This window comes from Lysobacter spongiicola DSM 21749 (genome assembly GCF_900167055.1).
GTDB classification, from domain to species: domain Bacteria; phylum Pseudomonadota; class Gammaproteobacteria; order Xanthomonadales; family Xanthomonadaceae; genus Novilysobacter; species Novilysobacter spongiicola.
Genome location: NZ_FUXP01000001.1, coordinates 682,022 through 738,385, shown reverse-complemented (window position 1 = coordinate 738,385; position 56,364 = coordinate 682,022). Strand labels below are relative to the sequence as shown.

Annotated in this window: 52 protein-coding genes (1 of these 52 running past the window's edge); 14 read left to right on the top strand and 38 right to left on the bottom strand. The window is 66.8% G+C overall.

The annotated features are described in order from the left end of the window. Positions 1-659 carry the 5' portion of an SGNH/GDSL hydrolase family protein gene (locus B5D37_RS03460; RefSeq protein WP_078757268.1) on the bottom strand. Its footprint begins 94 nt before the window's first position, so the window shows 659 of its 753 coding nt (coding positions 1-659); it begins with the start codon at positions 657-659; the stop codon falls past the left edge of the window. A gap of 40 nt (positions 660-699) precedes the next feature. After that, complete coding sequence (locus B5D37_RS03455; protein WP_078757267.1) at positions 700-1,596, bottom strand: MerR family transcriptional regulator; 897 nt, start codon at positions 1,594-1,596, stop codon at positions 700-702. Positions 1,597-1,694: 98 nt separating this feature from the next. Between B5D37_RS03455 and B5D37_RS03450 the strand changes: the two genes are divergently transcribed. The 3 genes from B5D37_RS03450 to B5D37_RS03440 are packed head-to-tail and all read left to right on the top strand — an operon-like array spanning position 1,695 to position 3,980. Next, positions 1,695-2,240, top strand: coding sequence for a fasciclin domain-containing protein (locus B5D37_RS03450; RefSeq protein WP_078757266.1), 546 nt, complete (start codon positions 1,695-1,697; stop codon positions 2,238-2,240). Between the two features lie 56 nt (positions 2,241-2,296). After that, positions 2,297-2,524, top strand: a complete 228-nt coding sequence (locus B5D37_RS03445; RefSeq protein ID WP_078757265.1) for a DUF378 domain-containing protein — start codon at positions 2,297-2,299, stop codon at positions 2,522-2,524. A gap of 31 nt (positions 2,525-2,555) precedes the next feature. Then, on the top strand, positions 2,556-3,980 hold the full coding sequence (locus B5D37_RS03440) for a cryptochrome/photolyase family protein (protein WP_078757264.1): 1,425 nt from the start codon (positions 2,556-2,558) through the stop codon (positions 3,978-3,980). Positions 3,981-3,984: 4 nt separating this feature from the next. Here B5D37_RS03440 and B5D37_RS03435 read toward each other — a convergent pair whose 3' ends face one another. The 14 genes from B5D37_RS03435 to B5D37_RS03370 all read right to left on the bottom strand — a co-directional run bounded on the left by B5D37_RS03435 (position 3,985) and on the right by B5D37_RS03370 (position 16,480). After that, entirely contained in the window at positions 3,985-5,919 is a 1,935-nt protein-coding gene (locus tag B5D37_RS03435) for a diguanylate cyclase (RefSeq protein ID WP_143814103.1), read from the bottom strand. Continuing rightward, positions 5,916-7,961: a tetratricopeptide repeat-containing diguanylate cyclase gene (locus B5D37_RS03430; RefSeq protein ID WP_078757262.1), complete on the bottom strand. Its 2,046-nt coding sequence runs from the start codon at positions 7,959-7,961 to the stop codon at positions 5,916-5,918. The genes B5D37_RS03435 and B5D37_RS03430 overlap by 4 nt, the downstream gene beginning before the upstream one ends. Before the next feature lie 48 nt (positions 7,962-8,009). After that, the gene (locus B5D37_RS03425) at positions 8,010-8,759 is read right to left on the bottom strand and encodes an EAL domain-containing protein (RefSeq protein ID WP_078757261.1); all 750 of its coding nucleotides are present in this window, start codon (positions 8,757-8,759) and stop codon (positions 8,010-8,012) included. A 50-nt stretch (positions 8,760-8,809) separates the two neighbouring features. After that, on the bottom strand, positions 8,810-9,253 hold the full coding sequence (locus tag B5D37_RS03420; protein WP_078757260.1) for a BLUF domain-containing protein: 444 nt from the start codon (positions 9,251-9,253) through the stop codon (positions 8,810-8,812). A gap of 13 nt (positions 9,254-9,266) precedes the next feature. Further along, complete coding sequence (locus tag B5D37_RS03415; RefSeq protein WP_078757259.1) at positions 9,267-9,569, bottom strand: type II toxin-antitoxin system RelE/ParE family toxin; 303 nt, start codon at positions 9,567-9,569, stop codon at positions 9,267-9,269. Further along, positions 9,557-9,814: a type II toxin-antitoxin system prevent-host-death family antitoxin gene (locus B5D37_RS03410; RefSeq protein ID WP_078757258.1), complete on the bottom strand. Its 258-nt coding sequence runs from the start codon at positions 9,812-9,814 to the stop codon at positions 9,557-9,559. Before B5D37_RS03410 ends, B5D37_RS03415 begins: the two co-directional genes overlap by 13 nt. A gap of 98 nt (positions 9,815-9,912) precedes the next feature. After that, positions 9,913-10,380, bottom strand: a complete 468-nt coding sequence (locus tag B5D37_RS03405) for a DUF3592 domain-containing protein (RefSeq protein WP_078757257.1) — start codon at positions 10,378-10,380, stop codon at positions 9,913-9,915. A gap of 15 nt (positions 10,381-10,395) precedes the next feature. Then, positions 10,396-11,184 (bottom strand): VWA domain-containing protein, encoded by a 789-nt coding sequence (locus tag B5D37_RS03400; protein ID WP_159447328.1) that lies wholly within the window; start codon positions 11,182-11,184, stop codon positions 10,396-10,398. 117 nt (positions 11,185-11,301) lie between these two features. Next, complete coding sequence (locus B5D37_RS03395; protein WP_078757255.1) at positions 11,302-11,802, bottom strand: AAC(3)-I family aminoglycoside N-acetyltransferase; 501 nt, start codon at positions 11,800-11,802, stop codon at positions 11,302-11,304. 48 nt (positions 11,803-11,850) lie between these two features. Continuing rightward, on the bottom strand, positions 11,851-12,834 hold the full coding sequence (locus tag B5D37_RS03390; RefSeq protein ID WP_078757472.1) for an alpha/beta hydrolase: 984 nt from the start codon (positions 12,832-12,834) through the stop codon (positions 11,851-11,853). A 524-nt stretch (positions 12,835-13,358) separates the two neighbouring features. Beyond that, a complete protein-coding gene (locus tag B5D37_RS03385) occupies positions 13,359-13,973 on the bottom strand; it encodes an HAD family hydrolase (RefSeq protein ID WP_078757254.1) in 615 nt (204 codons plus the stop codon). Positions 13,974-14,000: 27 nt separating this feature from the next. Continuing rightward, positions 14,001-14,756 (bottom strand): hypothetical protein, encoded by a 756-nt coding sequence (locus B5D37_RS03380; protein WP_078757253.1) that lies wholly within the window; start codon positions 14,754-14,756, stop codon positions 14,001-14,003. A gap of 104 nt (positions 14,757-14,860) precedes the next feature. Beyond that, entirely contained in the window at positions 14,861-15,841 is a 981-nt protein-coding gene (locus tag B5D37_RS03375; RefSeq protein ID WP_078757252.1) for a PAAR domain-containing protein, read from the bottom strand. Positions 15,842-15,928: 87 nt separating this feature from the next. Further along, on the bottom strand, positions 15,929-16,480 hold the full coding sequence (locus B5D37_RS03370; protein WP_078757251.1) for a YdeI/OmpD-associated family protein: 552 nt from the start codon (positions 16,478-16,480) through the stop codon (positions 15,929-15,931). A gap of 299 nt (positions 16,481-16,779) precedes the next feature. Between B5D37_RS03370 and B5D37_RS03365 the strand changes: the two genes are divergently transcribed. Then, a complete protein-coding gene (locus B5D37_RS03365) occupies positions 16,780-17,133 on the top strand; it encodes a hypothetical protein (RefSeq protein WP_078757250.1) in 354 nt (117 codons plus the stop codon). A gap of 94 nt (positions 17,134-17,227) precedes the next feature. Here B5D37_RS03365 and B5D37_RS15020 read toward each other — a convergent pair whose 3' ends face one another. After that, on the bottom strand, positions 17,228-17,335 hold the full coding sequence (locus B5D37_RS15020) for a DUF1801 domain-containing protein (protein WP_143814101.1): 108 nt from the start codon (positions 17,333-17,335) through the stop codon (positions 17,228-17,230). Between the two features lie 95 nt (positions 17,336-17,430). Here B5D37_RS15020 and B5D37_RS03360 point away from each other — a divergent pair, with 95 nt between their 5' ends. Further along, complete coding sequence (locus B5D37_RS03360) at positions 17,431-18,321, top strand: DUF2785 domain-containing protein (protein ID WP_200809177.1); 891 nt, start codon at positions 17,431-17,433, stop codon at positions 18,319-18,321. Positions 18,322-18,493: 172 nt separating this feature from the next. Here the strand turns inward: B5D37_RS03360 and B5D37_RS03355 are convergent, their stop codons facing one another. From B5D37_RS03355 to B5D37_RS03345, 3 genes are all read right to left on the bottom strand, one after another. Beyond that, positions 18,494-18,919, bottom strand: coding sequence for a DUF1801 domain-containing protein (locus tag B5D37_RS03355; protein ID WP_078757249.1), 426 nt, complete (start codon positions 18,917-18,919; stop codon positions 18,494-18,496). 71 nt (positions 18,920-18,990) lie between these two features. Then, positions 18,991-19,557: a dihydrofolate reductase family protein gene (locus B5D37_RS03350; RefSeq protein WP_078757248.1), complete on the bottom strand. Its 567-nt coding sequence runs from the start codon at positions 19,555-19,557 to the stop codon at positions 18,991-18,993. Between the two features lie 81 nt (positions 19,558-19,638). Then, on the bottom strand, positions 19,639-20,157 hold the full coding sequence (locus B5D37_RS03345) for a GNAT family N-acetyltransferase (RefSeq protein ID WP_200809175.1): 519 nt from the start codon (positions 20,155-20,157) through the stop codon (positions 19,639-19,641). A 299-nt stretch (positions 20,158-20,456) separates the two neighbouring features. Between B5D37_RS03345 and B5D37_RS03340 the strand changes: the two genes are divergently transcribed. Beyond that, positions 20,457-21,704, top strand: coding sequence for an FAD-binding domain (locus B5D37_RS03340; protein ID WP_078757247.1), 1,248 nt, complete (start codon positions 20,457-20,459; stop codon positions 21,702-21,704). A gap of 98 nt (positions 21,705-21,802) precedes the next feature. On the opposite strand, the gene dnaE is transcribed toward B5D37_RS03340, so the two are convergent. The 14 genes from dnaE to pyrH all read right to left on the bottom strand — a co-directional run bounded on the left by dnaE (position 21,803) and on the right by pyrH (position 39,129). After that, on the bottom strand, positions 21,803-25,336 hold the full coding sequence (gene dnaE / locus B5D37_RS03335) for a DNA polymerase III subunit alpha (protein WP_078757246.1): 3,534 nt from the start codon (positions 25,334-25,336) through the stop codon (positions 21,803-21,805). Positions 25,337-25,668: 332 nt separating this feature from the next. Next, positions 25,669-26,328 (bottom strand): ribonuclease HII, encoded by a 660-nt coding sequence (locus B5D37_RS03330; protein ID WP_143814099.1) that lies wholly within the window; start codon positions 26,326-26,328, stop codon positions 25,669-25,671. Further along, positions 26,321-27,517, bottom strand: coding sequence for a lipid-A-disaccharide synthase (gene lpxB, locus B5D37_RS03325; RefSeq protein WP_143814098.1), 1,197 nt, complete (start codon positions 27,515-27,517; stop codon positions 26,321-26,323). Before lpxB ends, B5D37_RS03330 begins: the two co-directional genes overlap by 8 nt. A 15-nt stretch (positions 27,518-27,532) precedes the next feature. Continuing rightward, positions 27,533-28,318: an acyl-ACP--UDP-N-acetylglucosamine O-acyltransferase gene (gene lpxA / locus B5D37_RS03320; RefSeq protein WP_078757244.1), complete on the bottom strand. Its 786-nt coding sequence runs from the start codon at positions 28,316-28,318 to the stop codon at positions 27,533-27,535. Then, positions 28,315-28,764, bottom strand: coding sequence for a 3-hydroxyacyl-ACP dehydratase FabZ (gene fabZ / locus B5D37_RS03315; protein WP_078757243.1), 450 nt, complete (start codon positions 28,762-28,764; stop codon positions 28,315-28,317). Before fabZ ends, lpxA begins: the two co-directional genes overlap by 4 nt. 80 nt (positions 28,765-28,844) lie before the next feature. Next, positions 28,845-29,864: a UDP-3-O-(3-hydroxymyristoyl)glucosamine N-acyltransferase gene (gene lpxD, locus B5D37_RS03310; protein WP_078757242.1), complete on the bottom strand. Its 1,020-nt coding sequence runs from the start codon at positions 29,862-29,864 to the stop codon at positions 28,845-28,847. 31 nt (positions 29,865-29,895) lie between these two features. Continuing rightward, the gene (gene bamA, locus B5D37_RS03305) at positions 29,896-32,343 is read right to left on the bottom strand and encodes an outer membrane protein assembly factor BamA (RefSeq protein ID WP_078757241.1); all 2,448 of its coding nucleotides are present in this window, start codon (positions 32,341-32,343) and stop codon (positions 29,896-29,898) included. 91 nt (positions 32,344-32,434) lie between these two features. Beyond that, positions 32,435-33,796, bottom strand: a complete 1,362-nt coding sequence (gene rseP, locus B5D37_RS03300) for an RIP metalloprotease RseP (RefSeq protein WP_078757240.1) — start codon at positions 33,794-33,796, stop codon at positions 32,435-32,437. Positions 33,797-33,829: 33 nt separating this feature from the next. After that, complete coding sequence (locus B5D37_RS03295; protein WP_078757239.1) at positions 33,830-35,005, bottom strand: 1-deoxy-D-xylulose-5-phosphate reductoisomerase; 1,176 nt, start codon at positions 35,003-35,005, stop codon at positions 33,830-33,832. Positions 35,006-35,023: 18 nt separating this feature from the next. Continuing rightward, a complete protein-coding gene (locus B5D37_RS03290) occupies positions 35,024-35,887 on the bottom strand; it encodes a phosphatidate cytidylyltransferase (RefSeq protein ID WP_078757238.1) in 864 nt (287 codons plus the stop codon). Further along, entirely contained in the window at positions 35,884-36,645 is a 762-nt protein-coding gene (gene uppS, locus B5D37_RS03285; protein WP_078757237.1) for a polyprenyl diphosphate synthase, read from the bottom strand. The genes B5D37_RS03290 and uppS overlap by 4 nt, the downstream gene beginning before the upstream one ends. 20 nt (positions 36,646-36,665) lie before the next feature. After that, positions 36,666-37,223 (bottom strand): ribosome recycling factor, encoded by a 558-nt coding sequence (gene frr / locus B5D37_RS03280; protein WP_078757236.1) that lies wholly within the window; start codon positions 37,221-37,223, stop codon positions 36,666-36,668. A 100-nt stretch (positions 37,224-37,323) separates the two neighbouring features. After that, positions 37,324-38,226, bottom strand: coding sequence for a cation diffusion facilitator family transporter (locus tag B5D37_RS03275; RefSeq protein WP_078757235.1), 903 nt, complete (start codon positions 38,224-38,226; stop codon positions 37,324-37,326). 180 nt (positions 38,227-38,406) lie between these two features. After that, on the bottom strand, positions 38,407-39,129 hold the full coding sequence (pyrH, locus tag B5D37_RS03270) for a UMP kinase (RefSeq protein WP_078757234.1): 723 nt from the start codon (positions 39,127-39,129) through the stop codon (positions 38,407-38,409). Positions 39,130-39,458: 329 nt separating this feature from the next. On the opposite strand from pyrH, the gene B5D37_RS03265 reads away from it, so the two are divergent. Beyond that, positions 39,459-42,455: a TonB-dependent receptor gene (locus tag B5D37_RS03265; RefSeq protein WP_234987683.1), complete on the top strand. Its 2,997-nt coding sequence runs from the start codon at positions 39,459-39,461 to the stop codon at positions 42,453-42,455. A gap of 145 nt (positions 42,456-42,600) precedes the next feature. Here the strand turns inward: B5D37_RS03265 and tsf are convergent, their stop codons facing one another. After that, a complete protein-coding gene (tsf, locus tag B5D37_RS03260; RefSeq protein WP_078757232.1) occupies positions 42,601-43,470 on the bottom strand; it encodes a translation elongation factor Ts in 870 nt (289 codons plus the stop codon). Positions 43,471-43,617: 147 nt separating this feature from the next. Then, complete coding sequence (gene rpsB / locus B5D37_RS03255) at positions 43,618-44,508, bottom strand: 30S ribosomal protein S2 (RefSeq protein WP_078757231.1); 891 nt, start codon at positions 44,506-44,508, stop codon at positions 43,618-43,620. Positions 44,509-44,889: 381 nt separating this feature from the next. Between rpsB and B5D37_RS03250 the strand changes: the two genes are divergently transcribed. The 6 genes from B5D37_RS03250 to dapE all read left to right on the top strand — a co-directional run bounded on the left by B5D37_RS03250 (position 44,890) and on the right by dapE (position 51,274). After that, entirely contained in the window at positions 44,890-45,144 is a 255-nt protein-coding gene (locus B5D37_RS03250) for a hypothetical protein (RefSeq protein ID WP_143814097.1), read from the top strand. A gap of 156 nt (positions 45,145-45,300) precedes the next feature. Then, complete coding sequence (map, locus tag B5D37_RS03245; RefSeq protein ID WP_078757229.1) at positions 45,301-46,077, top strand: type I methionyl aminopeptidase; 777 nt, start codon at positions 45,301-45,303, stop codon at positions 46,075-46,077. Continuing rightward, on the top strand, positions 46,074-48,725 hold the full coding sequence (gene glnD, locus B5D37_RS03240) for a [protein-PII] uridylyltransferase (RefSeq protein ID WP_078757228.1): 2,652 nt from the start codon (positions 46,074-46,076) through the stop codon (positions 48,723-48,725). Before map ends, glnD begins: the two co-directional genes overlap by 4 nt. Beyond that, positions 48,701-49,642 (top strand): 2,3,4,5-tetrahydropyridine-2,6-dicarboxylate N-succinyltransferase, encoded by a 942-nt coding sequence (dapD, locus tag B5D37_RS03235; RefSeq protein WP_078757227.1) that lies wholly within the window; start codon positions 48,701-48,703, stop codon positions 49,640-49,642. The genes glnD and dapD overlap by 25 nt, the downstream gene beginning before the upstream one ends. Before the next feature lie 2 nt (positions 49,643-49,644). After that, complete coding sequence (locus tag B5D37_RS03230) at positions 49,645-50,004, top strand: Spx/MgsR family RNA polymerase-binding regulatory protein (RefSeq protein ID WP_078757226.1); 360 nt, start codon at positions 49,645-49,647, stop codon at positions 50,002-50,004. 127 nt (positions 50,005-50,131) lie between these two features. Then, a complete protein-coding gene (gene dapE, locus B5D37_RS03225; RefSeq protein WP_078757225.1) occupies positions 50,132-51,274 on the top strand; it encodes a succinyl-diaminopimelate desuccinylase in 1,143 nt (380 codons plus the stop codon). 161 nt (positions 51,275-51,435) lie between these two features. On the opposite strand, the gene B5D37_RS03220 is transcribed toward dapE, so the two are convergent. After that, positions 51,436-53,829 (bottom strand): penicillin acylase family protein, encoded by a 2,394-nt coding sequence (locus B5D37_RS03220; RefSeq protein WP_078757468.1) that lies wholly within the window; start codon positions 53,827-53,829, stop codon positions 51,436-51,438. Positions 53,830-54,096: 267 nt separating this feature from the next. On the opposite strand from B5D37_RS03220, the gene asnB reads away from it, so the two are divergent. After that, a complete protein-coding gene (gene asnB, locus B5D37_RS03215) occupies positions 54,097-55,824 on the top strand; it encodes an asparagine synthase B (RefSeq protein ID WP_078757224.1) in 1,728 nt (575 codons plus the stop codon). A gap of 54 nt (positions 55,825-55,878) precedes the next feature. Here the strand turns inward: asnB and B5D37_RS03210 are convergent, their stop codons facing one another. Next, on the bottom strand, positions 55,879-56,292 hold the full coding sequence (locus B5D37_RS03210; RefSeq protein WP_143814096.1) for a hypothetical protein: 414 nt from the start codon (positions 56,290-56,292) through the stop codon (positions 55,879-55,881). Between the last annotated feature and the right edge of the window lie 72 nt (positions 56,293-56,364).

Below are 56,364 nucleotides of genomic sequence, written 5' to 3'. Positions count from 1 at the left end.
CCGGCAGGCGGTGCGTCGTCGGGCGAAGCCAGGCCGGCAGCGTCCTCGCCGATCAGCCCGGGCAGCATTGTCAGCGCCGCCAACACCGTCCCCACCTCCGAGGCGTGCAACTGGTCGCGCTGGTAGAGGCGGGGCGGTGCATCGGCGGCCAGTGCGTGGCGCCATGCCGTGGCGGCGGGCAGCACGCAGCCGCCGATTGCCCTGGCCGCCTGGCGATAGCTCTCCTCCGCGGCGAGCGAGGTCTCGCGATGCCCGCGGTGGGGCCACACCGACAGCAGTGCGATGCGCGTCGGCCCTTGCAGGAGTGCCGCAACCGACCGCGTGCTGGCGATGAGGTCCTCCCGGCTCTCCAGCAGCGAGGAAGGCCCCTGCTGCAGCACGATCCAGCCCCAGTCTTCCTGGAGTGCTGCGCGAAGCTCCCGACCGGCGAGATGGTCGCCAAGCGAATACCCGGGCTCGGCGATGATTTCGACCTCAAGCCGGACGCCCTGCCGTGCGGCCAACGTCTCGACCACCTGCGGCAAACCATTCGTCGCTGTGTGGCTGTTGCCGACGAACAGCACCCGGACGGGCGGGCTGGCCAATGCCGTACCGAAGGACAGCGCCAGGAAACAGAGCAGGGCAAGGACATACAGCCGAGCGGCGCGGCGATGGGTCATGCGGGTCACGCCCTGGAAGGTCGGCCGAGTGTATCCGCGCTCAGTCACGCCGTTTGGGTGCGGGCCGCCCCCGTGCCAGTCGGGTCAGGGCGGACGGGTCGACCACTGCCTGCACCCGCGGAATCCCCAACTCCTCGGCCAGGTAACGCGCGTTTGCACCGCCCAGCCATACCGGCACGCCGTCCGCCAGCGCCTTGTCGAGTGCGCGCAGTTCCGCCAACGCTTCCTGCGCCTGCCCCGGATCGACCGAGCTGATCGCAACCGCCGCCGCCCCGAGTCGCGCCGAGACGCGCGCAAGCTCGACGGCCGGCAGTTCCGTGCCAAGGTAAAGCACTGGCATGCCGGCCTCGTACGCGTGCAGCGCAGCGCCGAGCAGGCCGAGTTCATGCGGCTCGCCGGGCAGGGTGGCGAACAGCACGCGCGGCCGGCGCTCGCGCGGATGCTGGTTGAGAATCGACAACAGGCGGGCCCGCAACAGGCTGCTGACCAGCCGTTCCTGGGCGATCGCCAGGCGCCCGTCCGCCCAGCGCACACCGACCTCCCGCAGTAGTGGCGTCACCACCTTGCCGACCAGCACCGGTACCGGCAGCGTCGCTATGGCAACGGAGAGGTCACGGTCGAACACGTCGACGCGGTAGTCGGCGATGGCATCCAGCATCTGGCCGGGCAGGGCATCGAGCCCACCGTAGCCGGTATGGCGACTCTCCTCCAGCAACTGTCCAAGCGCGTCGTCATCGAGGCCGGCGACGTCCCGGATGGGGTGTCCGCGGTCGGTGAGCCGGTGCAGCCGGGTCAGGCGCTCGACCATGTCGCCGTCATACAGGCGCCGCCCCTTGCCGTCCCGGTGGGGGACCACGGCCGCGTGCCGCCGCTCCCACGCACGCAAAGTTTCGGGGGTGAGCCCGCTGAGCTCGGCGGCGGCCTTGACGGGGAACATGGGCGCAAATGTACAACAAACGTACAACTACAAATTGTACGGGTACCTAACAGCTGGCACCTGACACTAGGCGCCGTACCCCCAACCGGACTGCCCAGATGACCCGCTCCGCCACCACCCGCAAAGCTTCCCCCCTCCGCATGCTCACCGCCGCGCTCGCGCTCGGCCTGATGGCTCCCGTCGCCGTCGCCGGCAATCATGGCGGCGGCCACGCCAAGGCCGACCAGGCCAAGGGCGACATCGTCGATACCGCCGTCGCCGCCGGCAAGTTCAACACGCTCGCCGCCGCACTCACCGCGGCCGGGCTGGTCGACACCCTCAAGGGCGATGGTCCGTTCACCGTCTTCGCGCCGACCGACGAGGCCTTCGCCGCGCTGCCGGCAGGTACGGTCGACAACCTGCTCAAGCCCGAGAACAAGGACCAGCTGGTCGCCATCCTGACCTACCACGTGGTGTCCGGCCGTTATCCCGCCGGCCGCGTCGCCGGCCTGGACGAAGCCGCCACCGTCAACGGGGAGTCGGTCGACATCAGTGCCAACGACAGTGGCGTGATGGTGGACGGCGCCAACGTGGTGATGGCCGACGTCACCGCCACCAACGGCGTGATCCACGTGATCGACAAGGTGCTGATGCCGGACGGCTGAGGCGTCCCGGCCACGGCAATCATCCGACAACTTCTCCCACAACCGGAGCGCAACCCATGAAAGCACTCAACCTCGTGACCCTCGCACTGATCATCGTCGGCGGCATCAACTGGGGTCTGGTCGGCGCTGCGCAGTTCGACCTGGTCGCCACGATATTCGGCGGCCAGGATGCACTGCTCGCCCGCCTGGTCTACGTGCTGGTCGGTCTCTCGGCCCTGTACCAGATCATGCCGCTGATGCGTGCCGGCAGCACTGGCGAGGTCCGGGCCGAAGCACGCCGTTGAGCCCGGGCGCCAACCCTGCTCGAATGACGGGATGACGCCTTCCCCGACGCCCACCGCCCTGGTGTGGTTCCGCGACGACCTGCGCCTGCGGGACCACCCGGCGCTGCAGGCGGCCCTGAAGGCCGGCCTGGCACCCGTGCCGGTTTATATCCACGCACCGCACGAAGAGGGTGCGTGGGCGCCGGGGGCGGCATCGGATGCGTGGCGGCACCGTTCGCTTGCCGCGCTCGATGCCGAGCTTCGCCAGCGTGGCTCCCGCCTGCATGTGTTCGCGGGCGAAAGCCTCGCCACTTTGGCCTCCGTGGCCGCCTCGACCGGGGCGGCCGCGGTTTTCTGGAACCGCCGGCACGAGCCGGCGATCGATCAACGCGACACCCGCATCCGCCGGGAATTGCGCCAGTTGGGCCTGCGCGCCGAAGCCTTCAACGGCAGCCTGCTGTTCGAACCCTGGCAACTGGAGACCAGGGCCGGTGATCCATTCCGGGTGTTTACCCCGTTCTGGAAGGCCGCATTGCAGGCGTGGAATCCACCCGGCCTGCAGCCGGCACCCGACCATTTGCCCACGATGGATCCCGTGCCCGGCGAAGTCGCTTTGGCTGCGCTCGGGTTGCAACCGGTCCCGCGCTGGGACAACACCTTCTGGGACGAATGGATACCGGGTGAGCAGGGAGCCGCCCTCGCGCTGCAGGCCTTCATCGATTCGAAGCTCCACACATACAGCGAAGGCCGCGACCGACCGGATCGTGCACTGACATCACGGCTATCGCCGCACCTGCATTTCGGAGAGATCGCTCCATGGCGCGTCGCCACGCAACTGGACGCGGCCGGACCACCCGATGAGCGAGCCGCATTCCTCCGGCAGCTTGGATGGCGCGAGTTCGCCCACCACGTGCTGCGCCATTTCCCGCATACCCCGGACGACAACTTCAACCCGAGGTTCGACGACTTCCAATGGGCCCAGCCCGATGCGGCGTTGCTGCGGGCCTGGCAACGCGGCAACACCGGCGTGCCGATCGTCGACGCGGGCATGCGGGAGCTCTGGACGACCGGCTGGATGCACAACCGGGTCCGGATGATCGTCGCCAGCTTCCTTACCAAGAACCTGCGCATCCACTGGCGCCACGGCGCCCGCTGGTTCCACGACACGCTGGTCGATGCGGACCTGGCCAACAACGCGCTCGGCTGGCAATGGGTGGCCGGGACCGGCGTGGACGCCGCGCCGTATTTCCGTGTATTCAACCCGGTGCTGCAGGCCCGCAAGTTCGATCCGCAGGGCGAGTACATCGCGCGATGGGTGCCGGAGTTGCGGGGCCTGCCGGCGCGGGCGCGCCATGCGCCACGGGAAGCGGGCGCTGCAGGCCTGGCGGCGACGCAGGGGTACCCGCACCCCATCGTGGACCTGGGCGAAAGTCGAAACGATGCCCTTGCGGCCTTTGCGCGGCTGAAGGGGCGCTAGCCGCTCAGGTCCCGGATGCCGGAAGGTCCGGTTCCACCCGATTCCGGCCGTTGGCCTTCGCACGATAGAGCGCGCGGTCTGCGCGGGCCACCAGGGCCTTGAAGTCGGCATCGGCCGGGTGCAGTTCCGCCACGCCGATGCTGATCGTCACCCGTATCCCGTCGGCGATGTCGTCCAGGTCGAGGTCTTCGACGCAACTGCGCACACGCTCGGCCACCTGCGCGCCCGCCTCGGCGCCGGTACCGGGCAGCACCGCCAGGAATTCTTCACCACCGATGCGGCCGAGCCGGTCGATCTGGCGCAGGGCGCCCTGTGCGGCCGCAGCCACTCGCGTGAGGACGCGGTCGCCGGCATGGTGGCCAAAGGTGTCGTTGAATTTCTTGAAGAAATCGATGTCCAGGGCCAGCACCGTCAACGGGCGGCGCTCGTCGAGGGCGGCAGCCACGGCCTCCTCCCCGAACAGCTCGATGTTGCGGCGGTTGGCGACGCGGGTCAGCTCGTCGGTCATCGCCATCACGCCGAGCCGGCGGGCGCGTCTCTTCTGGCGCCACACCAGGGTGGCCAGCACCAGCACCAGCACCACACCCAGTGAGAGCGCGATCCATTGCCAGCGGCGGGCCTTCATCAGCGCATCGAGTTCCTGCCTGCGAAGTGCGGTCTCGGTCGTCAGGCGCCGGGTATCTAGTTCGCGCCGGGTCGCGTCGTACTGGTGGCGCATGGCGACCGAACGCTGCTCGGACATCGACGCCAGCAGCCGCTCCTGTATCTCGATGAAGTGCTTATAATCGTCCAGTGCCTGCTCGGTCTCGCCAAGCGCCTCCAGCGTCCGGGAACGCTCGGGGAGCAACAAGGCCAGGTAGCGTTCGTTGTTGGCCGCGGCCATGTGGCGGGCCGCCGCGTTGAACTCCACCAGCGCCTCGCGATGTCGGCCCAGGCCCGCCAGGGCCTGGCCCCGGTGCAGGTGCAGGCGGTCCAGGCTGGAGGTGTCCTGGATCGATGCGAAATCCGCTTCCGCTTTTGCAAGCGCGTCCAACGCCGGCCGGTACTGCTGCTGCCTGATCAGCGCGGAGCCCAACGCAACGCGTCCGAACCCGATCTCACTCGGGCTGCCTTGATCGCCGAGCAGTTCGATCAGGCGCTCGTAGGCATCCTGCGCCTTCGCCGGCTGGTCGAGCTCCTCGAACAGGTAGCCCTGCTGCAACAGCGCGAGCGCCTGGGCGTTGCCGTCACCGCGACCTGCCGCCTGGTCATGCCCCTGCTGCAGGTGCGCCAAGGCCTTGTCGTATTCGCCCATGCGCCGATAGGCGGTGCCAAGGTTGATCACGTTGTCGCGCGCGAGCCGGGCGTTGCCGGTGGAGGTATAGAGCTCCTGCGCGGTGATGAAGTCGTTGAGCGCACGCGCGTGTTCACCCAGGAGCGAGCGCATGTGTCCACGGCCGATCAGGCCGTCCGCCACCAGCCGCCACTCGCCCGCTTCCCGGGCAAGCGCAAGGCCGGCTTCCCAGTCGGTCAGGCTCTGGTCCGGCCGCCCCAGGGCCTCGCGCGATCTTGCACGGCAGTAGAGGAACCTCGCCTGCGCCGGTTTTTCGTCCAGCCGACGTGCATCCTCCAGCCCTTGGCTCGCGGCCTCCACACCCGCCATCGGGTCGTCGGCTGGCAGCCGGCACGCCAGGTAGCGGTACTCCAGTTCGCGCCGCGCATCGCCGGTCGGCAGCAGCCCGTGCAGCCGGGCGACCTCCTCGCGCGCCTGGTCGGGCGTGGCTTCGCCCAGACCGCCCAGGTCCAGTTCGCGGAACAGCCGGTCGAAAGCGGCGGGGCCGCCTTCGTCAGGCATCGGGCTATCAACCGACCGTGGGGGCGTCGGTGCGGCCTCGGCCAGCGCCGGCATCGGTGCCAGCATCAGCAGGGCAAGTAGCAGCCACGTTGATCGGAGGGTCACGGCGAGGTGTCCTCCGTGCCCCGTGGTTCCGCCAGCTCAATCCGGTCGCGTCCGTTGTCCTTCGCCTTGTACAGCGCGGCATCGGCGCGTTCGAGCACGGCTTCCAAGGTGCGGTCCCCCGAACCGATCTGCGCGACGCCCAGGCTCACGGTGAGCTGCAATCCCTCGCCCAGGTCCGAAAGATCCATGGCCCGCGTGGCCTCCAGCAAACGCCCGGCCACCTGCATGCCGGCCCCGATGCCCGCACCCGGCAGCACCACCAGGAACTCTTCGCCGCCGAGCCTGCCGAGCCGGTCGCCCTGCCGCAGCACGGTGTTCCACGTGGCCACCGTGCGGACCAGCACCTGGTCGCCGACGCCGTGGCCGAAGCGGTCGTTGACCTGCTTGAAATGGTCCAGGTCCAACAGCACCAGGCAGGCTGGCGCATCCGCGGCAGCGATCGTCTTCGTGGCGATCTGTTGGATCGCCCTGCGGTTGGCCGCGCCCGTCAAAGGATCGGTGGAGGCCATGCGCCGCAGCCCCAGGGTCCGCCGTGCCTGCAGTACCGCCAGCGACACCAGCAACACGACCAGGGCGCCACCGAGTGCGATGGAGGCCAATCGCCACGGTGTCTTCTGGCGCTCGGCGGCGGCCAGGCGTTCGGTCCGTTCCTGCTCCAGCCGGAGGCGCGCGTTCTGCAGGTCCCGGTAGCGGGCATCGAATCCATGGCTCAGCGCCAGCACGCGCTGGTCGGTGATGCGTTCCGCCGCATCACGGCGCATACGCCCGTACTCGCGCAGGTCGGCCAGGGCGCCGGCCGGGTCGCCCAGTGCTTCCCGACTGATCGCCCGCGCCTGGTACAGCAACATCACCGACGGCATGTCGTCCCGGTCCAGCAGAGCGGGCAGGGCGCGATCGAAAGCATCCAGCGCGGCCTGGTGTTGCCCCAGTCGTGATCGCGCCACGCCCGTGGCGAACTCGATCCGCCCCGGTTCCGGTGAGTCCCCGGTGCGCGCATAGCCCGCGCTGGCCGTCTCCAGCGCCTCCAGTGCTTCCCGGGGGCGGGAGGCCGCGTTGTACACGTCGGCCAGGGCCAGATGGATCATCGTGACGTCGTCGTCGCTGCCGCGTTGCCGGGAAAGCGCCAGTGCCTCCTCCAGGTCGGCCTCGGCCTCGGCGTGTCGGCCCTGGGCGCTGCGCAAACGCGCGCGTTCCACCAGCGTGACGCCCAGCACCAGCGCATCATCGCGGGCGCGGCCGAAGTCCATCACCCGCCCGAGGTATTCGTCGGCCTGGTCGAGGTCGCCAATGCGGCGGTAGGCCTGCGCAATGGAGAAGAGATTGAACTCGATCTGGAACTCGACTTTTCCTTCCTCGAATACCGCCTGTGCGTCCAGCAGGTCCTGCAGGCCGAGGGCCACTTCCCCCGCATCCATGCGCAGGTGCCCCCGCTGCACCAGCGCGATGCCATGGACGTTGAAGTCGTGGCTGCGGCGGGCGAGCTCGGCGGCGCGCTCGAACTCCTGGCGCGCCGCCCCGATGTCGCCGTGGCCGACAAGTTGTTGCCCCAGGCACAGCCGGAGCGCTGCTTCGGATGCACCGTCACCCGCGTCCCGGGCCGCTGCCACGCCCTCGCGGGCGTAGTCGAGCGCTCCCTCGGCCACGTGCTGGAATCCGAGCAGGCAGTGCATGTACCGGTACTGCAATTCACGGTGCACGTCCCCCGCCGGTACCGCGCTCCGCAACCAGGCCAGCAGCTTGAGCGCGTCCACCCGCGAGCCGATCGGATAGACGCCGTCGTCGATGTCCCAGAACAGCTTGTCGAAGGCCGCCTGCGCGGGCGATACATGCGGGTGGACCTGCACCGGGTGGCCCGGCACGTTCTCATGCGCGCCCGCAGCGCCCAGCATGCCGGCCAGCAGTACCAGCGCGACAAGACGCCAGCCGCGGCAGTGGCGGCGCCTTGGGAGAGCGGCAAGGGTGGCTGCGTGGTCGATGGTCGTCCTGCTCGGGAAGGGGCACTGTGCCGGACCCGGCAACGCCGCTTCGCCATTGTCGGGCAAGCGGCGGCGCCGGATGATCGAGACATCCTTCCCTGGGACTCGGCCCTGTTAACGGCCGGACTGCCACCGACTTGAGCGGATCATGGGCACCGCCAGATAGGGCTCCGCGAATTCCGGCATCCCCTCCAGCATGGGCTTGGCAAACAGGTAGCCCTGATAGAGGTGGGCGCCCTGCGCATGGCACCAGGCGAACTCCTCCACTGTTTCCACCCCTTCCACCACCACATCGATGCCCAAGTCCACACACACCTGGTGGATGCCCCGCAGGATAGCCTGCCGGGGGCCGTGCGACTCGATCCCGCGCACCAGCGCCATGTCCAGCTTGACCATGTCGGGCTGGAATTCCGCCAGCAGGTTCAGGCCGGAGTAGCCGGCGCCGAAGTCGTCGATCGCGAACTGCAGGCCGGCACGGCGGTACTGGTTGACCGACTCGGCGAAGCGGGCGTGGTCGGTGATGGCCTCGGTTTCGGTCGCCTCCATGATGATGCGATCCAGCGGAAAACCGTGGCGCCGGGCGGCCTCAACGGTCGAATCCAGACCCAGCCCGGGCTCGAAAGCCGTACTGGGCATGAAGTTGAGGTTGAGGTGGGTGTCCAGCCCGATGCGGGTCGCCACTTCGATGGCCCTGGCGCGACACGCTGCATCAAAGGCGGCTGCGCCCGCGCCGGCGTGGCGCCCCAGGACCTGCCACGCCGGCTCGCCCGCCGCGCCGCGGACGAGGGCTTCATGGGAGTACGCCTTCCCGGTCCGGGTATCGACGATGGGCTGGAAGGCGAAGGTGAAGTCGGCAGGGCTCATCTTGCAGGTATCGGCAGCACCCTCGGCAAATGGAGCCCTGCGTTGCGCCGTCAGTCCAGGCGGCTGCGCCAGCGGCCCCGGGCGAAGGCGGTGAGGATCTTCTTGGCGCGGCCGGGTTTGAGCTCGTCCAGTACGCGTTCCGAGTTCGAAGCATCGATCGCGCCCTCAAGGCTCGCCAGCTCCTCGGGCGCGACTTCGGCGAAGCCCATCGTCCAGTCCCCGAACGCACGGCTGGCGATCGGCTCCTGGATGATCATGGTCACGCCCGCGTGGCGCGGATCGGCCATGATGGTTGCGAACAGTGGCTGCAGGGTCGCCTCGTCACCCTCGAGCACCTGGAAGAAGTTGTCGCCCGCGGCCAGCAGCATCCCCGTTACCCCACGGCGCGCGTTGTTCCCGCGCGAGGCCTGCAGGATCGACTTCAGCTCCCGGGCATCGAAGCCGGGCGAGGACCTGCTGGTGTAGATGAGGTGCGTCAGTCGTTCTTCGCTCATGGACAGGGATCGGTCAACGGGGTGCCAAGCGAGTTTTACGCAGCCGTTGTTCAGATCGCATCACGTGCAACACGACAACGGTGTCGCCATCGTGGCGATAGAACACGCGACAAGGCGGCTCGACGATCTGCCGATAGCGCCCGCGGCCAAGCTCCGACGGCCTGCTGCCGTTGGCTGGATGCTCGGAGAGTTGCTCAACGTGCGCAAATACTCGTCTCACCAGAGCAGCCGCCGCGGCCGGATCCTCGATTGCGATGAAGTCGGCAATTGCGTCCAGATCACCCAGTGCCGGTTCCGACCAGACTATTTCAGCCATCGGGACAGGCGTTCCTTCGCCTGTGCATGGGTGGCTACCCGGCCCTCGGCCACGGCCATTTCGCCGCGGGCAATACCTTCAAGCACCGACATCCGCTTCTGCATCCGCTCGAAACTGCCGACATCGACCAGATAGGCACTCGGCAAACCATGTTGGGTGATCAGGATCGGCTCCCTGTCACGCTCAAGGTCGGAGAGCAGTTCGGTTGCTTGCCGCTTCAGGGTCGTGACGAGTTCAGTGCGCATGGAGTGATACTAAAGTGACACTATGTAAGCTGCAACGTGCCAGGTGCCGGATCTGAACGTGCAAGTCCTTCAGTCGGGGTCGGGGCGAAGAACCGCCGTCAGCCGATGATACCCACGCCGCCAGCGGTCGCGATCAGGAGGCCCACGATCACGCCGAACGAGCCGATGACCAGATCGCTGTAGGGTTTGCCGGGCCTGGGGCCGGGTACCAGGGTGGACCGGGCCGGGTGTGCCGGATCGTAGTACACCGTGACCTCGCTGCCTTCGGGGTGGCGGTCGGCGAAGTCCGTCGTCTCGGGATAGTTGAGGGTGTAGAACGACACCGTCGTGCCGGTATGCAGCGTGCCGCCCACGGTGTACTCGTACTGCACGCTGAGCTTCTCCACCGCCTTCATCTCGCCGCCGATGTTGCGAGTGCCCCACAGGTGGACGTCCTTGAGCGTCCCGCCGGTGGTGGGCCAACGCTTGCTGGCCACGGCACTCCTGTAGCTGCGTAACGCATGGACGAGCATGTACAAGCCGAAAGCGGCCAGGGCGGTCCCGCCCAGGATCGGTGCCCAATTCATCTATTCACACCCCGGCTAGAACGGCAGCCAGCTACCCGCGTTGGTTTGATCGATGTACTCGCCGCCGTTCTCCTGCGCCAACTGGCGCAGGAAAGCCGCGTCCTTGTCTTCGCCGAACCCGATGGTGTGAATGGTGACGCGCCGGGTGGCGTTGAGCGTCGCGACCCGCGCCAGGATGCTGGCGTTGTTGGAATCCGTCGGCTGCCCATCAGTCAACAAAAAGATGGCGGTGGCGTCGGGATACTGGAACCCCCGCTCCAGTGCGGTCAGCATCGGGGTGCCGCCGGCGGCGGAGACCTGGTTGATGCGCACGATATCCACGTTCTTCTGAGTCGGTGCAGCGGGGACCATCTGATCGTGCCAGGTGTCGACCTGCCCGCCGAACGTCACTACAGAGTAGCGGCTGGGCAACTCGAGACCGCGTACGGCTGGAATCAGTGCCCGCTTGGCGGCACCCATCTTGCTGCCTTCGCTGCGGATCTGGTTGCCGACAAGGTTGCCGACAATCCCACCGATCTTGCTCTGGGCCACGTTGGCCGATTTGTTCAGTACCTGGGTCTGGACCGCATTGCTGACGACACCTTCATCTTTGCCTTCCATGCTCCCGGAGCGGTCGAGCAGGAACACCACGTTCTGGTTGGCCGTCTTGACCCCGTAGTAGTTGTTCGAGCTCTTGACGGCGTAGCAGCCGGACAGAAGCACGATGATGCTGGCGGCGATCAGTACGCGGAAGGCATGTTTCATTTTCAAAGTCACTCCTGTGACAGGATCAGGGAAGGTTTTGCCGAGGCTTTGGAGCGCCATTTCAGGCCCCGAGCACGCGGCAACGGCCGGAACTATACGGCAACGCCACATACAGGGCTGGACCGCCACCTGCTCGCTACGGCCCGTGTCCCGGCAGCGCCCGGAGCAGCCCGCGGCTTACAAGCGACAGGGCCGCGGTTGGGTGGTCCTCGCCAGGTCCACCGGTATGTCGAAGTGCAGGACCTCTTCCCTGATGCCCAGCCCGGAGTACAGGGCGATCGCCGCCTCGTCCTCCGGCCCGGTGTCGGCCTGCACGTAGATCACGTAGGCCCCGCGGTCCGAGGCCACGCGTTGCAACTCCCGGATCAACCCGGTGGCGATGCCCTGCCGACGGTGCGACGCCAGCACCGCGAGGTCGTAGATGTAGATCTCGCTGCGTTCCTGCTCGAACTTGGGAAGCTCGTAAGCAGCCAGCCCTCCGACCACCTTGCCTTCGGCCACGGCCGCCAGCGCGATGAAGTTGCTGCTCCCGAGCAGGCGCCGGAGGTAGCCGGGAGCAGGGCGCTTGCCGGCATAAGTCTCCGCGTCGTCGAATGCCTCGGCGAAGGTATCCAGCAGGGCGCCCATCAACTGCAGGTCGGTGGGCGGGATCTGCGTGATCTTGTAGCCAAGGTTCATCGGGGAATCTCCCGCGGTCTTGCCATCAGGCACCCGTACCCGGGGGCGTCAGCCGCTCGTATACGGTCCGTGCCCCGGCAGCGCCCAGAGCAGTCCGCGGCTTACAAGCGACGGGAATACGGTGAGATGGTCTTCGCCCGGTAGGACCTCACTATCCACGGTGAGACCCCGATAGCCACGCGACTCCAGCCGTTGTTCGAAGCGCTGAATGTCGCCGATGAGGTCGACGCTGTTGAAGTGCCGGGGGCTATCGCCTGGAGTCTCGAACTCGCCGGCGTACAGCATCACCCGGGCGGGCAGGGCGTCGTGGTCCCGGTCATAGTCTGCTTCGATCCCGAGTATCCGGTGCTTGTCGAACCAGAGCGACGGGCTCCCGAGGATGTAGGCGCTGAACATCTGTGGGCGGGTCAGCAGGACGTAGCTGCCGAACAACCCGCCGTAGGAATGGCCGACAAAGACCTTGCGCTCCATGTCGACGTCGTACTCCGCGGCAATCAGCGGAAATACCTGCTGCTCCAGATAGTCCCGGTATACATCTGCCTGGCCATACCTCTCGGCCGTGTACGCGTCGGGGGAGCTGCGCACCGGAACCGATGGCGTGTAGTCGCGGCTGCGGCTGTTCTGGGCGGACATCTGCCGCTCCGGCGACAGACCGACCAGTACGAAGTCCTCGATGTTCCGCCCGTCCTGGCCGAGCAGGTTGCGAATGCTGCGCACCAGCGGGAACGAATAGGCCGCATCCGCCACGAACACCACCGGATACTGCTTCTCGCCGCGCTTGTAGCCAGCAGGGAGGCTGACCCACAACTGGTAATCCCGGCCAGAACTTTCGGCGCGGACTTCATGGACGAACGTGTTGGGCAACTCCAGCGCTGGAAGGGCCGGTTCCGCGACCGCGGCGGCTGGAGCTGGGCGCGCGGCCGTATCGGGGGCAACAGCGGCCTTGTTATCGCTACTGCTGTTGGCGGGACCGCAGCCTGCGCAGACAACGGCCAAGGCGAGTGCGAACCCGAGATTCTTCCAATGCTTCATGTTGTCGCCCTGTATCACCTGACCGAACATCATTTGACCACTATTGTGCGAGTGATAACTGCGGGGCGCACCGACGGGGGGCCGCTTCCGCTACGCACACCAATCACTTCGATGCGCCACTCCCCCGGAGTCGGAAGGACCAGTGAGAGCCGGTGGCGAAAGCGCTTCAGCTCAGTGGTGCACATGATTTCTTCATTCGAGACGCGTTGCTTGTCGAAAACCCGGATGCGGGCCACGTGATCGCCAAGTTCCGTCGTAGTTGTCCCCTGGAGGCTGCAGCCGTCCCCGAACGACAGAATCACTACTTCGATCGGTTGACCAGCGATAGCTTGAGCAGGAATGGCTACATCTGATTCCGTGCCTGGAGCTGCCGATGCAGGGCTGCGTCCAAAGTTAATGATGATGTTGGCTGGTACGAGCTCCCACCGTTCTGCTCCTCCGCCTTGGCAAGCGCTTAGGGCCAAGGCGAACGCTCCAAGGGCGATCAACATTGGCCGTGTGGCGTTGCGTCTGCATCGCATCATCTAGCGTCCACCCAGTCGAGCCGGCACCATTGGCTGCCAACGGTAGTAGGCCTCGTTCGCCATGGCGAGCAGCTCATGGTCTTCCGGAGTGTCGCCGTATGCATAGATCCTGGAGAACTCCGAAGGCGAATAACGCTCACGCACCAGCCGCGCCTTTTCGGCCCGCACGCATTGGCTTCCCTGGTAGCGACCGGTAAAGCGCCCGTTGCGCTGCTCGAGCGACGAGCAGATCAGCTCGAGGCCGTGCGCCTGCGCCCAGTGCCTGAGGTACACGTCAAGTCCGCCTGATACCACGACCACCTTGTCGCCTCGGGCCTTGTGCCAAGCGATGCGCTCCAGCGCCTCGGGGCGGAGGGTGCCGGGCAGGAACGCCTCTGCGAATCGGGCGCCTTGGGATTCGACCTCCTCTACCGGAACACCGCGAAAGCCGAAGCGGCAGATGGCGCTGCGGACCAGAGAGCCCGGCACAAGGCCGAGCTTGTAGCCCACGATGAGTGGCAGGAACAGGACCTTACCGACCGCCAGCCGGCGCGGACGCACGGCGGCGGACATGAAGTCCGGCATGGTCTCCCGGTCGGTGATCGTTCCGTCGAAGTCGAAGAGGGCGAGGTCCATAGTTGGCAGGGAAGGCGCGGTCTAACACTAAGGGTTCAAGCCGATATACGGAGCCAATGCCAAAGACTCGCAGCCCGATGCATCACAGCCGAAGTAGCGCGTGCTTATACCGTTGCTCCAGTAGGCCTTGGATGCGCCATTGATCTGGAAGTCCCAGTGCTGGCCCTCGAACATCAGCTCACCCTTGATCATGCAGCGGGACGTTTCGTAATCGTGATGGTAGATGCGTGCATCCACCTCCGCGCTGAGGGCAAAGAACGTCTCTGCCTGCGCCGGTGTCAGCGACCAGCGGCCGCAATCGTCGGGGGCGCGATCAGAGCCACCGGTGGATGGATCGATGACGGTCGGGTGGATCGAGACAACTTGAACCAGACCTTCTTCAGAAGAATGGAGGGAGGAAACCCGAGCGGCCTCATCGTACGCACCCCGTGGGCGATCGGGGTCTCTGAGGTAGCCGATGGAGAGCACCTGCAAGGTCCCCTCAGCGCCGGGAAGCAGAGGAGCGGCCACGTCTCCGGACGTGTAGTAGCCGATGATCCGTGTTCTCCAGCTGACGAGCGGCACAAGGCCATACGGGATCTCTGAAGCAGGCAGCTTCGCCAAGTCCAGTTGCACGAACGGCGCCGCTGGATCGTCCGCGATATGTAGGCTGAAGCCGTCACCTTGTTGATGCAGGTAGCCGTCGAAGACCCACACCGGAGTGCTGTCGAGACCTTGTTGGGCCACCAGCTCTCGCACGTCGAAGACGCACCCGGACTCCTGCAGATCGCCATGGAAGCGCATGTCCGCGCACGCCTGGAGAGATGAGGCGGGAGCCGAGTCGGCCTGCGGGACACGCGAGCATGCGGCTATTCCAACGGCAAGGGCGACAACCGTGACCGAGCGAATCAATGCCGTATCTCCGCTTTGCCCAGCTCAACTGCGGGGTCTGCCAACGAGTCTTCGGCATGCGCTTCGGACTGCAACTGGAGGTAACGCTGAAAGTTCCATTCCAGCAGTGATCCCGGCTCCGCAATATACGCATTGAGCTTCTTGGCATAGGCGGCGTCGTAATCACCGGGGCCAATATCCCAGCCGGACTCAAGCCGACCACGTACGCCCTCCGAAAACGGGTCGTCCGGGAGTTCCCCACGGGTATAGGCGCGGTTGCGGCCCGTGCCTCCGTACGGAGCAGGATGCGTATGGATATAGGCGGTGTGTCGGCCGCCAGCGATCTTGTGTCCCTTCTCCGGCAGCCCATCGCAGGAAGTAGCGGACCCGGTGCTGTACGCGGTGCCCAGCACGAACTTGCCGTTCACCTGGCTGATGTTGGCGCCGACCTCCACGCCGAATTCGGGAGAGTTCGCCACGGGTTCGACGACGACCGCCCATGCCTTGGCGGCTTGCAGTTCCGTGTCGTAGACGCGGAAGGCGCCGGCCTCCATGAGCGCGTTGTTCGATGCTGTCACCACGTCGCGTGCCTTGGCAGGGTCTGGCGGGGCCTCGTGCCCGCCATCGGTATGCACGTGGGTGACGGGCGCTTCCGGTGGAGGGTGTGACGCGACTGCCGGGAAAGCCGCCGCAAACATCGCAGCGTCGGCCGAGGCGTCGTTGCTGATCATGTCGTCCAGAAATACGCGGAACTGCCGGGTCGACATCAGCGCACACCCACACGCCAACTTGTCGCCGTGGCGGGCGACGGGCTGTCCATCGACCATGAAGGTCATGTCGCCCGTGATGATCGGAAACGTGCCGTTGTGCTTGGGGCAGGTGCAGGTGTCGCTGACCCGGGCAACCGGGAACCCGTCGATGTCGGTCTCGTGGGAGCCGGTGACGACGCGGCCACCGCCGGTGGTGTGGTCGCCTTCAACGATGATCATCCTTGACATAGCAGGACCTCCGTGTCCCATTGGTGCGCAAGAGCGTGTCAGGGGAAGGAGAGTACCGGCGCAATGCCTGTGTGTGGCAACTCCGTGCTACTTCGCCGCCTCCGGCGCCGAGAACGCCTTGCTGTACATCCCCGATCGATCAAAGCAGCAGGCGCGGCGCTTGCCGGAGGCGAGCATGTCGCAGGCGGTGGCGATGCGGCGGACACGGGTGTCTTCGCGCTTGCCGGAGGTGATCCAGTGGATCCAGTCGCGGCGGGCGACGGGGGTGGTGTCGTCCCATACCGCCTTGGCTTCCGGGGTGGCGGCCAGTGCCTTGCGCAGGTCGGCGGGCACCTCTGGCTCGGGTTCCTTTTCGGCGGGGCGGATTTCCAGCGTCACTTCGCCGCCGGGTTCGGCACCGGCGCTCTTCCGCAGTTGCTCATCCACCTTGAGCCAGTGACTGCCCTGGCCATCCGGTTCGAGCGTGGCCGCGAAGGGTTCGCCGTTGATGGTGCCCTCCACGCTGGTCATGGCACGCGCGGGCAGCTTGGTGCTGGCGGCCCTGGGCAGGACAAGGAAGGTCCAGCTGGCACCCTTCCCGGGTTTGGCCGGGCGCAGGAGTTTCGCTTTAAACCGAATACGGGAACCGGCTGTGGTCATCGTCGCCTCCGCTCGATTCCCAAGCCTAATCGAGGACGGACGCCATGTGTTGCCAGCGCTATCCCGCCATCTTCCCGAGCATGTGATCGATCACCTGGCCGTGCTCGTGCTGCGGGCTGAAGAGCACGATCTCGGTACTAGACACACTCCCGCCCATGCGGGTCTTAGCCGCATCGGCATGCAACTTCAAGCGATAGCGGAGACAATCAGCGCGGGAATTGAATTGCCGCCCGGTATGCCATTGCTGTTCTCCCGCGTCCACCGGATTCGATGTCAAGCATGCTGTTCCAGGAGCTGAAATGATTCGACTTGCCCTGTTGATGGCAGCGCTCGGAATGGCGACAGATGCCGATGCGACGACCACCGAAGCTCGGCTCACCCTCAAGAAGTGGGGCCTCGCCCACTGCGTCGCTACGCACGTGGAAGGGCACCGCGAACCCGGTGGCGCGGCAATGGCCGGGTACTTCCAGACTGGCAGTCACCAGAGCGAGGAGGCGTACCGGAACGTACGGAGCTTCTTCGATGCGTGGGTGGTGGAGCGCCCGTCGGTGCCGAAGTTGCCCGGCACCGACCTGTCGCTGATGACCTGCATCAACGCGTACGAATCGCCCGAGTACGAGCAGGTGGTGAGGGAGCAGGACCGGTTCCTGTAGCCACAGGAGCTGAGCGGCGCGCGGGAGGTCCCGCGCGCCGATATCCATCAGGACGCCTTGAGGCGGGCGACCAGCTCTTCGGCGTGCTTCTGCATCAGGCCATCGGTGGTGCCCCAGGCGGTCGAGTTGCCGCCTGCTTGATCCAGTCCTTCATCTGCTTCTCGTCCAGCCCCTCGTCCTCGGTGATGTGCACGTAGCGCACGTGCTCGTGCTTCGACGCCTCCGGGTTCGAACCGTGCTCCCAACGGTGGACCCGCGCGTACCATCACTGCCTACGCCTTGTGGACACCTGCCGACATGTCGATGCACGCCAACGCCGCACTGGCCGTCCTGTTGTGGCTGGCCGCCGCCCCCGCCAGCGCGGCGCCGGAATGCCCGCCGCAGGGATGGACCCGCGTATCGCTGCAGCAACTGGCGGACGCCGGCTTCGAGACATTGCCCACCGGGCGGGCCAACACGCTGGCACCCGCACTGTTGGCTTGCCTGGACCACCCCGATCCGGCCGTCCGCGACGGCATCGCCTACACGGCACTGGCCGCGTGGATGCGCGGCGGACAGCTCACCACCGACACCGTGCGCGCGCTGCAGACCGCGCTTTACGCCCGGCTGGACATGTCCGACCCCGACGGATTCGGACGCCCGTTCGCCGCGCTGGTGCTGGCCGAAGTGGCGCGCACCGACCGCATCGCCCCATGGATGTCGCCCGCTGATCGCGCCGGCATGGTCGAGCGTGCCGCGCGCTATCTGGAAGGCGTGGACGACTACCGCGGCTTCCAACCTGGAGAGGGCTGGCGCCACGGCGTCGCCCACGGCGCCGACTGGCTGATGCAGCTGAGCCTCAACCCGGCGCTGACCGACACCCAGCGCCAGCGCATCCTGGATGCGGTGGCCCGGCAGGCCGTTCCCGAACATCACGCTTATGTATTCGGAGAGCCCGACCGGCTGGCGACCCCGGTGCTGCTGTTGGCGCGCGCCGGCCTGCATGACGAAGCCGGCTGGCGGGCCTGGCTGGTCACCCTGCGGCCGCGCGTCGGGGAGGCGGACTGGCAGGACGCTGGCTGGCTGGCGCGCCGCCACGACCTGCGCGCGTTCCTGCTGTCGTTGCATGTTTCCGCGACCCGGAGCGGGGATCCGCACGTCAAGGCGTTGCTGCCCGGCCTCGACGCCGCGCTGCGCGAGCTGCCCTGAGCTGGGGAACCGCGGGGCGCGCTCGGCAGCCTATTGGTGTGCTGGCTCCAGCGGGATATGGATATCCGTCCGAAGCAGCGCCTCCGGCACTTCTTCCGGGTCACGCGCATGCTGGGCCGGCAGGCCACCACCGGAGCCGCCCACAGTAGGCCTCGGCAGCCTCCGGCCCGGACTAGAACAGCTCATCGCCCGGCAGCTTGGCCGCCTGCTTGATCCAGTCCTTCATCTGCTTCTCGTCCAGACCCTCGTCCTCGGTGATGTGCACGTAGCGCACGTGCTCGTGCTTCGATGTCTCCGGGGGCATCGGCTTCAGCGACGAGCCCCGGAGGAAGGTGACCTTGATGTACTTCGTGAAGCAGTGGTAGCTGAGGAACCAGCCCTTGCCCTCGATGCCGTAGAAGGGCGAGTTCCAGCGCACCGCCTTGCGCACCTTCGGCACGGTGCGCTCGATCAGCGCGTCGAGTTCGCGGCCCACGTCGTGCTTCCAGCCCGGCATCGCCTTGATGTACGCCTGCACCGGCTCGTCGCCGTCGGCCTTGGGGATCTGGGGGTTGCCGCCCGAGAGGAGCTTGGGCTTGTTGTCGGACTTGTCTGTCATCGGAGTGTCCTTCCGTCAGCGGGATCAGGATCACCTGCGTCCAGCGGCATGGAACCACCGCCGCACTGCAGTCACTTGAGCGTGTAGTTCACAAGCACCAGGCCGCAATCATAGGCAACCGACTTTCTGAGCTGGAATTGCTGCCAATCCTTCAGCTCGCTGAACACCGAGACGCCGGTACCCAGGGCGATCGGGTTGATGAACAGGTGGAGCTCATCAATCAGGCGCTCCCTGAGCAGGGCAGCCACGAAGGAGCTGCCGCCGTAGACAATCATGTCCTTGCCCTCTTGGGCCTTCAGCGCGTTGACTTCCCGGGCGAGCTCACCGGTCGCCAGTTCCGTGTTGTCCCATTTGGACTCTTCCAGCGTGTGGGTAAAAACCACCTTTCTGGCCCGGCAGATCCGCTCGGCAATCCCATGGAACGGATCGCCAATGCGCTTCTCGACCTCCTGCCAGTGGGGGATGTAGTCGACGGCGAGCTTCCTGCCGATGAGGATCGTGTCGGTCATGTCGAGCAGCCCGGTCACGTACGGCTGGATCTCCTTCCACTCCAGCGTGACCCACTTCTGCTCGTCGTTCGGGCCGGTCGAGACAAAGCCATCGACGGACGTCTGCATCTGCAAATGTAGCTTTCGCATCAATTCTCCTTTGCGATCGGATGGGTTCCGTGGATCGACGAATGGCGTGGCGCGAAATCGACAAGTCCGGTGAGCATCTCGTCAGGAAGCACGCAGCTCCTTGACCATGTGGGCATTGGAGAGCACCGCGCCCCTCACGGGTACCGACTGGCGCACCCTGACAACGAAGCCCTGCCGGGCGAAGAATGCCTCTGCGGAGAGGCTGACGTGCGCCGAGAGCTCAGACAGCCCGCGCGCCTGCGCCACGTCATGGAGATGCCGCATGAGCGCTGAGCCCACGCCGCGGCGGGCGAAGGCCCCCGATACGAAGAAGTGGTCGATGTAGCCCGTCTCCTGGAGATCGGCGTAGCCAGCGATGCGGCCATCGACCACCGCTACGTAGGGACGAATGGTCGCGATCTTCTCTTGCCACTTCGCCGCGTCGACATCAGCCGGCGCCCACGCATCCAACTGCTCGCTTGTGTAGAAGCTCGCGCCAAGCTGGTGCACGGATAATACGAATACCTCCCGCAGCAGCGCTTCCTCTCCCGGTAGAAAGTCGCGGATGAGCATGTTCTTCAGCGTGCCTCGGAGATCGCAGTTGGAGTTGCCAAGGCCCATGATTCGCCTTCGTGAAGACCCTGCCAACCCCGAGTCGAGGCCACTGCTGCCCGACGCCTGGCTTCCGCCGTCAACTGCTCAGGCCGGCCGCGACCAGCAGACAAACCGCACCTCCGACGTGCACCCCATCGCCTCGATGAACTTCTGCGAGGAGCGTCCGAAGAAAGCACTCGGCGGACTGACCCCGAGCGCCTACGCAAGGCAACTGGCATCCACTACCATCAACCCCGGACTCCAGATCAATCCGCTACTGAAAGCGGGGGGACGTCGGGGGTCATCAAAATCAAGGCACAAGGACAATGAGAGTAGCCATCAACGGAGCGGGTATCGCAGGCACGGCTCTAGCCTATTGGCTTAGCAAGATGGGCCACGAGGTACTATTGATCGAACGAGCTGCGGAACTACGCACCGGCGGCTACATCCTCAACTTGTGGGGAGTCGGCTACGAGGCAGTGGAAAAGATGGGCCTCCTTCCAGAGCTGCTGGAGCTACAGTACGAGACCGACGAACTACGCATGGTCGATAGCCAAGGCCGAACGCGCGGCGGTTATCCATCTCAGATTCTGCAGCGCTTAGCAAACGGGCGCATCGCCACACTAGCGCGCGCCGACATCGCCGCTGCGATCTACCGCTTGCTGGACAACCGGGTAGAGACGATCTTCGGCGATAGCATCGCCACGATAGATGACGACGGAACGCACGCACACGTTGGCTTCGAGCACGCACCGCAACGAGAGGTTGATCTCGTCATCGGGGCCGACGGCCTCCATTCGAGGATCCGCCAAATCACATTCGGCCCGGACAGACAGTTTGAGTATCCGATGGGGTGCCATGTCGCCTCGTTCGAGGTAGCCGGCTATCGCCCTCGCGACGACAATCTATATGTCGCGCACACGGCACCGGGGAGGTACATAGCTCGGTTCCCGGTGCGCGATGATAGAACGCTATTTTTCATGCTCCTCAGAAATGAATATTTGCCGAGCACCCTCGCTACCGGTGAGCCCGAACGCAAAGCGGCATTAACAGCTGCATTCTCCGACATGGGCTGGGAATGTCCTGCAATTCTGTCAGCACTTGAAAAGACGGATGGGGTCTATTTCGACAGTATCAGTCAGATCCGCATGGATGGATGGACAAAAAGGAGGGTGGCACTGGTGGGCGATGCCGCCGCATGCCCGTCACTCATAGCCGGCGAGGGCGCGGGCTTGGCACTTGCCGAAGCGTATGTGCTTGCCGGAGAAATCCATGTCCACGGAGAGGATCTCGACTCAGCGCTCAAGCACTACCAAAAGCGCATGTGGCCGTACGCTACCCGCAAGCAGAGGTACGCAGAGGGCTTGGTGACGTCGTTCGTGCCGAAAACGGACCTTGGGGTAAGAGCGCGCGACTTGGCAACCCTCTTGATGCGGCTGCCTGTGTTTCCCCGGCTTCTGATGGGACGCTACTTTCGTGACGCAATGGAGTTGCCCGAATACGCGATGGCTTGCCAGGAAATGGAGACGCCGCCTACCAGGTCATTCGAACCGAACCCACTTCGTCCCATTTGAAGGCATGTTCGCTGCTGGGGCTATTGTTCAACTCCCGGCTCACTCGTAGTGGGTCGGCTTATTCCGGTGATACCGGATATCACATCAAAAGCGTCGTTCTACCCCCAGGGCCGCCCCAGCGCCAACTTCACCGCCTTAACCCCCGGCACCGCCTTCAACGTCCCCACCAGCTCCGCATCCACTCTAACCGAGTGGCTGCCATTCAAATCCAGCATCCCCGCGGCCCCGGGCCTGATGAGGTCAACGCGGATTGGCGTTTTTCCCGGCCGATGTTTGGCCAGCAGGCTGTCCACGCGGTCCCAGGTGCCGGGGATGCGCAGGTCCAGCCGCAGTGAGAGGCGCCGGGCGTGCTGGCCGCAGATCTGGCTGTAATCCCAGCAGCGTGCGGCTTTCAGTGAGAACCCGCCGCTGAAGGCGTCCTCGCGCAGGCCACCCTGGATCACCAGCAGGCGGTCGCGGGTCAGCAGGGGGGCGAACTCGGTGTAGGTCTCGGAGAAGAAGGCGACTTCCAGCCGGCCGCGGCCGTCTTCGATCTGGACGAACATCTGGCTGTCGCCCTTCTTTCGCAGGGCGACCACCTGGCCGGCGATGACGGTGTCCAGCTCCGGGCGCCAGCCGCTGCGGGCGGATTCGGGGCGGTTCTCCCAGATCTTCTCCAGATCCCCCAGGTCGTGGCCGACCAGGCCATGCAACTCGTCGCGGTAGGGGTCGAACGGGTGGCCGCTGAGGTAGTGCCCCAGGGTGTCACGCTCGCCATTGAGCAGTTGGCCCAGCGGGAATTCGTCGGTTTCGGGCAGGTCGAGCTGCAGTTCCGGTGCGGCGGTTTCGCCACCGCCGAACAGGGACACCTGGCCGGCGGCGCGCTCGCGGGCGAGCTGGTCGGTGGCCTTCAGCACTTCGGGTAGCTGCAGCATCAGGCTGGCGCGGTTCTTCCCCAGCTTGTCCAGCGCGCCGGCCATGGCCATGGCTTCCAGGGCGCGGCGGTTGAGCTTGCCGCTGTCCACGCGCTTGCAGAAGTCCAGCAGGTCGTGGAACGGGCCGGCGCGGCGGGCGTCGACGATCGCTTCGCAGGCGCCGCGGCCGACGCCCTTCACCGCGCCCAGGCCATAACGGATCACGCCCGGCTCCACGGCCTCGAACATGTAGGCGGAGGCGTCCACGTCCGGCGGCAGCACTTCCAGGCCCATCACCCGGCATTCGTCGAGGAATCCGGTGACCTTGTCGGTGTTGTCCATGTCCGAGGACAGCACCGCGGCCATGAACTCGGCCGGGTAGTGCACCTTCAGCCAGGCGGTCTGGTAGGCGACCAGCGCGTAGGCGGCCGAGTGCGACTTGTTGAAGCCGTACTCGGCGAACTTCTCCATCAAATCGAAGATGGGGCTGGCGATGCGCGCCGGGATGCCGCGCTCCTCGCAGCCGGCCTCGAACTTGGCCCGCTCCTTGGCCATCTCCTCGGCTTTCTTCTTGCCCATCGCGCGGCGCAGCAGGTCGGCGCCGCCCAGCGAGTAGCCGGCCATCACCTGGGCGATCTGCATCACCTGTTCCTGGTACACGATGACGCCATAGGTCGGCGCCAGCACCGGCTCAAGCGATTCGTGCGGGAAGCTGACGGCCTCGCGGCCGTGCTTGCGGTCCACCCAGTCCTTGTCCATCCCCGAGCCCAGCGGGCCGGGGCGGAACAGGGCGGCCAGCGCGATGATGTCCTCGAAGGTGTCGGGCTGGGCGCGCTTGAGCAGCTCGCGCATGCCGCGCGATTCGAACTGGAACACCGCCACGGTGTCGCCGCGGGCAAACAGCTCGTAGCTGGCGCGGTCGTCCAGCGGCAGGGCGGTGATGTCGAGCGGGGCGCGCTCCTCTTCCGTGGTGCCGGTGGCGGCGCGGCGCACGTTGATGGCCTTCACCGCCCAGTCGATGATGGTCAGCGTGCGCAGGCCGAGGAAGTCGAACTTCACCAGGCCGACGGATTCGACATCGTCCTTGTCGAACTGGGTGACCGGGCTCTTGCCGCGGCCTTCGCCATCGTGTTCGGCGAACAGCGGGCAGAAGTCGCTCAGCGGGCTGGGCGCGATCACCACGCCGCCGGCGTGCTTGCCGGCGTTGCGGGTCAGGTCCTCCAGGCTGCGGGCGAGGTCGAGCAGGTCGCGGACGTCGTCCTCGGAGTGGTAGCGGGCAATGAGGTCCGCCGAGGCGAGGTCCGGGTTCTTCTGCGCGGCCTCGGAGGTGCCCAGCGCGTCATCCAGGCTGATGCCCAGGGTATTGGGGATCAGCTTGGCGATGCCGTCGACGAAGCCATACGGGTGGCCGAGCACGCGGCCGGAATCGCGCACCACCGCCTTGGCGGCCATGGTGCCGTAGGTGATGATCTGGCTGACCCGGTCGCGCCCGTACTTGCGCGCGACGTAGTCGATCACCTCATCGCGGCGGTCCATGCAGAAGTCGATGTCGAAGTCGGGCATCGACACGCGTTCGGGGTTGAGGAAGCGCTCGAACAGCAGGTCGTAGGGCAGCGGGTCCAGGTCGGTGATGCCCAGTGCCCAGGCCACCAGCGAGCCGGCACCCGAGCCGCGGCCGGGACCGACCGGGATGCCCTGTTCCTTGCCCCAGTTGATGAAGTCCGCAACGATCAGGAAGTAACCGGGGAACCCCATCGAGATGATGACGTCGAGCTCGGTCTCCAGGCGCTCTTCGTAGTCGGCGCGCGTCTTGCCCTCGGCGAGCGGGGCCTTCTCCAGCCGCGTGGCCAGCCCCTCGCGTGACTGGCTGCGCAGCCAGGACTCGATGGTGTGGTCGTCCGGCACCGGGAAGGCGGGCAGGTAGTAGGTGCCCAGGTGCATCTCGACGTTGCAGCGGGTGGCCAGCGCGACGGCGTTGTCGATGGCGTCGGGCACGTCGGCGAACAGCTCGGCCATCTGCGCCGAGGATTTCAGGTACTGCTCGGGGCTGTATTCCTTCGGCCGCTTGGGATCGTCCAGCACGCGGCCGGTGGAGATGCACACGCGCGCCTCGTGCGCCTCGAAGCCGTCAGCGTCGAGGAAGCGAGCGTCGTTGCTGGCGATCACCGGCAGGCCGCGCTTGGAGGACGTGTGCAGGGCGAAATCGTTGAACACCTGCTCGCCGTCGCGCCCGGTGCGGGTCAGCTCCAGGTGCAGGCGGTCATCGAACACGCCCTGCCAGTCGGCCAGCCAGGCCTCGGCGAGCTCCGGCCGGTTGCCGGTGGCCAGCCGCCCGCCAAGACTCTGCCGGCCGGCGAGGGCAAACAGGCCTTCGTTGTCCTCGCGCAGCCATTCCGGGCGGAGGATGACGCCTTCGGTGCGGTGTCCTTCCATCCACATCCGGCTGAGCAGGCGCGACAGGGTGAGGTAGCCGGTGCGGTCGCGGCACAGCAGGGTCAGGCGGGAGGCGGCCTCGTTGCCGTCGGCCATGCCGATGTCCGCGCCCAGTATCGGCTTGATGCCGGCGCCCTCGGCCTTGCGGTAGAACTTCACCGCCGCGAACAGGTTGTTGATGTCGGTCAGCGCGATCGCCGGCTGCCCGAGCTCCACGCAGCGCGACACCAGCTCGCCGATCCGGATGGTGGAGTCGGCAAGGGAGAATTCGCTGTGGAGGTGCAGGTGTACGAAACGCGCGGACATTCGTGCCGTTGGCGGACCGGCGAGGGCGAAGGCCAGAGTAGCAGCCCCGGGAGGGGTCGCGAAGGCTTGACAGGGGGTGGATGCGGCGCTGGCCCGGAGCCGGCGCGCGGCGCTCTTGTAGGAGCGGCTTCAGCCGCGATCATGGAACCGGCGCGGACGGGCGGGTGTCGGATCGCGGCTGAAGCCGCTCCTACAGGGGAGGACGGCGCGGGGGCTTGTAGGAGCGACGTGAGTCGCGACCGCGCAGGGGGCCGGTTGATGTACAGGTCGCGACTTACGTCGCTCCTACAGGGCTGGCGGCGGGGGGAGGGGCGGGCGGTTGGGGGGCGCTGTTACGCGAGGGCCGCCGGGGAAGGTGCGCACTCGGCCTTGGCGGCCAGGGCGTTGCGGACGGGGGCGAAGCTGCGGCGGTGGTGGGGGCAGGGACCGTGCTCGGCTAGGGCGGCGAGGTGGGCGGGGGTGGAGTAGCCCTTGTGCTCGGCGAAGCCGTATTGCGGCCAGTGCTGGTGCAGGTCGGCCATCAGGCGGTCGCGGGTGACCTTGGCGATGATGGAGGCGGCCATGATGGCGCGGTCGCGGCCGTCGCCGCCGATCCAGGCTTCGGCCGGGCAGGGCAGGCCGCGGGGCAGGGCGTTGCCATCGATGCGGGCCAGCTCGGTGGCGTGGCGGACGCCTTCCACGGCGCGGCGCATGCCCAGCATCGTCGCCTGGAAGATGTTGACGCTGTCGATCTCGTCCACCTCCACCGCCACCACGTGCCAGGCGACGGCGCGCTCGATGATGCGCTGGTAGAGGGTCTCCCGGCGCTCGGCGTTGAGCACCTTGGAGTCGGCCAGGCCGTTGATCGGGGTGCGCCCGGTGCCCAGCACCACGGCGGCGACCACCACCGGGCCGGCGAGTGGCCCGCGGCCGGCCTCGTCCACGCCGGCGATGCGGCGGGCGGGTGGCGGCGCGCTGAGTTCCAGCGCCATCTGGGGAAGCGGCTTACCCATCCGTGGAGGATACGAGTTCGACCACCGCCCGTGCAGCCTGGGAGGAGGCATCGCGTCGCAATTCCTCGTGCAGGGCCAGGAAACGCGGCTGCAGGGCGGCGCCGGCGGCGGGATCGTGCAGCCAGTGCAGCACGGCGGCGGAGAGTTGCTCGGGCGTGCAGTCGTCCTGCATCAGCTCGGGCACCAGTTCCTCGCCGGCCAGCACGTTGGGCAGGGCGTAGTGGTCCACCTTCAACATGCCCAGGCCCTTGACCATGCGATAGGTCATCGGCGCCACCTTGTAGCCGACCACCATCGGCCGCTTGGCCAACATGGCCTCCAGCGTGGCGGTGCCGGAGGCGAGCAGGATGACGTCGCTGGCGATCATCACGGTGCGGGCCTGCCCGGCCACCTCACGCAGGGCCGGCGCCAGTGCGGCGGCATCCGGATGCGTGGACACGACCTTGCGGAACGCCTCGGCCGCGTGCGTGCTGGCCATCGGCGCGATGATCTGAAGGTCCGGCTGCTCGGCCAGCACCCGGGCGGCAGCCGCGAGGAAAGACGGGGCCAGCCGCTCGATCTCGCCCACGCGCGAGCCGGGCAGCAGGGCCAGCAGGGGCCGGTCCGGGTCGGCTTTCAGCAGGCGCCGTGCGATCGCCCGCTCGGGCTGCAACGGCATCTGGTCGGCGACGGGATGGCCGACGAAGCGTGCGTCGACACCATGGCGCTCGTAGATCTCCGGCTCCATCGGGAACAGGCAGAGCACCACGTCCGCGCTCTGGCCGATTTTTGCTGCGCGCTTCTCGCGCCAAGCCCAGACCGAGGGGCTGACGTAGTGCACGGTGCGGATGCCGCGCTGCTTGAGCCACTGCTCCAGCCCGAGGTTGAAGTCCGGGGCGTCGATGCCGATGAACACGTCCGGCTTCCAGGCCAGCAGGCGTTGGCGCAGGTCGTTGCGCAGGCGCAGCAGGCGGGGCAGGTGGCGCAGTACTTCCGACAGGCCCATGACGGCCAGCTCGGAGGCGTCGAACCAGGTCTCCATGCCCTCCGTGCGCATGCCGTCGCCGCCGACGCCGACGAAATCGGCGCCCGGCCATTGCTCGCGCAGCTTGCGGATGAGCCCGGCGCCCAGCATGTCGCCGGAGGCCTCGCCCGCCACCAGCGCGATGCGTTTGGGCCGGGTCGGCTTGGGGTCGTTAAAGATGTCCACGCGCGGCTCCTTGCCCTAGCGCAACAGGGGCCGCTCGCCGCTGTCGATGAACTCCAGCACGGCGCGCACGTCCTCGCTTTCACCGGCGATCTCGGCCAGCTTGGCGCGGGCCTCCTCCAGCGAGGTGCCGGAGACGTAGAGGGCGCGGTAAGCGCGCTTGATCGAGCTGATGCGCCCGGCATCGAAGCCGCGGCGCTTCAGCCCTTCGCTGTTGATCCCGCGGGGGCGGCCGTAGCCTTCCTGCGCGACCATCACGAACGGCGGCACGTCGCCGTTGACGAAGGCGCCCATGCCGATGAAGGCGTGCGCGCCAATGCGGCAGAACTGGTGGATGCCGACGAAGCCGCTGAGGATGACGTGGTCGCCGATGCTGACGTGGCCCGCCAGCGTGGCGTTGTTGGAGAACACGCAGTGGTTGCCGACGCTGCAGTCGTGGGCGACGTGGGTGTAGGCCAGCAGCCAGTTGTCGTCGCCGATGCGGGTGCAGCCGCCGGCGCCTTCGGTGCCGCGGTTGATGGTGGCGAACTCGCGGATGGTGTTGCGGTCGCCGATGACCAGCTCGACGCGGCCGCCGGCGTACTTCTTGTCCTGCGGCTCACCACCGATGGCGGCGTGGCCGATGATGCGGTTGTCGCGGCCGATGCGGGTCGGGCCGTGGATGCTGCAGTGCGGCCCGATCTCGGTATTGGCACCGATCTCGACCTCGTCGGCGATGTAGCTGAAGGCGCCGACGCGCACTCCGTTACCGAGTTTTGCGCCCGGCTCGACCACCGCGCTGGGATGGACGAACAGATCGCTCATGCTTCGGCTGCAACCTCGGCGCAGAGGATGTCGGCGCAGGCGGCCTGCTCGCCATCGACACGGGCGATGCCCTGGTACATGGCCATGTTTCGGATGGTGCGCTTGAGCGTGACCTCCAGGTCCAGGCGGTCACCCGGCACCACCATGCGCGAAAACTTCGCGCCGTCGATCTTCACCAGGTAGAAGAGCTTGCCGTCGGTATTGCCTTGGATCGACAGCTGGGTCAGCAGGCCGCCGGCCTGGGCCATGGCCTCCAGTACCAGCACGCCCGGCATCACCGGCTGGCCGGGAAAGTGGCCGTTGAAGAAGTTCTCGTTGGCGGTGACGTTCTTGTAGGCCAGCACGCGCTTGTGCGGCTCGAATTCCACCACGCGGTCCACCAGCAGGAACGGATAGCGGTGGGGCAACAGGGCCTGGATGGTGGTGACGTCGATCGGAAGTTTCACGTTGTCTGTTTTCCTTGTTGCTGCCGGTCCGCAGGCCGCAGGCCGTTGCGAAAAGGACGAATTGGGGGTGTCGGGCGTGGTCAGTCGGAATCCCGGTCGCGCAGCTGGCGCGCCATCCGGTCGAGTTGCTTGAATCGCGCTGCGTTCCTGCGCCAGCTGCGATTGTCCATCAAAGGCGTCCCCGAAGAGTACTCGCCCGGCTCACGGATGGAGGAGGTGACCAGGCTCATGGCCGTGACCACCACGCGATCGCAGATTTCCAGGTGTCCGAGGATGCCTGCCGCGCCGCCGATCAGGCAGTAGCGGCCGATGCGCGCGCTGCCCGCCACCGCCGCGCAGCCCGCCATCGCGGTGTGGGCGCCGATGTGGACGTTGTGGCCGATCTGGATCTGGTTGTCGAGGCGCACGTCCTCCTCCAGCACGGTGTCCTCGATGGCGCCGCGGTCGATCGTGGTGTTGGCGCCGATCTCGCAGTCGTCGCCGACCACCACGCCGCCCAGCTGCGGCACGTTGAGCCAGCGGCCCTGGTCCATCGCCAGGCCGAAACCGGCGGCACCGAGGACGGCGCCGGGGTGGATGGTGACGCGTGCGCCGAGGCGGACACGGCGGTCGAGGGTGACCCGGGCGACCAGGATGCAGTCCGGACCGACGACACAGTCCTCGCCGACGATGCAGCCCGGACCTACGGTCGCGCCCGCGCCGACCGTGCTGCGCGGACCGATGCAGGCCAGCGGACCAATACTTGCCGACGGGTCGACCGTCGCATCGGGATCTATGACGGCCGAGGGATGGATGCCCGCCGTCGCCATGCGGCGCGGCTCGAACTCCGCGGCGATACGGGCATACGCGGCATAGGGGTCGGAAGCCAGCAGCACGGTGCCTGTATAGCCTTCGGCATCGCCTTCGCGGGTGATGACGATGCCGGCGCGGGTCGTGGTGAGCTGGCTGCGGTAGCGGGGGTTGGACAGGAATGCCAACTCGCGGGCTCCCGCCGAAGCGAGGGTCGAGACGCCACTGACGCGAACATCGCCATCTCCGCCGACAATGAGCCCGAAACGTTCGGCCAGCTCGGCAGCAGAGAAATCGACGTGATCGGGCATGGGCCGGCTCGGACTGCGGGCGACCTTCCGGTCAGTAACCGCCCTGGAAGGTGAACTGCAGCCGCTCGATGTCGTCGCCGTCTTCCTTCTTGATCGGCAGTGCATAGCTGATCGAAATCGGGCCCATCGGGGACCTCCACATCAGTGCCATACCGGCGGATGCTCGCAATTCGCCGGCATCGAAGGCATCGATGTCCTCGAACACATTGCCGACATCGATGAACGCGGATGCCCGCGCGGCACTGCTCTTGATCAGCGACGGGAAGATCATCTCGAGAGATCCGGTGGTCTTGACGGCACCACCGATCGCCTGCTCGTAGTTGCTTCCAAACGCCGCCTCGCGCGGGCCCAGCGTATTGTCGGTGAAGCCGCGTACCGAACGGACGCCGCCGGCATAGAAGTTCTCGAAGAACGGAAGTCCGTCGGCAGTGACCGTCTTGATGAAGTCATCCGAGCCTGGCGTGCAGTCGATGGTCTGGTCCGGGTTCGGATTGGCTGCCGTCGGGGCAGTCCAGCAGATATCGCGAGTGACGGCGTCACCATAGTTGTCGCCGTAGCCGAGATCGGCGCGTGTGTTGAGCACGAGGTGCCGGGAAATCGGCCAGAACTTGGAGAAGCTGTAGTTGAGCTTGTAGTACTCGACGGTCGAGCCGGGGAGCGATGCCTCGAGCCATACACGCTGTACCGTGCCGCGCGTCGGAGTCAGCGCGTGGTTGAGCGAGTTCCGCGCCCAGCCGATCTCGCCGCGCCAGGTGTGGAAGGTCCGCTGGTTGAAGGCATCGATGTAGTCGACGAGGGAGTCTGGCGTATAGCCACGACGGGCGAAGATCTCGTTGCTGTCGATGCCCAGCATCGTGGTGATGCTGTCGGTCTCTGTGATCGGAACGCCGAGGACCACTTGCCCGACGCCACTGGTGGAGGAGTACTGGGCGGTGTTGAAGTCGGAGTTGTCGAACTCGCTCCAGCGCAGGTTGTAGCCCAGCGAGACGCCGTTGTCGGTGAAGTACGGATTGGTAAAGGAGAAGTCGTAGCGCTGCAGGTAGGCATTGCGCTGGGCCTGCACCGCAATACGGTTTCCGCTGCCCAGGAAGTTGTTCTGCGAGAGCTGGATCTGTGTGCTCAACTTGGTCAAGCCGGAATAACCCAGGCCGAACATGAAGCTGCCGGCAGGCACCTCGTTGAGGGTGTAGACGACATCGACTTCGTCGTTGGAACCAGGCACCGGCCGGGTTTCCATGTCGACCTTGTCGAAGTAGCCCAGGCCTTGGAGCCGGATCTTCGAACGGTCGAGTGCCGCCTGCGAATACCAACTTCCCTCGAACTGGCGCATTTCGCGGCGCAGGACTTCGTCGGCAGTCCGGGTGTTGCCCTGGAAAACCACGCGGCGCACGTTGACTCGCGGGCCCGGTACGACCTGGAGAGTGATGCCGACGGTCCTGGCCTCGCGATCCACGTCCGGGATCGGCGTCACCTCGGCGAAGGCATAGCCCACGTTGCCGAGCGTGGCGGTGATGGCCTCCGAACTCACTTCAAGCAGGCGGCGCGAGAACACCTGGTCTTCCTTGACGACGACCATCTTTTCGACCTGCTCCCGGGGCAGGATCGTGTCGCCCACGATCTCGACGCTGGAAATCTTGTACTGCTCGCCCTCGCTGATGCCGGCGGTGATGAACATGTCCTGCCGATCAGGGCTGATCGCTACCTGCGTGGAGTCGACACTGAAATCGACATAGCCGCGGTCAAGATAGAAGTTGTTCAGCTTCTCGAGGTCGCCCGACAGCTTCTCGCGCGAGTACTGGTCGTCGCGGCGGTACCAGCTGAGCCAGTTGTGTTCGCCGGACTCCCACCCGTCGCGGATGTCCTCTTCCTCGAACAGCTCGTTGCCTATCAGGTTGATGTGCCGGATCCGCGCCGCATCACCTTCCTCGATGGCGATGGCGACGTTCACGCGGTTGCGCGGCAACTGCTCGACCGTCGGAATGATGCTGACGTTGTATTTGCCGCGGTTGTTGTACTGCCGGGTGAGTTCCTGGGTGACGCGGTCCAGGCTGAGCCGGTCGAAGGTGTTGCCTTCCGCCAGGCCGATATCGCCCAGGCCCTTCATCAGGTCCTCGGTCTCGATGTCCTTGTTGCCGCTCAGCGTGAGCTGGTTGATGGCGGGGCGCTCGGTCACCGACACCACCAGGATGTCGCCCTGGCGCCCCACTTCCACGTCCTCGAAGAACCCGGTCTTGTACAGCGCCCGGATCGCCTCACCCACCTCGGGCTGGCCGACGGTGTCGCCGCGCTCGATCGGCAGGTAGGTGAAGACCGTACCGGCGGAGATGCGCTGCAGGCCATCTACGCGGATGTCGCTGACGGTGAAGGGTGCGACCGGGCCGGCCGTGGAGACCTGCGCCGTGGCGGTCAGCATCGGGGCGGAAGTCAACGCCGATGCGAGGGCGATGGCGAGCAGGTGGCGGGAAAGGGGTCGCGTCATCTTCACTTCCGGTTGGGAAACTTGCGACACCCGCACATGCGGGCGCCGGTTCTGCAGGCAGGGAGGAGGTGGGAGGCAGGCAGGGCCGACATCAGCGCACCAGGTTGTTGATGATGTCGTTGTAGAACGCCAGGCCCATGAGCCCCACGATCAGCGCAAGGCCGACGTATTGCCCTGCCGCCATGGCGCGCTCGCTCACCGGGCTGCCCTTGACCAGCTCGATAAGGTAATACAGCAGGTGACCGCCGTCCAAGATCGGGATCGGCAGGAGGTTCAGGATGCCCAGGCTGAGCGAGAGCATCGCCAGCAGCGAGAGGTACCACGCCGCGCCTTGTCCGGCATAGGCGTTGGCCGCGCGGGCGATGGTGACCGGGCCCGCCACGGTGTTCTCCACTTCCACCCGGCCGGTGAACGCGCGACCGATCATGGCGAACAGTTCGCGGCCCTGGTGCGCGGTTTCGGCCAGCGCGGCGGGGAGTGCGGCCGCTGGCCCGTATCGCAGTTCGGCATCCATTTCAGGCAGGCTGGCGCGGGCCGAGGTGATGCCCAGCGCCCAGTAGGGCTCGCCGTCGTCGGGCTGGATACGCGTAGGTGCCAGCTCGAGCGCCAGCCGCTCGCCGTCGCGCAGGACCTCGACCATGCCGGTCCCGCCTTCTTCGCCCCAGGCTTCGACCGCGGGGCCGATGTCCGTCCATGCCTGGACCGGGCGGCCGTCGACCGCGGTGATGATGTCGCCCTCGGCCAGGACGCCCCAGGCGGCGGTATCCGGTGCTACCCGGCCCACCAGCGCGGGTGCCAGCAGGTGTCGGGGCACCAGGCCTGCGGCATTCACGGCGCGCCTTTCGTCGATCTGCGCGGGCAGGTTGGACAGCGCCAGCGTGCGGGTGGTCGCCTCGCCGTCGGCGGTACGGATGTGCAGACGGGTGTCGGCGCGGTCCAGGGCGGCGGGGATGATGGCGAGCTGGACCTCGCTCCAGGTCGGCGTTTCGCGCTCGCCGACGGCCAGGATGGTGTCGCCACGCTGGAGCCCGGCCTCGGCCGCGATACCCTCCGCTTGGCCTACCACGGGGGCGTAGTCGGGCCGGCCGATCACGAACATCGCCCAGAACAGCGCCACGCAGAGCAGCAGGTTGGCGATGGGGCCGGCCGCGACAATGGCGATGCGCTTCCACACCGATTGACGGTTGAAGGCCAGGTCGACCTGTTCCGGTGGGACCGGGGCCTCCCGCTCGTCCAGCATCTTCACGTAGCCACCCAGCGGGATCGCGGCGACCTGGAACACGGTGCCATTGCGCGCGCGGCGCGACCACAGCGGCTTGCCGAAGCCCACGGAGAACTTCAGCACGCGCACGCCGCTGCGCCGCGCGACCCAGTAGTGGCCGAACTCGTGGAAGGTGACGAGCAGCCCCAGACTGACGATCAGCCACCAGATCGACCCGAGCAGTTCAGTCATGGGAGGTGGTCCGGGGGAGGGCGGTGGGCGTCTTCATGTGGTCTGGTGGCGGGCAATGGCTTGCCCGCTCAAGGCCCGCGCCTCGGCGTCGGCCTCGTGCAGGGCAGCCAGTGAGACCGCGGAAACCGGCGGAAGTGCCGAGAGCGTCTCTTCGACCAGCCGCGGAATCGACAGGAACCCGATCCGCCGTTCCAGGAACGCGTCGACCGCGACCTCGTTGGCGGCATTGAGCACGGCCGGCGCGGTACCACCAGCGGCGAGTGCCTCGAAGGCCAGGCGCAGGCAGGGGAATGTCTCCAGGTCCGGTGGTTCGAACTCGAGCCGGCCGCCTTCGGCCAGCAGGTCCAGGCCCGACACCCCGGATTCGATGCGTTCGGGCCAGCCGAAGCCCACGGCAAGGGAGGTGCGCATGTCCGGCAGGCCGAGCTGGGCGAGGGTGGAGCCATCCACGAACTCGACCAGCGAATGCACCAGGCTCTGCGGGTGGACCAGGACGTCGATGCGGCCGCCGTCCACGCCGAACAGGTGGTGGGCCTCGATCACCTCCAGCCCCTTGTTCATCAGGGTCGCCGAGTCGACCGAGATCTTCCGGCCCATCGACCACTTGGGGTGGGCCACGGCCTGCTCGACGGTGACGTCGGCAAGCGACTCGCGTGAGCGGCCGCGGAACGGGCCACCCGAGGCGGTCAGGATGATCCGGCGAAGCCCGCTGCGGGCGGCGGCGTCCGGCAGGCACTGGAAGATGGCGTTGTGCTCGCTGTCGATCGGCACGACGGTGGCACCGCCTTCGCGCGCCGCGGCCATAAACAACTCGCCAGCCAGCACCAGCGACTCCTTGTTGGCCAGCAGCAGGCGCTTTCCGCTGCGTGCGGCAGCAAGGGTGGAAGGCAGGCCGGCGGCGCCCACGATGGCCGCCACCACGGTGTCGCATGCGTCGCTTGAGGCCAAGGCTTCGATGGCACCGGCGCCAGCGTGGGCACGGGTATCGAGCCGTGCCTCCGACAAGCCGCTGCGCAATGCCTCCAGTGCCCCCTCATCGGCAATGACGGCGTGGTCCGGCCGGTGCTTGCGGCACAGCTCGACCAGTCCCGGCACGTCGCGCCCGGCGGCAAGCACGCTGGCCCTAAGCTCCGAAGGGTGGCGGGCGATCACATCCAGCGCGGAGGCGCCGATCGATCCGGTGGCGCCAAGGACGGCGACCTCACGCATGGGACACCATCGGCGACATCAGAAACCCAGGACGGCCTTGGCGAGGGCGAACGCGGGCAGTGCGGCCAGGACACCGTCCAGCCGGTCCAGCACGCCGCCATGTCCCGGTATCAGGTGCCCCGAGTCCTTCACCCCTGCGTGGCGCTTGAGCAGGCTCTCGAACAGGTCGCCGACCACGGAAAACAGGCCGGCGATCAGCGCCGCGGCGGCGATGGCCGGCAACTGGGCGGCACCCGCGCCGGTCAGCAGCGCGAACCCGAGGCCCGCCAGCACCGCGACCGCCAGCCCGCCGAGCAGGCCCTCGACCGTCTTGTTGGGGCTGATCTGGGGCGACAGCTTGCGGCGCCCGAACTTGCGGCCGACGAAGTAGGCACCGGTGTCGGCTGCCCAGACGATCATCAGCGCCGTCAGCAGCCACAGGTGGCCCTTGGGAACGCCGGGGATGATGCTGGCAGTGGCGTCGCTGGCGTGGAGCCAGCCCAGCGCGCACCAGGCCGGAATCACCGCAAGCGCGCCCGCGGCGAGCTTGAACACCCGGGCGTGGGTGTCATGGTCGCTGGCGAACCGGTGCCGGCCCAGCCAGAACAGGGCCAGCAACCACCAGACCACGCCGATCACGGTCATCAGCTGGAACAGGACGAAGGTGAACCCGCTGGGTGCCCGCGACGCCCACACCATGGTGACCATCAGGGCCAGGTGGGCGACCAGCAGGACCGCCCGGGCGAGGGTGTCCTCGATGTCGGCCAGGTCGAACCACTCCCACAGCCCCATCAGGAAGACGATGGCCGCCAGGGCCATCATCCAGTCGGTGGGCAGCAGCAGGATTGCGGCAATCGCAACCGGGGCCATCACCAGGGCGGCGAGCAGGCGTGTCTGGGTCATGCAGTCTTCTCGTCGGGGTGGGCGACCTGGGCGCCGGTGAGGCCGAACCGGCGCTCGCGGCCGACATAGTGGTCCAGTGCGCTTTGAAGTGTCGCCGCATCCAGTTCCGGCCACAACAGATCGGTGAACCAGAGCTCGGTATAGGCCAGCTGCCACAGCAGGAAGTTGCTGATGCGCATCTCGCCGCCGGTGCGGATGAACAGGTCGGGCGGCGGCAGGTCGGCCAGCGCCATGCGCGAGCCCATCATGGCCTCGTCGATGTCCGCTGGCGCGAGCTTCCCGGCCGCCACGTCCTCGGCCAGGGACCGGGCCGCACGGGTGATGTCCCACTGGCCGCCGTAGCTGGCGGCGATGTTCAGTTGCAGACCGTCCGTGTTGCCGGCGGTCAGGGCCTCGGCATGGTCCATCCGGCGCACGATGGCCTCGTCGAACCGGCTGCGGTCGCCGATGAAGCGTACCCGCGCGCCGCGCCGGTGCAGCTCGTCCACCTCGCGCTCAAGCGCATTCATGAACAGCTTCATGAGCGCGCCGACCTCATCCTGCGGCCGTCCCCAGTTCTCGCTGGAAAAGGCGAAGAGGGTCAGGGCGCCGATGCCGCGCTCGATGCAGAAGTCGATGCAGACGTTGACCGCACGCGCACCGGCGCGATGGCCGATGACGCGTGGGCGACGGCGCTTCTCGGCCCAGCGGCCGTTGCCATCCATGATGATGGCGAGGTGGCGCGGGACGCGGTCGGTACTGGCGGGCGCCGGTGCCATCGTGGGGAAGCGCGTTGCGGTCAAACCGCCATCAATTCCTGTTCCTTGGCCTTGACCACCTCGTCCACGCCCTTGATGGCATCGTCGGTGACCTTCTGGATCTCGTCCTCGCTGCGGCGCACGTCGTCCTCGGATGCCTGCTTGTCCTTCAGCAGTTCCTTCACCTGGTGGTTGGCGTCGCGGCGGATGTTGCGGATGGCGACCTTGGCGTTCTCGCCTTCGGCGTGCACGTGCTTGGACAGCTCCTTGCGCCGCTCTTCGGTGAGTGCGGGCAGGTTGATGCGGATCACGGTGCCGGCGGTATTGGGGGTCAGCCCCAGGTCGGAGTTGATGATGGCCTTCTCGACCGCCGCCACCATGGGCTTCTCCCACGGGGTGATGGTCAGGGAGCGGGCATCGGTCACGGCGACGCTGGCCACCTGCGTCAGCGGCATCTCCGAGCCGTAGTAGCTGACCTTGATGCTGTCCACCAGGGCCGTCGAAGCGCGCCCGGTGCGGACCTTGGTCAGGTCCTGCCGCAGCGCCTCGATACTCTTGTTCATGCGGGTCTGGGCGTCTTTCTTGATCTCGTTGAGCATCGCCGGCTCCGATCCTGTGCGGTAATCGCGGAAGTATAGCGAACCGGGTGCCGGCGGCGCCCCGCGGGATGCGGGTGAGGATAGGGATGCAGATGTTGGGTCAGTGCCCGTGCGGGGCGCGGTCGTGCAGGTCGTGTTCACAGGAGCGCCCATGCTCGACCTGCAAGGTCGGATGGTTGATGCCGAAACGCCGGTCGAGCTCGCGGTTGAGCTCGTCGAGGAAGTGGTCGTGGTCCCCGCTGTCGGGCCGGACCAGGTGCGCGGTCATGGCGATCTCGCCGGCACCGAGCGACCAGATGTGGATGTGGTGCACGGCCGAGACGCCGGGGCGGGTTTCGATGAACTTCCTGACGGCGGCCTGGTCGATCGCGCGGGGAACCGCATCCATGGCCGCGGCGAAGCTTTCGCGCAGCAGCGCGAAGGCCCCGACCGCCACCACGATGCCGACCAGCAGCGCGGTCGCCGGATCCAGCCAGGACCAGCCCAGCCACCAGATCCCGACGCCCGCCAGCACCGCCGCCAGCGAGACGGCCGCGTCGGCCATCAGGTGCAGGAAGGCGCCCCTTCGGTTGAGGTCATGCGAGTGGCCCTCGCGCATGAACCAGGCCGAGCCGAGGTTCACCGCGATGCCGATCGAGGCCACGATGATGACCGGGAGACCCGGGATCTCCGGCGGCTCGCTGAACCTGCGGACTGCTTCCCAGGCGAGCGCACCGGAGAACGCCACGAGCAGTGCGGCGTTCGCCAGCGGCGAGAGCAGGGTGGCCCGCCGCCACCCGTAGGTATGGCGTGCGGTTGGTGCGCGCCGGGCGATTACCGCCGCGCCCCAGGCCAATGCCAGGCCGAGCACGTCGCCGAGGTTGTGCAGCGCATCCGATATCAGCGCCAGCGAATTGGTGGCAAAGCCGTATCCGGCTTCGAGGACCGTATATGCCAGGTTGACCAGGGTGACGATTGCGAACGCGCGCGTGCCGTGGCTGTGCGAGTGGTCGTGCGAATGCATGTCGCGATCCTGCCATGCGTCAGCGTCGGGACACTATTACGTGCTGCTGGCACGTGTTCGCCAGAGGACCGTCTTTTGTAGGAGCGGCTTCAGCCGCGATCGAACAAGCGTACGCCCGCGCCGACTCCACGATCGCGGCTGAAGCCGCTCCTACAAAGGCATCGGCCTGCGCCGGACGCCTCAGTTGCGGCCCTGCACCAGCGTGCCGATGTCTTCGCCGCCGAGGATGCGCAGCAGCTCACCGGGCTGGCTCATGTCGAAGATGCGCAGCGGCAGGTCGCTGTCGCGGGCGAGTGCGAATGCGGCGGTATCCATCACCTGCAGGTCGCGGGCGATGACCTCGTCGTAGGTGAGCCGGTCGAAGCGCACCGCATCGGCATGCTTCTGCGGATCCTTGTCGTACACGCCGTCGACCTTGGTGGCCTTGAGCAGCAGGTCGGCGCCGATCTCGATGGCCCGCAGCGCCGCACCCGAATCGGTGGTGAAGAAGGGGCTGCCGACGCCGGCGGCGAAGATCACCAGGCGGCCTTTTTCGAGGTGGCGAATGGCACGGCGGCGGATGTAGTCCTCGCAGACGTCGTTGATCTTGATGGCGCTCATCACCCGGGCCTTGGCGCCCAGCTTTTCCAGCGCGTCCTGCATCGCCAGCGCGTTGATCACCGTCGCCAGCATGCCCATCTGGTCGCCGGTGACGCGGTCCATGCCGCCGGCTGCCAGGCCCGCGCCGCGGAAGATGTTGCCGCCGCCGATCACCAGCGCGATCTCCGCGCCCGCCTGCTGCGCCTCGATCACCTCGCGCGCGAGCCGGTGGATGACCTTGGGATCGATCCCGTAGTCCTCGTCCCCCATCAACGCCTCACCGGAAAGCTTCAGGAGGATGCGGCGATAGGCGAGCTGGGGCATGGGGGTCTCTTGGAGTGGGCAAACGGACGAATTGTACGGCAACGGGAAAACACCGGGCTCTGGATCACCAATGTCGCGCCTGCGCCAGTGCCAATTTATTGCAGGACTTGGCGGAGCACTATTTCATGAAATCCGCAAGCGTGAAGGGTGGGTGAAATTGCCATTAGAACGTGATGCACGTCACAGATCAAAGTAAACATTCCCTGACCGGGTTGTTAGGAGGCCGTGACAAAAGTAATAGTCGGCCGGCCGGTAGGCACCCATTCGACCCTTGGTAAGGAGTGACCAGTGTCCAGAAGAACCATCTCGCGCGGGATGGCCGGAGCGCGTTGACAGTCGCGCTCGGCCTTTGTTTCGTTTCAGGAGTCCAGGCACAGTCCAACGCAGCCGGATCCATCTTCGGCACGACCGGCCAGCCCGGTACCACCATCGTCATCCGAAATACCGACACCGGTTTGACGCGGGAGATCACAGCTGACGCCAGTGGCAGGTACTCCGCTACCGCGCTTCCTACCGGACGGTATACGGTCACCCTGCAACGGGACGGAGAGGCGGTCGCTTCACGCGAAGACGTGCAGGTGACGCTTGGCGGGGGCCGCGAAGTCTCCTTCGCGTCGACTTCGGCGACGCCTGGTGACGCGACCACGCTGGATCGCATCGTGGTTACTGGCACGTCCTCTTCTGCCTTCATCGACGTGTCTTCCACCGACACGCGAACGACCTTCACCTCCGAGCAGCTCGACAAGCTGCCTGTGGGCCGGAGCATCGAGTCGGTCGCACTGTTGGCTCCCGGCGTGGTCCAGGCGGACTCCCGCTATCCGGGAACGGCCTCCTTCGGCGGATCGGCTGCTTCGGAGAATGCCTTCTACATCAATGGTTATGCGGTCACTAATCCGCTAACGAATCTCGGCTCCAGTTCGCTTCCGTTCGATGGCATCTCGCAGATGCAGGTCATCACGGGCGGCTACGGTGCCGAGTTCGGTCGCGCTACCGGTGGCGTGGTGAACATCGTCACCAAACGCGGTAGCAACGAGTGGGAGTTCGGTGGCCTGTTGACCTACCGCCCGGATTCGCTCCGAGCCGACCCGAAGAACATTATCTATCCCGATAACGGTACGGCCAACGACGGGCTCATCTACCAGAGGCGGGACGAGAACGAGATCGGCTCGTGGAGCTATGGCGTCTATGCCGGCGGTCCGATTATCCAGGACCGGCTGTTCCTGTACGCCTCCGGCGAGATCGAGCAGGAGGAGGAGACATGGATTGCCGCGCGGCCCGGCGGTGCGACCAACGGTTATCGCGAGTACCAGTACGACACGCCCCGCTGGATGGCGAAACTGGACTGGTACATCACTGACGACCACCTGCTGGAGTTCACGGCCGTTTCCGACATCGAGAAGGAAACCGTGGACTATTTCCCCTACACGTATGAAGCGGGCACCAACGATTTCGAAAGGGGGTTCGAGAAAACCGGTGGCTACTATTACGAAGATGGTGGTGACCTCTACATCGCCAAGTACACCGGGTACCTCACGGACAACCTGACGCTGACGGCACTGTATGGCCAGCACGATCAGGAACACATCGCCATCCCGTTCGGCTACGACCCCAGCGAAGTCTATGTGAGTGACAGCCGCTCGGTGGCGGACCCGGTGCAACGGGGCACATACGCCCAGCTGGCCTTCCCCGATGCGTTCGACGAGACCGAGGGCGGGCGTATCGACGTCGAGTGGCAAGTCGGCGACCACTCGCTTCGCCTCGGCTATGACCGACAGGATTCCACGTCTCGTGCGGGCGAGCAGACTTCGGGTCCCGGCTACCGCTGGATCTATTCGACCTGTGGGCCGGGCCAGGAAGGTGAGGGCATTGACGGTGGCGGCGGAGCGGTCTGCCCCGGCGGCAACGGCGACTATGTTTCGCAGTACATCTACGCAAATGGCGGAACGTTCACCGTCGAACAGTCGGCCTACTATCTCGAGGATCGCTGGCAGATCAACGACAACTGGCTGTTGACGCTCGGCTTGCGCAACGAGGGCTTCGAGAACTTCAACGCCGACGGTGAGACCTACGCCGAGCAGAAGGACCAGTGGGCACCCCGGCTGGGCGTGAGTTGGGATGTCTTCGGTGACTCGACGTTCAAAGTGTTCGCCAATGCGGGCCGTTATCACCTGGCAATGCCGAACAATGTCGCGCTGCGCGGCGCTGCCGGATCGCTGTATACCAATGAGTACTTTGCCTTCACGGACATCGATCCGGAGACAGGCGAACCCATCGGGCTGACCCCCTTGGGTGATGGCCCCTATTCATCCAACCGCGAGTACGGTCAGGCCCCCGACCCCGATTCGGTGACGGCAACGGATCTGGACTCGCACTACCAGGATGAGTTTGTCCTTGGTTTCGAGAAGCAACTGACCGATAGCATCAACGTTGGCGCACGCTATGTGCACCGCGACCTGAAGGCCGCGATCGACGACATGTGTGACTACAGGCCCGCATACAACTGGGCCATCGAGCAGGGCATGTCCGAGGACATGGCCGGCCAGCTCGGCAATGAGCTCGCCTCCTGCCGGCTGTTCAATCCAGGTGAGGCCAATACCTTCATGTTGGACGACGGTACGGGTCAGCTGATCGAGGTTCCGCTGACTGCAGAGGACCTGGGTTTCCCGCAGCTCAAGCGCATGTACCAGGGCATCGACTTCTTCGTCGAGCGTCCGTTCGATGGCAAGTGGTACGGGCGCGTCGACTACACGTTGTCCCGTAATTACGGCAACGCCGAAGGCCAGTTGAAGTCCGACGTCGGGCAGGGCGATGTGTCCCAGACCATGGACTGGGACCACCCGGAGCTGATGGAGTACGCGGAAGGCTATCTGCCGAACGACCGGCGCCATTACATCAAGGCCTACGGCTTCTATCAGCTCAACCCCGAGTGGCGCGTCTCGGCGACGGTGACCCTGCAGTCCGGGCGCCCGAAGAACTGCACGGGCTACTATCCGGACACGCCGGAGAACCAGGACTTCATCGAGAACTATTCGTACGGTGGTCCCTACTACCACTATTGCGATGGGGAGCCGGTGGCGCGCGGTACGAGCGGTCGCCTGCCTTGGACCAACAAGCTCGATCTCGGCGTTGCCTATTCGCCGGACTGGGCGGGCAATGCGCTCGAGTTCTCCGTTGACGTGTTCAACGTGTTCGATGAGCAGGAAGCGCAGAGCATCGTCGAGTATGGCGAACTGGGCGGACCGAGCGTTCCCTACGCCCATACCAACCGCGTGCTGAGCTATTCGGCTCCGCGCAGCGTCCGCTTCGCACTTCGCTACGACTTCTAGGGCGCCAAGTGGGGAGGCGATGGCCTCCCCACGCTTCCCGATTCTCTCTCTTCCAGGCCGCCCTTTCGGGGGCGGCCTTTTTCTATGCACAGAAAAGGCCGGGGATCGCTCCGCGGCCTTTCTCGTATCTGCAAGGGCGGGTGGCTTACGCCAGGCCGGCCTGCTTCATGACTTCCGAAGCGAAGTCGTCGGTCTGCTTCTCGATGCCTTCGCCGACGGCGAGGCGGACGAAGCTGACGACTTCCGCGCCGGCGGCCTTCAGGGTCTGCTCGACGGTCTGGTTGGTGTCCAGCACGTACGGCTGGCCGGTGAGGCACAGCTCGTTGACGGTCTTGGCGACCTTGCCCGACACCATCTTCTCGAGGATCTCGGCCGGCTTGCCGGAATCCTTCACCTGCGCCATCGCGATTTCCTTCTCCTTCTCGACGAAGTCCGCCGGCACGTGGGCCGGGGAGACGTACGGAGGATTCATCGCGGCGATGTGCATCGCCAGACCGCGGGCCAGTTCGGCGTCGCCGCCCTTGAGCTCGACCAGCACGCCGATGCGGCCGCCGTGCACGTATGCCGCGACGGTGTTGCCGCTGTCGATGCGGGCCATGCGGCGAAGCTGCACGTTCTCGCCGACCTTAGCGACCAGGGCCGAACGGGCTTCTTCGAGCGTCTCACCGGAAGGCAGTTTGGTGGACTTCAGCGTGTCCACGTCGCCGGCCGACAGTGCGGCATTGGCGGCGGTCTCGGTGAACGCCATGAAGTTCTCGTCCTTGGCGACGAAGTCGGTCTCGGAGTTGATCTCGACCAGGACGGCCTTGCCGTCGGCCTGGGCAGCGGCAATGCGGCCCTCGGCGGCGACGCGGCTGGCCTTCTTGTCGGCCTTGGCCAGGCCCTGCTTGCGCAGCCACTCGGCCGACGCTTCGACGTCGCCGTTGTTCTCGGTGAGCGCCTTCTTGCACTCCATCATGCCGGCGCCGGTGCGCTCGCGCAGTTCCTTGACCAGGGAAGCGGTGATCTCTGCCATGGGGTTACCTCTAATATTGGATCTGCTGTAGGAGCGACGTGAGTCGCGACGCCGCGCAGTGCGGTTGCCGCGGTCGCGACTCACGTCGCTCCTACAGAAAAAGGGGGATACGGCCGCGCATGATGGCGCGGCCGCATTGCAGCGTTCTTACTCGGCGGCCGGGGCTTCGCTCTTGGCTTCGGCCGGGGCCTCTGCAGCCTTGGCCTCGTCGGCCTTCGGCTCTTCTGCCTTGGCCTCGACCTTGGCGTCGTCCTTCTTGGCAGCGGCCTTCTTCGCTGGCGCACGGCGCTGGCCCTTCTCGGCACCCGCTTCGCCCTCGTTGAAGTCCTCTTCGCGGACGCTGGCAGCCGACGGGGCGGCCGCCTTGCCTTCCAGGACGGCATCGGCGGCGGCACGCGCGTACAGCTGGATCGCGCGGATGGCGTCGTCGTTACCCGGGATGGCGTAGTCCACCAGGGCCGGGTCGTAGTTGGTGTCGACCACGGCAACGACCGGGATACCCAGGGTCTTGGCTTCCTTGATCGCGATGTCTTCGTGGCCGATGTCGATCACGAACAGCGCGTCGGGCAGGCGGTTCATTTCCTTGATGCCGCCCAGCGACGCCATCTTCTTGTCGCGCTCGCGGCGCATGGTCAGGACTTCGTGCTTGACCAGCTTCTCGAAGGTGCCATCGGTCTCGAACGCTTCCAGCTCCTTCAGGCGGCCGACGGACTTCTTGACCGTGGCGAAGTTGGTCAGCGTGCCGCCCAGCCAACGCTGGTTCATGTACGGCATGCCGCAACGCTCGGCTTCTTCCTTGATGGACTCGCGCGCGCTGCGCTTGGTGCCCAGGAACAGGATCATGCCGCGCTTCTGGGCGATGCCCGAGATGAAGTTCATCGCGTCGTTGAACAGCGGAACGGTCTTCTCGAGGTTGATGATGTGGATCTTGCCGCGGGCGCCGAAGATGTACGGGCCCATCTTCGGGTTCCAGTAGCGGGTCTGGTGGCCGAAGTGGACGCCGGCTTCCAGCATCTGGCGCATGGTGATCTGGGGCATTGCAGATAACTCCGATAGTGGAACCCTGGCCGCCGGGTAGGGTGGGGCGGCTGCCCGGGCACAGGGCTTGGGCATGGATTCCGGGGTTGGGCCTCCCTGCGGCTTCCGTGTCCGAACCTTCCATTGAAGGCACCCCGGCACGGGTTGTGGCAGCAGGTGTGTATTCGCCGGTGACGCCCGGCGTGGGCGGTGCAGGGAGCGATAGCTCCATTCAACTCGCTAAGTATACCGGGCGGATGCGGGATAGCAATTGCGGATGACTGCCGCTTTGTCATCGGAGTGGGAAGCGCTTAGGGCCGCTGCATAGCGATGCTTGAGGGAGCTGGTCAAAGTGTGGTAATTGGACTCTGCGGCGATCCGCCGCGACAGATGGATCTGAAGATGAAGAAGATCGGAACGATTTTGGCTCTCTCCCTCCTTGCTTCGGTGCCCGCTTTTGCGTCCGACCGTGACAACGAGCGCGATGAGATCGTTGTCTCCTACGACGAAGCCAGGGGCGAATACGTCGTGATCGCGGGGGACAAGAAGGATGAGCGCGACGGCAAGAAGGGCGAAAAGGCTGAGCCTCCGATGAACACCTCCTCTGACTGGTGGGGCTCCTGCAACCTGGTCACGGGTATCTGCTACAAGAACTGATCATCCGGTACGCTTCGTGGCGGCGGACTAGGATCTGCCGCCACGTTTGTTTTCCCTGCGCGGTCGAGTCGGGCAGTCGTTGGCCTTGCGCTCCGGCAAATCGCCGTCATCTGCTCCGTTGCGCCAAAAGGTTTGTGGTTAGGGGATAATCGCCGGATGGCAATTACCCTGAAAACACCCGAAGAAATCGAAAAGATGCGCATCGCCGGCCGCCTCGCCGCCGAAGTGCTCCAGGTGGTCGCGCCGCACGTCAAGCCCGGCGTCAGCACCGAGGAACTGGACCGCATCTGCCACGACCACATCATCAACGTGCAGAAGGCGACGCCCGCCAACGTGGGCTACAAGGGCTATCCCAAGACCGTCTGCACGTCGGTCAACAACGTGATCTGCCACGGTATCCCCAGTGAATCGAAGGTCCTGAAGGACGGCGACATCGTCAACATCGACGTGACCGTCATCAAGGACGGCTGGCACGGCGACACCAGCCGCATGTACGTGGCCGGTACCCCGTCGGTATTGGCCAAGCGCCTCATCGACGTGACCCGCGAAGCCATGTTCCGGGGTATCCGGACGGTGAAGCCGGGGGCGACCCTGGGCGACGTCGGCGCCGCGATCCAGCAGTACGCCGAGTCCGAGCGCTTCAGCGTGGTGCGGGAGTATTGCGGCCACGGCATCGGCAAGGTCTACCACGATGAGCCGCAGGTCCTGCACTACGGCAACCCGGGCGAAGGCGTGGTGCTGAAGCCGGGCATGACCTTCACCATTGAGCCGATGATCAATGCGGGCAAGCGCCACACGCGGGTGCTCCCGGATGGCTGGACGGTGGTGACCAAGGACCGCAGCCTGTCGGCGCAGTGGGAGCACACCGTGCTGGTCACCGACGATGGGGTGGAAATCCTCACCCGCCTGCCGGGTGACGACAACGACCTATGACTGATCCGGAGCCTGCCGCCGGTACGGCCGGGACACCCGTAGGCGACGAGCAGGCCGCGGCGCGGCAGGACGCGGCCTGGGCCGGCAATGCGCGGGAGGAGCTGGCAGCGGCCGATGAAGGCTACGCCCGGCGCTTCGACGCCGATGCCGACATCGACCGCCTGCTGGCCGAGCGCGCGGCCGCGGTCGACCTGGTGGTGCAGGCGGCCTGGCAGCGTTGCATCCCGCCGGAAGCCGAGCTGGCCCTGTTCGCGGTGGGCGGCTACGGACGCGGCGAGCTGTACCCGCAATCGGACATCGACCTGCTGGTGATGGCCGCCCCCAGGGATTCGGCGACCCATGCCGAATCGCTGGCACGGTTCTTCGCGATCCTGTGGGACTCGGGGCTGCCGGTGGGCCACGCGGTGCGATCGCTGGAGCAGTGCACGGAGGCGGCGATCGAGGACATCACCGTGCTGACGGCGCTGCTGGAGGCCCGTCCGCTGGCCGCCAACGAGCACGAGCGCCGGGAGCTGCAGGGCGCGGTGTCGCCACGGCTGGTCTGGCCACCGCAGCAGTTCTTCGAGGCCAAGCGCGCCGAGCTGCACGAGCGCCACGCCCGTTTCGACGACACCGCCGACAACCTGGAGCCCAACCTGAAGGAGGGGCCGGGCGGGCTGCGCGACGTGCAGACCCTCAACTGGATGGCACTGCGCATCATCGGCACCGCGGACATGGAGTCGCTGGTGGCGTTCGGCCAGCTGGGCGCCGACGAGGTGGCCACCCTGGAACGGGAGCGCCGTGCGCTGGCCCGCCTGCGCTATGGCCTGCACCTGGTGGCCGGCAAGCGCGAAGAGCGGCTGAGGTTCGACTACCAGAAGTTGCTGGCTGCACGCCTCGGGTTCCAGGACAGCGGCAATACGCTGGCCGTCGAGCAGATGATGCAGGGCTTCTACCGCAACGCGGCGCTGGTGCTGCGCATCGGTGAGCGGCTGCTGCAGCGCTTCGAGGAGCAACTGGAAGGCGAGGCCGAGCCGCAGCCCCTGGACGACCTGTTCGAACTGCGTCGCGGCTACCTGGCGGCGCGTGACCCCGAATGGCCGCGCAACCCGTCCGAGATCCTGTCGCTGTTCTCCACCTGGGCGGCCCGCGGCGAGCTCAGCGGCCTGCATTCGCATACCGCCCGCGCCCTGGCCGAGGCGCTGCCGCGCTTCCCCGATTACGCCAACGCCGAGCCGGCGCTGCAGGTGCAGTTCCTGGGCCTGCTGCGCGGGCTGCAGCCGGTACGCACCCTGACCCGCATGGCCCGGCTCGGCGTGCTGGGGCGCTGGATCCCTGCTTTCCTCAAGGTGTCGGGGCGGATGCAGTTCGACCTGTTCCACGTCTACACGGTCGACCAGCACACCCTGGCGGTACTGAAGAACATCGCGTCGTTCGCTTCGCCTTCTTCGGCCGAACGGTTCGCGCTGGCCCACCAGGTCTGGCCGCGGCTGCGCAAGCCCGAACTGCTGCTGCTCGCCGGCCTGTTCCATGACATCGCCAAGGGCCGTGGTGGCGACCATTCCGACCTGGGCGCACGCGACGCGCGCATGTTCTGCGACACCCTCGGCATGTCCGAGGCCGATGCGTCGCTGGTCGAGTGGCTGGTGCGCAGGCACCTGTTGATGTCGATGACGGCGCAGAAGCAGGACATCGCCGATCCGGACGTGATCCACCGGTTCGCGACCGAGGTGGCCGATCGCGACCGCCTGGACCACCTCTACCTGTTGACCTGCGCAGACATCGCCGGCACCTCGCCCAAGCTGTGGAACGCGTGGAAGGACCGATTGCTCGCCGACCTCTATACCGCCACCCGCCTGGCGCTGAGGCGTGGCCTGGAGCATCCGCTGGCCGCCGACGAGCGCAGCCAGGAGACACAGGCCGCCGTGCGCGGGACGCTGGAGAGCCACGGCCTGGAAGCGTCCGAGGTCGACGCCTTGTTCGCGCGCATGCCGGCGGTCGGTTTCCAGCGCGGGCGTGCCGACCAGTTGGCCTGGCAGGCGGTGTCGCTGCGGGACCTGCCGGTGGGGGCATCGCGGGTCAGGGTGCGCCCGGTGGCGGCGCATGCCGGGGCACTCGAAGTGTTCGTGCATGCGCCCGATGCCGACGGGCTGTTCGCTGCGATCGTCGCCACCCTGGACCGCGCCGGGCTGGCCATCCAGCAGGCGCGGGTGCTGGACGGACCGTCGGGCACCATCTTCGACACCTTCGAAGTCATCCCGTCCGACCCGCGCCGGGCGCCGGTGCCCGAGGATGTGGAGCAACGCCTCGAGCAGGTGCTGGCCGGTCCGCTGGACGACATACGTCCCCCGCGCCGCACCCTTCCTCGGCACCTGCGGCACTTCCGCATCCCGCCCCGGATCGGCTTCGACCAAGCCGATGGCGGGCGTACCACGTTGAGCCTGGTCTGCACCGATCGCCCGGGCCTGCTGGCCGACGTGGCCCAGGCGCTGCGTGCCCAGCGGTTGCGGGTGCATGACGCCCGCATCGCCACCTTCGGCGAGCGCGCCGAAGACGTGTTCCAGATCACCGCCACCGACGACGCCGGCCGCAACGGCCCGCTCGACGAGGCACACCAGCAGGCCCTGAGCGACGCGTTGCTCGCCTGCATCGAAGGAGAGAACAAGTGAGTCCTGCCAAGAAGGTCACCAAGAAGGCCGCGAAGAAGACCGCCAGGCCCGTCGCCACCCGCAAACCCGCTGTCGAGGTGCCCGTGGCCGACGAGCTCAAGGTCGTCATCGACAGTGCCTTCGACCGTCGCACCACGCTGACCCCCGAGGAGATGGAAGGTTCGACCCGCCCGGCGGTGGAGCGGGTGATCGATGGCATCGAGAGCGGCGAGTTCCGCGTCGCCGAGCCGGACGGCCGCGGCGGCTGGCAGGTCAACGAGTGGCTGAAGAAGGCGGTGCTGCTGTACTTCCGCACGCAGGACATGGAAGTGGTGGAGGCCGATCCCGCACCGTACTGGGACAAGATTCCGGCGCGGTTCGCTGAATTCGACGAAGCGGCCTTCCGCCAGCTCGGTGCGCGCGTGGTGCCCGGTGCGCTGGTACGGCGTGGCGCGCACATCGGCAAGGACGTCGTGTTGATGCCCAGCTTCGTCAACATCGGCGCGCACGTGGGTGAAGGCACGATGGTGGACACCTGGGCGACCGTGGGCTCCTGCGCCCAGGTCGGGAAGCATTGCCATCTGTCGGGCGGCGCCGGGATCGGCGGCGTGCTCGAACCGCTGCAGGCCACCCCGACCATCATCGAGGATCACTGCTTCATCGGCGCCCGCTCGGAGGTGGTGGAGGGCGTCATCGTCGGCCACCACAGCGTGATCGGCATGGGCGTCTTCCTGGGCCAGAGCACGCGCATCTACGACCGTGCCACCGGCGAGGTCAGCTATGGGCGGATCCCGCCGTACAGCGTGGTGGTGTCGGGGCAGCTTCCCTCCAAGGATGGGTCGCACTCGTTGTACTGCGCGGTGATCGTCAAGCAGGTTGACGCCCGCACGCGGTCCAAGACCAGCATCAACGACCTGCTGCGCGGTCTGGCGGAGTGACCATGGCGACGAAGATCTACGGGCTCGCGAACTGCGATACCTGCAGGAAGGCGCGCAAGTGGCTGGACCGGTTCGGGATCGAGCACGAATTCATCGACTACCGCGAACACCGGCAGGACCCGGAGACACTGGTCGGCTGGAAGGACCGGCTCGGTGGCTGGGATTCGATGGTCAACAAGTCATCGACCACCTGGCGTCAGTTGCCGGAGCATCGCAAGGCGCCCGGGTCCGATGCCGAGTGGAAGCTGTTGCTGAAGGAGTACCCGCAGCTGATCCGTCGCCCGGTGGTGGTGACCGGCGACGGCGAGGTGACCCAGCGTTTCAGCGACAACGGGTTCAAGCAACGCTTCGGCGTGGGTTGATTTCATCCACGCCGACCCGGCGCGCCGTTGTAGGAGCGGCTTCAGCCGCGATCAGCCCATGGAGCGCCCGCGCCGACTCCACGATCGCGGCTGAAGCCGCTCCTACACGAGCAGGTAGTCTTCAACCATGTCCGACGTCCTCCAGCTCACCTGCGACCTGATCTCCCGGATGTCCGTCACTCCGGACGACGCTGGCTGCCAGGCGTTGATCGCCGAGCGGCTGCAAGCGGCCGGCTTCACCTGCGAACACCTGCGCTACGGCGCGGTCGACAACCTCTGGGCCACCCACGGCACAGAAGGCCCGACGCTGGTACTGCTCGGCCATACCGACGTCGTGCCACCCGGGCCACGTGAGGCGTGGAGCAGCGATCCTTTCGTGCCGGAGGTGCGCGATGGCGTGCTGTACGGGCGCGGCGCCGCCGACATGAAGGGCAGCGTGGCGGCCTTCGTGGTCGCTGCCGAGGCCTTCGTGGCGGTCCATCCGGAACACCCGGGCCGGCTCGCGCTGCTGCTGACCTCCGACGAAGAGGGCGACGCGATCGACGGCGTGCGCCGGGTCGCGCGCACGTTCGCCGAGCGCGAGGAGCGACTGGACTGGTGCGTCACCGGCGAGCCTTCTTCCACGGCGGTGCTGGGCGACCTTCTGCGCGTCGGCCGGCGCGGCAGCCTGACCGGTTCCCTGGTCGTGCGCGGCATCCAGGGGCATGTCGCCTACCCGGACAAGGCGCGCAACCCGGTGCACGAAGCGGCACCGGCACTGGCCGAGCTGGTGGCGAGGCAGTGGGACAGCGGCTACGAGACCTTCCCGCCGACCAGCCTGCAGATCAGCAACATCGAGGCCGGCACCGGCGCCAGCAACGTGATCCCCGGCGAGCTGCGCGTGCTGTTCAACCTGCGCTACAACCCGCACTGGGATGCCGTGCGGCTCGAGCAGGAGTGCGAGCGGATGCTGCGCTCGCACGGCCTCGACTTCCGGGTGGACTGGCATCGCAGTGGCGAGCCCTTCCACACGCCGGAAGGGAAGCTGCGATCGGTTGCGCGCGAGGTGCTGGCGGCGCATGCGGGCAAGGCGCCGGAAGAGAGCACCGGCGGCGGCACCTCTGATGCCCGCTTCATCGCCCCCCTCGGCGCCCAGTGCATCGAAGTCGGCCCGGTCAATGCCAGCATCCACCAGGTCGACGAGCACGTCCGTCTCGCCGATCTCGAAGCGCTGCCCGGCCTCTACCTCACCCTCATCGAACGCCTGCTGCTCTCCGACGGCGCCGCATGATCCGGCGACCGGCGCCGCCGACCACCTGCTGCCGTCCCTGCCCCCCCTGTAGGAGCGACGTAAGTCGCGACCGCCATATCCCGCCCCTGTAGGAGCGGCTTCAGCCGCGATCTGACGGTGGGACGCCCGCGACGATTCCAGGATCGCGGCTGAAGCCGCTCCTACAAAGGCGCATCGGCCGCAGGCACGAGCTCCAACGTATGCCGTGCCTCCCCCGGCAGGAACGGACTCGCGCGCCCTGCGGCCCAGTCCGCATGCCCGGCCCCCCAGAACGGGGACAGCGGGTGGCCGCTCTGGCCGCCCGGCATGTGCACGATGCCGTCTTCCTCGTGACCTGGCGCCACCACCATCCGCTGGCTGGCCCCCATGGCAGGCGCCTGCACCCGTGGCATGTTCGAGTCGCCGGGCAGCGGCTCGTCGGGCATGCAGAGCAACGATCGCACCGGGCCGGGCAGGGCGGCGGACATCGGATGGCAGATGCGTGCGGTATTGCGCTCGCCCCACGTGCGCTGGGCCAGTGGGCCGGCCGCGGAAAGCTCGTCGGTGAGTTCTTCGGCGGCGTCTTCGAAAAGCGCTTGCCAGCTCTCGAATCGCGCCGGCAGGAGGTGCGCCGGCTGCTGCTCGACCAGCGGCCAGGCCACGCCTTCAAGCTGCGACAACGAAGGAGCAACGAAGTCGTCACCCAGCGCGGCGCGTGCCGGCGCCAGCAGGCCTTCGACGATCCGGTCGTGCACCGCCAGGCGCCAGCCGCGCACCAGCCGGTAGGAGACCGCATCCGTCGTGGCACGGCCCTCCCACTCCGCGGCGCTTTCGGCGAGCTCGCGCAGGGCAGGGCCGCCGGCGGATCCCTCACGTTGCAGCAGCCCCCACCAGCGCTCGAGGAACAGCGCCCGGTCATCGAGCTGGATGGCGAGCAGGTCGGCCTCGGTGAGCTCGTCCCGCGCGTAGAGGCCGTCCCGGATCTGCCGGGCGCGCGCGCCCAGGGCATAGCCGCCGTCGCCCACCTGCGCCAGCATCGGGCCGTCCACCACCCGGCTGTTGGCCGTCCACAGGCGGCCGTCGACGGGATCGATCACGGCTGGAGCGTCAGCCGTACTGATCGACCAGGGCTCGCATGCCGCGACGGCTTCCCCCGCAGTCTCCCGCCGGGCGCCACCTGCTTCGAACACCAGCGTGGACGCAGGGCAGGTTGCGCCACGCACGGGGGTCGGGCCCAGCAGTCGCCATGCGATCCGCCCGCTGCGATCGCCGATCAGCAGGTTCTGCGCGGGGATGGCCACTTCGTTGGCGGCATCCATCGCTTGTTCCAGCGATCCGACCCGCAGGAACTCGGCCAGCCCGAGCGTCAACGACCCGGGCAGGTGCGCCACCCAGCGCAGCGCAAGCGTGCTGCCGTCTTCCTCCCGGTGCAGGATCGGGCCCCACCGTGACTCTTCCACCTGCATCACCACGGGATCGCCGCCCTTTACTTCGATGAGCTCCCGATGCGTCTGGATGGGTTCGCAGGGTGCGGTGCACGGCGCCAGGTGCTGCCAGTCCAGGAAGTCGCCGTAGCTGTTGGTGAACCCCCAGGCGACGTGGCCGTTGCTGCCCACCACGAGCGCAGGCAGGCCCGGCAGAGTGAAACCTGCGGCATCGACCCGCCCGCCGGGGGCGGCGGCATCGGGGTAGCGCAGCCGGGCGCGGAACCAGATGTTGGGTGCCCGCAGGCCGAGGTGCATGTCGTCGGCGACGATCGCGCGGCCGTCCGCGGTGAGCCCGCCAGCGACGGCAAAGTTGTTGCTGCCGATGACCGGGGGCCGCGGCAGCGCCGGGTCGGCCGGGGCGTCGGCTGGCGCTGGCATCCGGCGCAGATCGAGCTCCGAGGATCCGGGAAGCACCGCATCGCCCCGCGCGGCGCCCATGATCGGAGCATCCCAGCTGCTCCCGTCGTGGGTCAGTAGCTCGAACAGGGCCGGCGGCACGTGCGGCTTGATCCGCCACAGCGCGAGCTCACGCGCATTGCTGGCGTCCTGCAGGTCGAAGTACATGGCGTAGCCCGCCAGGACCGAATCTTCGAGCGTCCACGGCCGCGGTTCGGTGCGCAGCAGCAGGTAGGGCCAGGGCTTCGCGTCGAGCGCCTCCAGACCTGCATTGACCCCTTGCACGTAGGCCTCGGCCATGGGGCGACGCCCGCCCAGTGCCGCTTCCAGGTGGGCCTCCACCCGGGCGCGAAGGCGGTGGATACGGTGGCTGCGGTCGGTCTCCACGGCCATCGGTCCGAACAGCCCGGCCAACTCGCCGGCCGCGGTCCGGCGCATCAGGTCCATCTCGAAGAAGCGTTCCTGCGCATGCACGTAGCCCAGTGCGCGCATCGCATCGGCCTCGCTGGCGGCATTGATCGTGGTGACGCCGCGCGCATCGCGCTCGACGGCGACGGGTGCTGCCAGCCCGGCAACGGGCAGGTTGCCATCCAGTACCGGCAGGCTCGCGCGGAGCAACAGCCATGTCGCCCCGGCCACCAGCACCAACAGCAGCACGATGGCCACCAGTCCCCGCCTGATCCACTTGACCATCGTCATGCCCCCGCGCCATTCCCCGTCCCGGAGCTTAGCCGAGCGGTGGCCGGTGCCGGGAGCCGCCCGCGTTGACTTGTTCAGACCGGTTGCCACGCGCCACCCCAAGGCGCAGGATCAGACCCATGAGCGCTTTCAACATCCGCAATCGCAATAACAACGCCAGCCTCCCGCAGGCCGGCGATTAGCGAGTCGTTCCCGCTCATCGAACCCCTGGCCTGCACTGCGAAGTGCGGGCCTTTTTTTTGCCCAAAGGAGTGCCCTGGAATGTGTTCGATACTCGGAATCTTCGACCTGGCCCCGGCGGACGACCTCGGCCGCCTGCGCCGGCTCGCCCTTGAACTGTCGCAGCGCCAGCGCCACCGTGGTCCGGACTGGAGCGGGGTGCATGTGGACGACGGCGCCATCCTGGTCCATGAGCGGCTCGCGATCGTCGACCCGGCCGGTGGCGCCCAGCCGCTGCGCTCGGCCGATGGCCAACTGGTCCTCGCGGTCAATGGGGAGATATACAACCATCGGGAACTCGAGGCGGCGCTGGTGCTGCCTTACGGATTCCAGACCGGATCGGACTGCGAGGTCATCAACGCGCTGTACCGGCAGGCGGCCGTCACCGGCGAATCGCCGGCGGAATGGCTGGACCGCCTCAACGGCATCTTCGCGTTTGCGCTGTGGGACCACGAGGAGCGGCGCGTGCTGATTGCCCGTGATCCGATGGGGGTCGTGCCGCTGTACTGGGGTCACGACGGCAACGGACGCCTGTGCGTGGCTTCGGAGATGAAGGCGCTGGCGGATGTCTGCAGCGACGTGGCGCAGTTCCCACCCGGCCACTTCTACGACAGCCGGGAAGGCAGGCTGCAGTGCTTCTACCACCGCGCCTGGCGCGATCATGACGCGACCATCGGCGTGGAGGTCTCGCCCGACGAGCTGCGCGAGGCCTTCGAGCGCGCCGTGCACCGGCAGATGATGAGCGACGTGCCGTACGGCGTCCTGCTGTCAGGCGGGCTGGACTCATCCCTGGTGGCCGCCTGCGCCGCACGTTTCGCCAAGTGCCGCATCGAGGAGGACGATCGAACTGAAGCCTGGTGGCCGCGGCTGCACTCCTTCGCGATTGGGCTGGAGGGGTCACCCGACCTTGCCGCCGCCGAGATCGCCGCCGAGGCACTGGGCACCGTGCACCATGGTTTCACCTACACGGTGGAGGAGGGGCTGGACGCGCTACCCGAGGTGATCCGCCACATCGAGACCTACGACGTCACCACCATCCGCGCCTCCACGCCGATGTACCTGCTGGCGCGGCGGATCAAGGCGATGGGCGTCAAGATGGTGCTGTCGGGCGAGGGCAGCGACGAGATCTTCGGCGGCTACCTGTACTTCCACAAGGCGCCGGATGCGCGGCAGTTCCACGAGGAACTGGTGCGAAAGCTCGATGCGCTGCACAACTACGACTGCCTGCGTGCCAACAAGTCGATGATGGCGTGGGGGGTCGAGCCCAGGGTGCCGTTCCTGGACGTCGAGTTCCTCGACGTGGCGATGCGCATGGATGCGAGCGCGAAGATGGTCGGCAAGCGCGCCGATGGCAGTGTCCGCATCGAGAAGGCGGTCCTGCGCGAGGCGTTCGATGGCTACCTGCCGGAGTCCATCCTCTGGCGACAGAAGGAGCAGTTCAGCGACGGCGTCGGCTACGGCTGGATCGACGGTCTCAAGGCGCATGCCGAAGCCCATGTGGGCGATCGCGAGTTCGCCGCCGCCGCAAGCCGCTTCCCCGTCAACCCGCCGCAGAGCAAGGAGGCGTACTTCTACCGGCGGATCTTCGAACGATCTTTCCCCGGCGCCGCCTGCGCCCAGACCGTGCCCGGCGGCAAGTCCATCGCCTGTTCCTCGCCGGCAGCCATTGCCTGGGACGCCGCCTTCGCCAACGCCGCCGACCCCTCCGGCCGCGCCGTCGCCGGCATCCACGCCTCGGCCCTGCCCGAACCCGCTTTCACAGGAGGATGAGACCCTGGGGCTGCCATCCAGCCGCTCCCCTGTAGGAGCGGCTTCAGCCGCGACCTAATCCAGCACGTAGGCACCGCCCGACCACCGCAGCGTTTCGAACTCCCCGCACTGCATGCACTTGTACCAATGCAGCTCATCACCCTCTTCCAGGAGCGCACTGAAGCCTGGAGTGCCAGGGTGCTCGAAGTGCTGCAACAGTTCGCCGTCGCGGGTCACCGCGACGAAGCGGCCTGTCGTGCCGGTGTCGGTCGAGAACACACCCACGAAAATATCTTCACTGCGTCCATCCCCGTCCAGGTCGGCTTCAACCGAGAACGCAAGTGGCGACTGAAGAAACTCTTTGGCGTCGGGTGCGGCCACGGATTTCGAAAGCACATCATCATCCAGAGCCGCAGCCGAACTCCACGACGGGGAGAAATCCGACGCCGCGATGCCTCGCGCATGACCCCAAGTCGATTCGAATTCCACGTCGTACCGCCAGGCCGACGTCGGGCGGGGAGCACCGTGGGGATCGCGAGGCGAAGTTCCGCTGCACCCCGC

What these genes read in the sequence shown, in the direction of transcription:
- B5D37_RS03455 (WP_078757267.1), bottom strand. Translation starts at nt 1,596, where the DNA reads ATGTTCCCCGTCAAGGCCGCCGCCGAGCTCAGCGGGCTCACCCCCGAA.
- B5D37_RS03450 (WP_078757266.1), top strand. Translation starts at nt 1,695, where the DNA reads ATGACCCGCTCCGCCACCACCCGCAAAGCTTCCCCCCTCCGCATGCTC.
- B5D37_RS03445 (WP_078757265.1), top strand. Translation starts at nt 2,297, where the DNA reads ATGAAAGCACTCAACCTCGTGACCCTCGCACTGATCATCGTCGGCGGC.
- B5D37_RS03440 (WP_078757264.1), top strand. Translation starts at nt 2,556, where the DNA reads ATGACGCCTTCCCCGACGCCCACCGCCCTGGTGTGGTTCCGCGACGAC.
- B5D37_RS03425 (WP_078757261.1), bottom strand. Translation starts at nt 8,759, where the DNA reads ATGAGCCCTGCCGACTTCACCTTCGCCTTCCAGCCCATCGTCGATACC.
- B5D37_RS03420 (WP_078757260.1), bottom strand. Translation starts at nt 9,253, where the DNA reads ATGAGCGAAGAACGACTGACGCACCTCATCTACACCAGCAGGTCCTCG.
- B5D37_RS03415 (WP_078757259.1), bottom strand. Translation starts at nt 9,569, where the DNA reads ATGGCTGAAATAGTCTGGTCGGAACCGGCACTGGGTGATCTGGACGCA.
- B5D37_RS03410 (WP_078757258.1), bottom strand. Translation starts at nt 9,814, where the DNA reads ATGCGCACTGAACTCGTCACGACCCTGAAGCGGCAAGCAACCGAACTG.
- B5D37_RS03405 (WP_078757257.1), bottom strand. Translation starts at nt 10,380, where the DNA reads ATGAATTGGGCACCGATCCTGGGCGGGACCGCCCTGGCCGCTTTCGGC.
- B5D37_RS03400 (WP_159447328.1), bottom strand. Translation starts at nt 11,184, where the DNA reads ATGGCGCTCCAAAGCCTCGGCAAAACCTTCCCTGATCCTGTCACAGGA.
- B5D37_RS03395 (WP_078757255.1), bottom strand. Translation starts at nt 11,802, where the DNA reads ATGAACCTTGGCTACAAGATCACGCAGATCCCGCCCACCGACCTGCAG.
- B5D37_RS03390 (WP_078757472.1), bottom strand. Translation starts at nt 12,834, where the DNA reads ATGAAGCATTGGAAGAATCTCGGGTTCGCACTCGCCTTGGCCGTTGTC.
- B5D37_RS03385 (WP_078757254.1), bottom strand. Translation starts at nt 13,973, where the DNA reads ATGGACCTCGCCCTCTTCGACTTCGACGGAACGATCACCGACCGGGAG.
- B5D37_RS03380 (WP_078757253.1), bottom strand. Translation starts at nt 14,756, where the DNA reads ATGCGCTTCCATGGCGATCTGCAGGAGTCCGGGTGCGTCTTCGACGTG.
- B5D37_RS03375 (WP_078757252.1), bottom strand. Translation starts at nt 15,841, where the DNA reads ATGTCAAGGATGATCATCGTTGAAGGCGACCACACCACCGGCGGTGGC.
- B5D37_RS03370 (WP_078757251.1), bottom strand. Translation starts at nt 16,480, where the DNA reads ATGACCACAGCCGGTTCCCGTATTCGGTTTAAAGCGAAACTCCTGCGC.
- B5D37_RS03365 (WP_078757250.1), top strand. Translation starts at nt 16,780, where the DNA reads ATGATTCGACTTGCCCTGTTGATGGCAGCGCTCGGAATGGCGACAGAT.
- B5D37_RS03360 (WP_200809177.1), top strand. Translation starts at nt 17,431, where the DNA reads ATGTCGATGCACGCCAACGCCGCACTGGCCGTCCTGTTGTGGCTGGCC.
- B5D37_RS03355 (WP_078757249.1), bottom strand. Translation starts at nt 18,919, where the DNA reads ATGACAGACAAGTCCGACAACAAGCCCAAGCTCCTCTCGGGCGGCAAC.
- B5D37_RS03350 (WP_078757248.1), bottom strand. Translation starts at nt 19,557, where the DNA reads ATGCGAAAGCTACATTTGCAGATGCAGACGTCCGTCGATGGCTTTGTC.
- B5D37_RS03345 (WP_200809175.1), bottom strand. Translation starts at nt 20,157, where the DNA reads ATGGGCCTTGGCAACTCCAACTGCGATCTCCGAGGCACGCTGAAGAAC.
- B5D37_RS03340 (WP_078757247.1), top strand. Translation starts at nt 20,457, where the DNA reads ATGAGAGTAGCCATCAACGGAGCGGGTATCGCAGGCACGGCTCTAGCC.
- dnaE (WP_078757246.1), bottom strand. Translation starts at nt 25,336, where the DNA reads ATGTCCGCGCGTTTCGTACACCTGCACCTCCACAGCGAATTCTCCCTT.
- B5D37_RS03330 (WP_143814099.1), bottom strand. Translation starts at nt 26,328, where the DNA reads ATGGGTAAGCCGCTTCCCCAGATGGCGCTGGAACTCAGCGCGCCGCCA.
- lpxA (WP_078757244.1), bottom strand. Translation starts at nt 28,318, where the DNA reads ATGAGCGATCTGTTCGTCCATCCCAGCGCGGTGGTCGAGCCGGGCGCA.
- lpxD (WP_078757242.1), bottom strand. Translation starts at nt 29,864, where the DNA reads ATGCCCGATCACGTCGATTTCTCTGCTGCCGAGCTGGCCGAACGTTTC.
- bamA (WP_078757241.1), bottom strand. Translation starts at nt 32,343, where the DNA reads ATGACGCGACCCCTTTCCCGCCACCTGCTCGCCATCGCCCTCGCATCG.
- rseP (WP_078757240.1), bottom strand. Translation starts at nt 33,796, where the DNA reads ATGACTGAACTGCTCGGGTCGATCTGGTGGCTGATCGTCAGTCTGGGG.
- B5D37_RS03295 (WP_078757239.1), bottom strand. Translation starts at nt 35,005, where the DNA reads ATGCGTGAGGTCGCCGTCCTTGGCGCCACCGGATCGATCGGCGCCTCC.
- B5D37_RS03290 (WP_078757238.1), bottom strand. Translation starts at nt 35,887, where the DNA reads ATGACCCAGACACGCCTGCTCGCCGCCCTGGTGATGGCCCCGGTTGCG.
- uppS (WP_078757237.1), bottom strand. Translation starts at nt 36,645, where the DNA reads ATGGCACCGGCGCCCGCCAGTACCGACCGCGTCCCGCGCCACCTCGCC.
- frr (WP_078757236.1), bottom strand. Translation starts at nt 37,223, where the DNA reads ATGCTCAACGAGATCAAGAAAGACGCCCAGACCCGCATGAACAAGAGT.
- B5D37_RS03275 (WP_078757235.1), bottom strand. Translation starts at nt 38,226, where the DNA reads ATGCATTCGCACGACCACTCGCACAGCCACGGCACGCGCGCGTTCGCA.
- pyrH (WP_078757234.1), bottom strand. Translation starts at nt 39,129, where the DNA reads ATGCCCCAGCTCGCCTATCGCCGCATCCTCCTGAAGCTTTCCGGTGAG.
- tsf (WP_078757232.1), bottom strand. Translation starts at nt 43,470, where the DNA reads ATGGCAGAGATCACCGCTTCCCTGGTCAAGGAACTGCGCGAGCGCACC.
- rpsB (WP_078757231.1), bottom strand. Translation starts at nt 44,508, where the DNA reads ATGCCCCAGATCACCATGCGCCAGATGCTGGAAGCCGGCGTCCACTTC.
- B5D37_RS03250 (WP_143814097.1), top strand. Translation starts at nt 44,890, where the DNA reads ATGAAGAAGATCGGAACGATTTTGGCTCTCTCCCTCCTTGCTTCGGTG.
- map (WP_078757229.1), top strand. Translation starts at nt 45,301, where the DNA reads ATGGCAATTACCCTGAAAACACCCGAAGAAATCGAAAAGATGCGCATC.
- glnD (WP_078757228.1), top strand. Translation starts at nt 46,074, where the DNA reads ATGACTGATCCGGAGCCTGCCGCCGGTACGGCCGGGACACCCGTAGGC.
- B5D37_RS03230 (WP_078757226.1), top strand. Translation starts at nt 49,645, where the DNA reads ATGGCGACGAAGATCTACGGGCTCGCGAACTGCGATACCTGCAGGAAG.
- dapE (WP_078757225.1), top strand. Translation starts at nt 50,132, where the DNA reads ATGTCCGACGTCCTCCAGCTCACCTGCGACCTGATCTCCCGGATGTCC.
- B5D37_RS03220 (WP_078757468.1), bottom strand. Translation starts at nt 53,829, where the DNA reads ATGGTCAAGTGGATCAGGCGGGGACTGGTGGCCATCGTGCTGCTGTTG.
- asnB (WP_078757224.1), top strand. Translation starts at nt 54,097, where the DNA reads ATGTGTTCGATACTCGGAATCTTCGACCTGGCCCCGGCGGACGACCTC.